The sequence below is a fragment of the Streptomyces gilvus genome, assembly GCF_022513565.1.
Taxonomy (GTDB): Bacteria; Actinomycetota; Actinomycetes; order Streptomycetales; family Streptomycetaceae; genus Streptomyces; species Streptomyces gilvus.
Window position 1 is genome coordinate 1 of sequence record NZ_JAKWBE010000015.1, and the last position, 56,095, is coordinate 56,095.

Annotated in this window: 51 protein-coding genes, 4 pseudogenes and 1 riboswitch; of the genes and pseudogenes, 23 read left to right on the forward strand and 32 right to left on the reverse strand. The window is 71.8% G+C overall.

Translation table 11 applies throughout. The features are described 5' to 3' along the window. Positions 1-6 precede the first annotated feature (6 nt). Positions 7-933 carry a DUF3027 domain-containing protein gene (locus MKW14_RS22945; protein WP_240864999.1) on the reverse strand — a complete coding sequence of 309 codons (927 nt, stop codon included), beginning with the start codon at positions 931-933 and terminating at the stop codon, positions 7-9. A gap of 279 nt (positions 934-1,212) precedes the next feature. Here MKW14_RS22945 and MKW14_RS22950 point away from each other — a divergent pair, with 279 nt between their 5' ends. The 4 genes from MKW14_RS22950 (at position 1,213) to MKW14_RS22965 (ending at position 4,729) form a co-directional block, all read left to right on the forward strand. Continuing rightward, complete coding sequence (locus MKW14_RS22950; RefSeq protein ID WP_240865000.1) at positions 1,213-2,637, forward strand: MFS transporter; 1,425 nt, start codon at positions 1,213-1,215, stop codon at positions 2,635-2,637. A gap of 61 nt (positions 2,638-2,698) precedes the next feature. After that, positions 2,699-3,211 (forward strand): DUF2771 domain-containing protein, encoded by a 513-nt coding sequence (locus MKW14_RS22955; RefSeq protein WP_240865001.1) that lies wholly within the window; start codon positions 2,699-2,701, stop codon positions 3,209-3,211. Then, the gene (locus MKW14_RS22960) at positions 3,181-3,882 is read left to right on the forward strand and encodes a futalosine hydrolase (protein WP_240865002.1); all 702 of its coding nucleotides are present in this window, start codon (positions 3,181-3,183) and stop codon (positions 3,880-3,882) included. The genes MKW14_RS22955 and MKW14_RS22960 overlap by 31 nt, the downstream gene beginning before the upstream one ends. Next, the gene (locus MKW14_RS22965) at positions 3,872-4,729 is read left to right on the forward strand and encodes a 1,4-dihydroxy-6-naphtoate synthase (RefSeq protein ID WP_240865003.1); all 858 of its coding nucleotides are present in this window, start codon (positions 3,872-3,874) and stop codon (positions 4,727-4,729) included. Before MKW14_RS22960 ends, MKW14_RS22965 begins: the two co-directional genes overlap by 11 nt. Here MKW14_RS22965 and MKW14_RS22970 read toward each other — a convergent pair. The 4 genes and pseudogenes from MKW14_RS22970 to MKW14_RS22980 form a co-directional block, all read right to left on the reverse strand. Continuing rightward, positions 4,617-5,228, reverse strand: a complete 612-nt coding sequence (locus MKW14_RS22970; RefSeq protein WP_240865004.1) for a hypothetical protein — start codon at positions 5,226-5,228, stop codon at positions 4,617-4,619. The two genes, MKW14_RS22965 and MKW14_RS22970, sit on opposite strands and share 113 nt — an antisense overlap. A 19-nt stretch (positions 5,229-5,247) precedes the next feature. Further along, a complete protein-coding gene (locus tag MKW14_RS40955; protein WP_272118856.1) occupies positions 5,248-5,631 on the reverse strand; it encodes a cold-shock protein in 384 nt (127 codons plus the stop codon). A gap of 237 nt (positions 5,632-5,868) precedes the next feature. Next, positions 5,869-5,994 (reverse strand): annotated as a pseudogene (locus MKW14_RS41800) (IS701 family transposase); the annotation flags it as partial. Between the two features lie 15 nt (positions 5,995-6,009). Further along, complete coding sequence (locus tag MKW14_RS22980; protein WP_240865005.1) at positions 6,010-7,629, reverse strand: recombinase family protein; 1,620 nt, start codon at positions 7,627-7,629, stop codon at positions 6,010-6,012. A 137-nt stretch (positions 7,630-7,766) separates the two neighbouring features. On the opposite strand from MKW14_RS22980, the gene MKW14_RS22985 reads away from it, so the two are divergent. Further along, positions 7,767-8,015 carry a hypothetical protein gene (locus MKW14_RS22985; protein ID WP_240865007.1) on the forward strand — a complete coding sequence of 83 codons (249 nt, stop codon included), beginning with the start codon at positions 7,767-7,769 and terminating at the stop codon, positions 8,013-8,015. Here the strand turns inward: MKW14_RS22985 and MKW14_RS22990 are convergent. After that, a complete protein-coding gene (locus MKW14_RS22990; protein ID WP_240865009.1) occupies positions 7,994-8,626 on the reverse strand; it encodes an HAD family hydrolase in 633 nt (210 codons plus the stop codon). The two genes, MKW14_RS22985 and MKW14_RS22990, sit on opposite strands and share 22 nt — an antisense overlap. A 70-nt stretch (positions 8,627-8,696) precedes the next feature. Further along, complete coding sequence (locus tag MKW14_RS22995) at positions 8,697-9,665, reverse strand: HAAS signaling domain-containing protein (RefSeq protein ID WP_240865010.1); 969 nt, start codon at positions 9,663-9,665, stop codon at positions 8,697-8,699. Positions 9,666-9,816: 151 nt separating this feature from the next. Here MKW14_RS22995 and MKW14_RS23000 point away from each other — a divergent pair, with 151 nt between their 5' ends. Continuing rightward, positions 9,817-12,351 (forward strand): helicase-associated domain-containing protein, encoded by a 2,535-nt coding sequence (locus tag MKW14_RS23000; RefSeq protein WP_240865013.1) that lies wholly within the window; start codon positions 9,817-9,819, stop codon positions 12,349-12,351. Positions 12,352-12,502: 151 nt separating this feature from the next. Further along, a complete protein-coding gene (locus tag MKW14_RS23005) occupies positions 12,503-13,393 on the forward strand; it encodes a UTP--glucose-1-phosphate uridylyltransferase (RefSeq protein ID WP_240865014.1) in 891 nt (296 codons plus the stop codon). Between the two features lie 67 nt (positions 13,394-13,460). Here the strand turns inward: MKW14_RS23005 and MKW14_RS23010 are convergent, their stop codons facing one another. The 5 genes from MKW14_RS23010 to fxsA all read right to left on the reverse strand — a co-directional run bounded on the left by MKW14_RS23010 (position 13,461) and on the right by fxsA (position 22,084). Beyond that, positions 13,461-14,528 carry an aKG-HExxH-type peptide beta-hydroxylase gene (locus MKW14_RS23010; protein ID WP_240865015.1) on the reverse strand — a complete coding sequence of 356 codons (1,068 nt, stop codon included), beginning with the start codon at positions 14,526-14,528 and terminating at the stop codon, positions 13,461-13,463. A gap of 637 nt (positions 14,529-15,165) precedes the next feature. Next, on the reverse strand, positions 15,166-16,371 hold the full coding sequence (locus tag MKW14_RS23015) for an FxsB family cyclophane-forming radical SAM/SPASM peptide maturase (RefSeq protein WP_240865016.1): 1,206 nt from the start codon (positions 16,369-16,371) through the stop codon (positions 15,166-15,168). Between the two features lie 143 nt (positions 16,372-16,514). Further along, positions 16,515-20,519, reverse strand: coding sequence for an FxSxx-COOH system tetratricopeptide repeat protein (gene fxsT, locus MKW14_RS23020; RefSeq protein WP_240865017.1), 4,005 nt, complete (start codon positions 20,517-20,519; stop codon positions 16,515-16,517). Further along, positions 20,509-21,774 (reverse strand): FxsC protein, encoded by a 1,266-nt coding sequence (fsxC, locus tag MKW14_RS23025; RefSeq protein ID WP_240865018.1) that lies wholly within the window; start codon positions 21,772-21,774, stop codon positions 20,509-20,511. The genes fxsT and fsxC overlap by 11 nt, the downstream gene beginning before the upstream one ends. Before the next feature lie 127 nt (positions 21,775-21,901). Continuing rightward, positions 21,902-22,084, reverse strand: coding sequence for an FxSxx-COOH cyclophane-containing RiPP peptide (fxsA, locus tag MKW14_RS23030; protein WP_240865019.1), 183 nt, complete (start codon positions 22,082-22,084; stop codon positions 21,902-21,904). A gap of 192 nt (positions 22,085-22,276) precedes the next feature. On the opposite strand from fxsA, the gene MKW14_RS23035 reads away from it, so the two are divergent. Then, positions 22,277-23,926 carry a DNA repair helicase XPB gene (locus MKW14_RS23035; RefSeq protein WP_240865020.1) on the forward strand — a complete coding sequence of 550 codons (1,650 nt, stop codon included), beginning with the start codon at positions 22,277-22,279 and terminating at the stop codon, positions 23,924-23,926. Positions 23,927-23,956: 30 nt separating this feature from the next. Here the strand turns inward: MKW14_RS23035 and MKW14_RS23040 are convergent, their stop codons facing one another. Then, a complete protein-coding gene (locus MKW14_RS23040) occupies positions 23,957-24,139 on the reverse strand; it encodes a hypothetical protein (RefSeq protein ID WP_207929857.1) in 183 nt (60 codons plus the stop codon). A gap of 300 nt (positions 24,140-24,439) precedes the next feature. Here MKW14_RS23040 and MKW14_RS23045 point away from each other — a divergent pair, with 300 nt between their 5' ends. After that, a complete protein-coding gene (locus tag MKW14_RS23045; protein WP_240865022.1) occupies positions 24,440-26,482 on the forward strand; it encodes a HelD family protein in 2,043 nt (680 codons plus the stop codon). A 16-nt stretch (positions 26,483-26,498) separates the two neighbouring features. Here the strand turns inward: MKW14_RS23045 and MKW14_RS23050 are convergent, their stop codons facing one another. The 3 genes and pseudogenes from MKW14_RS23050 to MKW14_RS23060 form a co-directional block, all read right to left on the reverse strand. Continuing rightward, complete coding sequence (locus MKW14_RS23050; protein ID WP_240865024.1) at positions 26,499-26,930, reverse strand: VOC family protein; 432 nt, start codon at positions 26,928-26,930, stop codon at positions 26,499-26,501. Between the two features lie 34 nt (positions 26,931-26,964). Beyond that, positions 26,965-27,681: a copper homeostasis protein CutC gene (locus MKW14_RS23055; protein ID WP_240865026.1), complete on the reverse strand. Its 717-nt coding sequence runs from the start codon at positions 27,679-27,681 to the stop codon at positions 26,965-26,967. Between the two features lie 99 nt (positions 27,682-27,780). Then, positions 27,781-28,478: pseudogene (locus MKW14_RS23060) on the reverse strand (maleylpyruvate isomerase family mycothiol-dependent enzyme). 47 nt (positions 28,479-28,525) lie between these two features. Between MKW14_RS23060 and MKW14_RS23065 the strand changes: the two are divergent. Continuing rightward, positions 28,526-29,188, forward strand: a complete 663-nt coding sequence (locus MKW14_RS23065; RefSeq protein ID WP_240865028.1) for an HD domain-containing protein — start codon at positions 28,526-28,528, stop codon at positions 29,186-29,188. A gap of 9 nt (positions 29,189-29,197) precedes the next feature. After that, positions 29,198-30,268, forward strand: coding sequence for a GNAT family N-acetyltransferase (locus tag MKW14_RS23070; RefSeq protein ID WP_240865030.1), 1,071 nt, complete (start codon positions 29,198-29,200; stop codon positions 30,266-30,268). On the opposite strand, the gene MKW14_RS23075 is transcribed toward MKW14_RS23070, so the two are convergent. Both MKW14_RS23075 and MKW14_RS23080 read right to left on the reverse strand, forming a co-directional pair. Then, the gene (locus MKW14_RS23075; protein ID WP_240865031.1) at positions 30,250-30,528 is read right to left on the reverse strand and encodes a DUF4031 domain-containing protein; all 279 of its coding nucleotides are present in this window, start codon (positions 30,526-30,528) and stop codon (positions 30,250-30,252) included. The two genes, MKW14_RS23070 and MKW14_RS23075, sit on opposite strands and share 19 nt — an antisense overlap. Further along, entirely contained in the window at positions 30,525-30,923 is a 399-nt protein-coding gene (locus MKW14_RS23080) for a DUF8819 family protein (RefSeq protein ID WP_240865032.1), read from the reverse strand. The genes MKW14_RS23075 and MKW14_RS23080 overlap by 4 nt, the downstream gene beginning before the upstream one ends. A 55-nt stretch (positions 30,924-30,978) precedes the next feature. Between MKW14_RS23080 and MKW14_RS23085 the strand changes: the two genes are divergently transcribed. From MKW14_RS23085 to MKW14_RS23100, 4 genes and pseudogenes are all read left to right on the forward strand, one after another. Continuing rightward, positions 30,979-31,902, forward strand: coding sequence for a MurR/RpiR family transcriptional regulator (locus tag MKW14_RS23085; RefSeq protein WP_240865033.1), 924 nt, complete (start codon positions 30,979-30,981; stop codon positions 31,900-31,902). A gap of 66 nt (positions 31,903-31,968) precedes the next feature. Next, positions 31,969-32,904 carry an N-acetylmuramic acid 6-phosphate etherase gene (murQ, locus tag MKW14_RS23090; protein WP_240865034.1) on the forward strand — a complete coding sequence of 312 codons (936 nt, stop codon included), beginning with the start codon at positions 31,969-31,971 and terminating at the stop codon, positions 32,902-32,904. Positions 32,905-32,958: 54 nt separating this feature from the next. Further along, a pseudogene (locus tag MKW14_RS23095) lies at positions 32,959-33,033 on the forward strand (DUF397 domain-containing protein); the annotation flags it as partial. Between the two features lie 631 nt (positions 33,034-33,664). Next, positions 33,665-34,234 carry a hypothetical protein gene (locus MKW14_RS23100; RefSeq protein WP_240865035.1) on the forward strand — a complete coding sequence of 190 codons (570 nt, stop codon included), beginning with the start codon at positions 33,665-33,667 and terminating at the stop codon, positions 34,232-34,234. Here MKW14_RS23100 and MKW14_RS23105 read toward each other — a convergent pair. The 6 genes from MKW14_RS23105 to thrC all read right to left on the reverse strand — a co-directional run bounded on the left by MKW14_RS23105 (position 34,231) and on the right by thrC (position 41,438). Beyond that, the gene (locus MKW14_RS23105) at positions 34,231-35,760 is read right to left on the reverse strand and encodes a carboxylesterase/lipase family protein (protein ID WP_240865036.1); all 1,530 of its coding nucleotides are present in this window, start codon (positions 35,758-35,760) and stop codon (positions 34,231-34,233) included. The genes MKW14_RS23100 and MKW14_RS23105 overlap by 4 nt on opposite strands. Positions 35,761-35,905: 145 nt before the next feature. Further along, positions 35,906-37,024 (reverse strand): NADH:flavin oxidoreductase, encoded by a 1,119-nt coding sequence (locus MKW14_RS23110; protein ID WP_240865038.1) that lies wholly within the window; start codon positions 37,022-37,024, stop codon positions 35,906-35,908. Positions 37,025-37,209: 185 nt separating this feature from the next. Next, positions 37,210-38,832: a chaperonin GroEL gene (groL, locus tag MKW14_RS23115; RefSeq protein ID WP_240865039.1), complete on the reverse strand. Its 1,623-nt coding sequence runs from the start codon at positions 38,830-38,832 to the stop codon at positions 37,210-37,212. A gap of 395 nt (positions 38,833-39,227) precedes the next feature. After that, positions 39,228-39,434, reverse strand: coding sequence for a cold-shock protein (locus MKW14_RS23120; RefSeq protein WP_019057200.1), 207 nt, complete (start codon positions 39,432-39,434; stop codon positions 39,228-39,230). Between the two features lie 442 nt (positions 39,435-39,876). Next, positions 39,877-40,152 (reverse strand): MoaD/ThiS family protein, encoded by a 276-nt coding sequence (locus MKW14_RS23125; protein WP_058924632.1) that lies wholly within the window; start codon positions 40,150-40,152, stop codon positions 39,877-39,879. Next, the gene (thrC, locus tag MKW14_RS23130) at positions 40,149-41,438 is read right to left on the reverse strand and encodes a threonine synthase (protein WP_240865041.1); all 1,290 of its coding nucleotides are present in this window, start codon (positions 41,436-41,438) and stop codon (positions 40,149-40,151) included. Before thrC ends, MKW14_RS23125 begins: the two co-directional genes overlap by 4 nt. Positions 41,439-41,456: 18 nt before the next feature. Beyond that, positions 41,457-41,611: riboswitch (SAM riboswitch) on the reverse strand. A 126-nt stretch (positions 41,612-41,737) separates the two neighbouring features. On the opposite strand from thrC, the gene MKW14_RS23135 reads away from it, so the two are divergent. Together MKW14_RS23135 and MKW14_RS23140 are read left to right on the forward strand one after the other, a co-directional pair. Then, positions 41,738-42,682 (forward strand): glucosyl-3-phosphoglycerate synthase, encoded by a 945-nt coding sequence (locus MKW14_RS23135; protein WP_240865042.1) that lies wholly within the window; start codon positions 41,738-41,740, stop codon positions 42,680-42,682. A gap of 84 nt (positions 42,683-42,766) precedes the next feature. Then, positions 42,767-44,164 carry an alpha,alpha-trehalose-phosphate synthase (UDP-forming) gene (locus MKW14_RS23140; RefSeq protein WP_240865044.1) on the forward strand — a complete coding sequence of 466 codons (1,398 nt, stop codon included), beginning with the start codon at positions 42,767-42,769 and terminating at the stop codon, positions 44,162-44,164. Here the strand turns inward: MKW14_RS23140 and otsB are convergent. Genes otsB through MKW14_RS23155 form a run of 3 tightly spaced genes read right to left on the reverse strand, consistent with a single transcriptional unit; the run spans position 44,152 to position 46,622 of the window. Continuing rightward, positions 44,152-45,009, reverse strand: a complete 858-nt coding sequence (gene otsB / locus MKW14_RS23145; protein ID WP_240865046.1) for a trehalose-phosphatase — start codon at positions 45,007-45,009, stop codon at positions 44,152-44,154. The two genes, MKW14_RS23140 and otsB, sit on opposite strands and share 13 nt — an antisense overlap. Before the next feature lie 60 nt (positions 45,010-45,069). Then, positions 45,070-45,306 (reverse strand): DUF3263 domain-containing protein, encoded by a 237-nt coding sequence (locus MKW14_RS23150; protein ID WP_240865048.1) that lies wholly within the window; start codon positions 45,304-45,306, stop codon positions 45,070-45,072. Between the two features lie 50 nt (positions 45,307-45,356). Continuing rightward, positions 45,357-46,622, reverse strand: coding sequence for an ABC transporter substrate-binding protein (locus MKW14_RS23155; protein WP_441349312.1), 1,266 nt, complete (start codon positions 46,620-46,622; stop codon positions 45,357-45,359). 111 nt (positions 46,623-46,733) lie between these two features. Here MKW14_RS23155 and MKW14_RS23160 point away from each other — a divergent pair, with 111 nt between their 5' ends. The 3 genes from MKW14_RS23160 to MKW14_RS23170 all read left to right on the forward strand — a co-directional run bounded on the left by MKW14_RS23160 (position 46,734) and on the right by MKW14_RS23170 (position 49,848). Further along, positions 46,734-47,690 (forward strand): ROK family protein, encoded by a 957-nt coding sequence (locus tag MKW14_RS23160; RefSeq protein WP_240865051.1) that lies wholly within the window; start codon positions 46,734-46,736, stop codon positions 47,688-47,690. Further along, the gene (gene nagA / locus MKW14_RS23165) at positions 47,690-48,832 is read left to right on the forward strand and encodes an N-acetylglucosamine-6-phosphate deacetylase (protein WP_240865053.1); all 1,143 of its coding nucleotides are present in this window, start codon (positions 47,690-47,692) and stop codon (positions 48,830-48,832) included. The genes MKW14_RS23160 and nagA overlap by 1 nt, the downstream gene beginning before the upstream one ends. An 86-nt stretch (positions 48,833-48,918) precedes the next feature. Further along, the gene (locus MKW14_RS23170; RefSeq protein ID WP_240865055.1) at positions 48,919-49,848 is read left to right on the forward strand and encodes a 1-phosphofructokinase family hexose kinase; all 930 of its coding nucleotides are present in this window, start codon (positions 48,919-48,921) and stop codon (positions 49,846-49,848) included. Between the two features lie 17 nt (positions 49,849-49,865). Here MKW14_RS23170 and MKW14_RS23175 read toward each other — a convergent pair whose 3' ends face one another. Then, positions 49,866-50,816, reverse strand: coding sequence for a carbohydrate-binding protein (locus MKW14_RS23175; RefSeq protein WP_240865057.1), 951 nt, complete (start codon positions 50,814-50,816; stop codon positions 49,866-49,868). A gap of 132 nt (positions 50,817-50,948) precedes the next feature. Further along, positions 50,949-52,604: a diguanylate cyclase CdgB gene (gene cdgB, locus MKW14_RS23180; RefSeq protein ID WP_240865058.1), complete on the reverse strand. Its 1,656-nt coding sequence runs from the start codon at positions 52,602-52,604 to the stop codon at positions 50,949-50,951. Between the two features lie 302 nt (positions 52,605-52,906). Between cdgB and MKW14_RS23185 the strand changes: the two genes are divergently transcribed. Continuing rightward, positions 52,907-53,491: a flavin reductase family protein gene (locus MKW14_RS23185; RefSeq protein ID WP_240865059.1), complete on the forward strand. Its 585-nt coding sequence runs from the start codon at positions 52,907-52,909 to the stop codon at positions 53,489-53,491. 56 nt (positions 53,492-53,547) lie between these two features. Next, positions 53,548-54,021 carry a GNAT family N-acetyltransferase gene (locus tag MKW14_RS23190; RefSeq protein WP_240865060.1) on the forward strand — a complete coding sequence of 158 codons (474 nt, stop codon included), beginning with the start codon at positions 53,548-53,550 and terminating at the stop codon, positions 54,019-54,021. A 137-nt stretch (positions 54,022-54,158) separates the two neighbouring features. Here MKW14_RS23190 and arfB read toward each other — a convergent pair whose 3' ends face one another. Continuing rightward, positions 54,159-54,599, reverse strand: coding sequence for an alternative ribosome rescue aminoacyl-tRNA hydrolase ArfB (gene arfB, locus MKW14_RS23195; protein WP_240865223.1), 441 nt, complete (start codon positions 54,597-54,599; stop codon positions 54,159-54,161). A gap of 175 nt (positions 54,600-54,774) precedes the next feature. Between arfB and MKW14_RS23200 the strand changes: the two genes are divergently transcribed. Continuing rightward, the gene (locus MKW14_RS23200; RefSeq protein ID WP_240865061.1) at positions 54,775-55,350 is read left to right on the forward strand and encodes a TerD family protein; all 576 of its coding nucleotides are present in this window, start codon (positions 54,775-54,777) and stop codon (positions 55,348-55,350) included. Between the two features lie 62 nt (positions 55,351-55,412). On the opposite strand, the gene MKW14_RS23205 is transcribed toward MKW14_RS23200, so the two are convergent. Further along, positions 55,413-55,619: a DUF397 domain-containing protein gene (locus MKW14_RS23205; protein WP_240865062.1), complete on the reverse strand. Its 207-nt coding sequence runs from the start codon at positions 55,617-55,619 to the stop codon at positions 55,413-55,415. After that, a pseudogene (locus MKW14_RS23210) lies at positions 55,616-55,973 on the reverse strand (hypothetical protein). Before MKW14_RS23210 ends, MKW14_RS23205 begins: the two are co-directional and overlap by 4 nt. Positions 55,974-56,095 lie beyond the last annotated feature (122 nt).

Here is a 56,095-nt window from a genome sequence, read left to right on the forward strand (position 1 = left end):
AGTGGGCTAGGAGTGGCCCAGCTCCGCCGTGTCCTCGTCCGAGACGATCGGGACCGAGCCCGAGTCGGCCGCCGGGCGCAGCGGGAAGGGGTCGACCCGCGTCTCGTCGATCACCGGAGGCGCCGGCTGGGGCGGCTTCGGCATGACCGCCGCCTCCGAGTGGCCCCCGCAGCCGTACGCCAGGGACACCACATGGCCGTCCGCCGGCGAGAACTCGTTGGCGCAGACGCCGAAGGCCTGCCCCAGGGAGCCGCCGATCGGCTGGAGGAAGCCGCAGCTGACGCAGGTCGCGGGGGCCGCCTGCGCCATGGGCGTCTTGGAGCCGTACGACTCCTCCCAGCGGTCGGCGGCGACGTGCAGGCCGTAGCGGGACAGGACCCGGGCCCGGCGCATGCCCAGTTCCTCCGCGACCGCGGCGATGGAACCCCGGGTCGGGGCGGCGGGCAGGTTCGCCGGAGTACCGGCCGTGACCTCCGCGTCCTCCGCCTCCACCAGCTCCGCCATCTCCTCCGACACGGCGGCGTTCGGCAGCGGCTCGTCCTCCCCGGCGTACCCCGGCTCCAGACGCAGGTCCTCCGCGTCGGTGGGGAGCAGGTCGCCAGGGCCCATGTCGCCGGGGCGCAGACGCTCGCTCCACGGCACCCACTCCGGAGCGAGGAGGGCGTCCGGGCCCGGCAGGAGCACCACCTCGTCCAGGGTCACGATCTTGGCGCGGGACGCACGGGCCACCGTCACCGCCCAGCGCCAGCCCCGGTACCCGAGCTCCTTGCACTCGAAGAAGTGCGTGACAACACGGTCACCCTCGCTCTGCACGCCCGCATGCTCACCGACCACACCGGGCGCGGCGGCCTCCTCGGCTGCGGCGCGGGCGAGGTCGACGGCCTCGGCACACAGGCGGTCGGGGGTGCGGCTTCGCGTTGTCGCTGCGCTCACAGGTATCGCTTCTCTCCTACGCCGTCACTCGGGTGCGCCGCCCCTGAAGGCGGCGGGTGCGGACGGAGCGGACCGGAGGACCGCGTCGACGTTCGCGCCCGCTCGCGCGGGGCGCACCTCTCCATCCATTCTGATGGATGGCTGAGATACGCACGCTACCTTCTCGCGTGCTCCCGGCCTACACCGACGGGTCGGAAAAGGTCCCCGGCTGCGAACCAGTCGGCCTCATACGCGCGGTAACCGCACTATGCGGGGCGTTCTAGGGGCACTATGAACGTCGTGGCATCCGCAAGGACGCCCCAGGGAGCCACCAAGGTCGGTGGCATCAGGGGCAGCAGGCGTGATGGCGGTTCGGGCCGGTTCGTCGGGTCCGTCCGCGCCGTCGGCCGTGCCCTGCACTTCCCGGTCACCGGAACCGCCCGCGGGATCAGAAGGGCCACGCACGCGCACGGCGCCGGCGAGTCCGGCCTCGGCAAGCTGATCGAACTGCACGCGGTCAACGGCGCCGGCGACCTGATGATCACCATCGCCCTCGCCTCCACCGTCTTCTTCTCCGTGCCGACCGACGAGGCCCGCGGCCGCGTCGCGCTCTACCTCGCCATCACCATGGCCCCCTTCACGGTGCTCGCCCCCGTCATCGGCCCGCTCCTGGACCGGCTCCCGCACGGCCGCCGCGCCGCGATGGCCGCTTCGATGCTCGCCCGCGCCCTGCTCGCGCTGATCATCGCCGGCGCCGTCACCACCGGCAGCCTGGAGCTGTATCCCGCCGCCCTCGGCGTGCTGGTCGCGTCGAAGGCGTACGGCGTGGTCCGAAGCGCCGTCGTACCCCGGCTGCTGCCACCCCGCTTCTCCCTGGTGAAGGCCAACTCACGGGTCACCCTCGGCGGGCTGCTCGCCACCGGCGTCGCCGCGCCGATCGGGGCCGGCCTGCACGCGATCGGGCCGCGCTGGCCGCTGTACGGCGCCTTCCTGATCTACATCTGGGGCATGTTCCTGTCCTTCACCCTGGCCCCGAAGGTCGACTCGGCCAAGGGCGAGGACGTGGCCCTGCTCGCCGCCGACGAGACCCACCTGCACGGCCCGCACCGCAAGACGGCCAAACGCCCGGGTCTGCGCACCGTGGGCACCGCGGTCACCCACGCCCTCGGCGCGAACGCCGCCCTGCGCTGGCTCTCCGGCTTCCTCACCTTCTTCCTCGCCTTCCTGCTGCGCGAGCACCCGCTGACCGGCGAGAGCGCCGCCGTCTCCCTCGGCCTGGTCGCCGTCTCGGCCGGCGCGGGCAACGCGCTCGGCACGGCGGTCGGGGCCTGGCTGCGCTCCCGGGCGCCGGAGATCATCATCGTGACGGTCCTGGCGATCGTGCTGGGCGCGGCGATCACCGCCGCGATCTTCTTCGGCGCGTTCCTGGTGGCCTGTCTCACGGCGACCACCGGCTTCTGTCTGGCGCTCGCCAAACTGTCCCTGGACGCGCTGATCCAGCGGGACGTGCCGGAGCTCGTGCGCACCTCGGCGTTCGCCCGCTCGGAGACCATGCTGCAGATGGCCTGGGTGCTGGGCGGCGCGATCGGCATCGTGATGCCGCTCAACGGCACGGCGGGACTGTGCCTGGCCGCCGCGGTGCTCGCCTTCGGCTGGGTGACGACGTCCCGGGCGCTGCTGAACTCGGCCCGGCACGGGGGCGCGGCCAAGCCCCGCGTGGCGTAACACACAGCCACACCGGCCCCCACGTAAAGAGGGTGTAGGACCCGCCCTATAGCCTTCTGGCATGACCTCGATGCCACGCGGCGGAGCCGCAGATGTCTACGCCGCTGTGCGACGGCGCCGCGCCGTCGCCGTCGTCGGCGCCGTTTCCGCCGGACTGCTCGTCCTGTCGGCCTGCGACAAGCCGACCCCGCGCTCCACGATCACCGTCGGCCGCTCCTCCGTCAGCGAGGAGGCCACCTGCGGTGGTGAGGGCAAGTCCCTGCAGACCGCGGACCTCACGAAGTGCCTGAAGGACACGGACATCCAGTCCATCAAGGTCGACCCCGACGACACGGTCCGCTTCGGCGTCGACCCGGCCATCGCCGACAAGCGCTGGACGATCCTGATGAACGGCCAGCCGCTCACCGAGGACAGCGACAAGACCTACCGCACCATCCCGGGCAGCGTCTTCTTCAACGCCCAGTACGGCGCCCAGGGCAACTCCACACTGGTCTCCATCAAGGCCGGCGACGGCAAGAAGAGCAGCAACACGGTGACCGGCCTGTGGTCCTTCAAGCTGAAGAAGGCGGACTGACCACGTCCTCGGTACGTGTCCTCGTGGCCACCGCGGTCCCGGCCGAACGGGACGCGGTGGCCCGGGCGTTCACCGGCGAGGCCCTGACGGTGACCGCCGTCGGCGTGGGCCCCGCGCTCGCGGCCGCCGCCACCGCCACCGCCCTCACCACCGCGGCCCTCGAAGGCGCCCCCTACGACCTGGTCGTCTCGGCCGGCATCGGCGGCGGCTTCCAGCCCGAGGCGCCGCTCGGCTCCCTCGTCGTCGCCGACGAGATCACCGTGGCCGATCTGGGCGCCGAGACCGCCGACGGGTTCGTCCCCGTCACCGGACTCGGCTTCGGGACCGTCACCCACCGTCCGCCGGAATCACTCGTACGAGACATCGCGGACGCGACCGGCGCGCGCACCGGAGCCGTACTCACCGTCTCCACGGTGACCGGCACCGCCGAACGCGCCGCCGAACTGCGGTCCCGCCATCCGCGTGCCCTCGCCGAGGGCATGGAGGGCTTCGGGGTGGCGGAGGCGGCCGCGCTCCACCGCCTCCCCGTCCTGGAGATCCGCGCGGTCTCCAACCCCGTCGGGCCGCGCGACCGCGCCGCCTGGCGCATCGGCGACGCCCTCACGGCCCTGGCCGAGGGCTTCGGGAAGCTCGCGCCCGTCCTGGAGAGTTGGAAACAGCATGACCAGTGAGCCGGTACAGCCCCTGCGGACCGCGTATTCGCCCTGCCCGAACGACACGTTCGTCTTCGACGCCCTCGCCCACGGCCGCGTCCCCGGCGCCCCCGCGCTGGACGTGACCTTCGCGGACATCGACATCACCAACGGCATGGCCGAGCGCGGCGAGTTCGACGTGCTGAAGGTGTCGTACGCCGTCCTGCCGTACGTCCTCGACGAGTACGCCCTGCTGCCCTGCGGAGGTGCGCTGGGCCGCGGCTGCGGACCCCTGGTGCTCACGCGCGAGCCCGGGGCCGACCTGACGGGCCGTACGGTCGCCGTCCCGTCCGAGAAGTCGACGGCGTATCTGCTGTTCCGGCTCTGGGCGGCCGACACGGTGCCCGCCGGCGTCGGCGAGATCGTCGTCATGCCGTTCCACGAGATCATGCCGGCCGTGCGGGACGGGAAGGTCGACGCGGGGCTCGTCATCCACGAGGCACGGTTCACGTACCAGAACTACGGACTGCACAAGCTCGCGGACATGGGCGAGCACTGGGAGACCACGACCGGGCTGCCGATCCCGCTGGGGGCGATCATCGCGAAGCGGACGCTGGGTTCCGCGACGCTGACGGGACTGGCCGAGGCGATCCGTACCTCCGTGCGGGCGGCCTGGGCCGAACCCGAGGTGTCCCGGCCCTATGTCATGGAGCACGCGCAGGAGATGGATCCCGCGGTCGCCGACCAGCACATCGGGCTCTACGTCAACGAGTTCACCGCGGACCTGGGCGAGGACGGATACGCGGCGATCCGGGGCCTGTTGACACGGGCGGCGGCGGAGGGGCTGGTGCCGGCCCCGGACCCGGAGGCACTGGCGTTTCCCTGAGCCTCGCGCCGCCCTGACCATCCCCGCCGTCCGGCTCCTGGTCACCGTCGCTCAACGGCATGCGGGGCGGCCACTGCGCCAGCGACAGCATGCCCAGCGCCTTCCGGATGAGGAAGCCGGACAGGGGCAGTTCCACGCACACCGCGAGCGCCGCCGAGAACCACACCCCCGGAGTGCCGAGGGCCAGGGACACGTCGAACCACGCGTCGCACGCCAGCAGCGCCGCCGTCGTGACCGCCGCCACGATGACGGCCCGGTGCCGCCGCCAGCCGAGCAGGGCGGTGGACGCCATCGCGAGCAGGAGCAGCACGTCGAACCCGACCCACGTGGTGCGCCACTGACGGACGGTGTAGCCGTGCGGCAGGGTGAACGCCAGCAGAACCGTCCACGGCACGAGACCGACGGCACAGACGGTCAGCAGCTCCAGGATGTGGCGCCGCTGCCGTCTGATCCGTTCGAGGAGTTCGACGGAGGGTGTCTCGGCCGGTATGTCGGTCACCGCTGGCGTTCTCCGGGCATCACACGTCGAGCTGGTCCGCGACCGCGCGCAGCAGCCCGGCGATTTTCTTGCCCGCGGTCTTCTCCGGGTAACGGCCCCTCTCGAGCATCGGCGTGATGTTCTCGAGCAGGGTCGTCAAGTCCTGGACGATCGAGGCCAGTTCGTCCGGCTTCTTACGGGTCGCGGCCGCCACCGAGGGCGTCGGGTCGAGAACGGTGACCGAAAGGGCCTGGTCACCGCGCTGTCCGGCGACCACCCCGAACTCCACCCGCTGTCCCGGCTTGAGGGTGTCTACTCCGGCGGGGAGGACCGAGGAATGGACGAAGACGTCACCGCCGTCGTCCCGGGAGAGAAAGCCGAAGCCCTTCTCACTGTTGAACCACTTGACCTTGCCAGTCGGCAAAGCACACACTCCCTCGATCCGTCACGGACTGGCCGGACGCCTGTTGAACTGCCGTCGATACAGCCTACCGGCCCCCTCCCCAGCAGCGCAGGAGCATAAACAGCGGTATCCAGGGGGTGCTTAATACGCCAGCTGCAGATCTTGATCACGACTGTTCGGCGGGGCTGACGCTTGTAGTGGCTGGTGCGCGCACGGGCTTGGCTGAGTCGATGCGCCAGGCTGTGGGAGTGTGGGACCGCGGCTGAGCAGGTGCTGCATGCCGGTCGGGCTGGTGCCGCCAGCATGCCCAGCCGCGCGTCCAGCAGTTGGCAGCTCCGCGAGCAGGCCCAGCACGAACGCCCGTGCCCTCCGGCGCGGCTCCACGGATCTCGGACCCTCTCAGCGGCTCAGAACGGCTTCCGCAACTTTGCGTCGGTACTCCTCCGGTACGTTGTGGCTGAACACCCTTTTCACTCGGGTCCTTCCGACACGATCAGGGAAGAGTTCTTCGGCCATGGCCTGAATGTCTCCTAGATCCATGACGAATCCCGCCTCTTTCTCGTTCATCCCCTTCCCCCAGACATAGACCTTGACCTGATATTCCCGAAGGAACTCCCTACGGTCTTCCTGGTCTTTGGCCTCCCAGACTTCCCCGTACTTCTTCCCTGCGGGTTTCAGACTCGGGCGCGCCCTCTCCTCTTCCTGCTTTGCCAGGAGAGCGACTTTCCCTGAAAGGCTCTTGTGCATGCGCTTGTACGACTCCTCCTGTCCCTCTCCGTCGTACTCCCCTGCCAGGAAGTCAGTTTCCAGCTGCTCCAGACGTGCCTTTGCCGACTGGAGTTCCCTTGCCTGAGAGGGTCCTACTCCTGCCCTCTCGTACATGTCCCACTGGCCGACGCTCCCCCGAATCTCCTGGTCAACCCATACATCAAGGATGTCCGCACGGATATAGGAACCGCTCTTGCAATTTCCACCCTTGAACTTGTTGGAGCAGCGATACCGCCTGTGTCCGGGAACCTTCGTGCCGTCTTTCCTCTTGTATCCAGAGTCCATGAGAGAAGTGAACGGCGCTCCGCATTCTCCGCAGTGAGCCACGCCGGACAGGAGACTCTTGGCGCTGTTCCGGCTCGATACGGTGGCCGTAGGGCTCCGAGACGGCTTAATTCGGTCTACCAGGTCCGTCCACTCATCCATCGTGGCCAGGGGCGTCTTAGGGAGGATCACGGGGTCTCCCTGGTCATCCAATACGGCCTCTCCCTTGTAGGTGTAGAGACCGGGAACCCATGAGGAGCGGATGAACTTGTTAAGGATAGTGGCTTGCCACTGAGTTCCCCTGGTTTCCTCCCCCTTCAGCTTCCGCAGATGGTCACCCCACGTCAGGATTCCTCGACCGTTGAAGTCTCGGGCAATTCGGTGCGTGGACTGCCCCTCTCGAATGCGTCGGAAGATCTCTTCTACGTAGGGGTAAAAGTCCTGGTCAATCTCCAGGATCTTCCGTTTCCCACCTTCAACGGCTTTGATCCGGTAGCCGGTGGGCGGAGCACCAACGAGCCATGAACGGTTCTCCAGACGTGTCTGTACGCCGTTGAGGATTCGAGCCTGGATCGTGTCCCACTCAGCCTCAGCGAAGACGGCAGTCATGCGCGCCATCATCTTCCCTTGAGGGGTGGACAGATCGAATCCCTCTTCTACGCAGACAATGAACTTGCCGTTTTGCTGCGCCCATTCCAACAGCTCATTGAAGTGCGTTGAGCGACGAGTAAGCCTGTCCATCTTGGCTGCAATGATCACGTCGAACTCATCAGCCTTGGACGTCAGCCACTTCCCCAGCTTCGGCCGCTTGAAGGGGCTCAGAGAGCCCGAGACGTCCGTGTCCTCAGCTTCGCCCACCACAATGCCGGACAGGTGAGGAGAGCTGACGTGGTGTCGGATCACGCCACGCTGCCACTCGATGGACGTGGAGCCGTCCGAGTCGGCAGAGAGACGGAGACAGGCGAGATAGCGGAGACCAGGTGCCATGGGGAGGACTGTAGCGGGCCTCCGTGTCTAGCGGACCGGAACTCTTTTTTCGGTAGGCACGCCCGTCCTGATCCTCGTATGGGCGGGTCGTCACGGACCCGCCGGTACCAAGGCGCGCTGGGAACTACCCTGGTCCGGTGCGTGACAAAACCCAAACGAATTCCGCCGGGCCCGGTGACCGACTGATCCGTGCCGGTGCCATCGTGTTCTTCCTCGGTGCCGTGGCCACACTCGTCACAGTGGCTCCGCTGTTCCTGCACGCGAAGCCATTTCCCACCTACATGTTCGGACTGAGCATGCTCATGGGAGTCGGCTTCGTGATCGCCGCCGCCGGAGTGCTGCGGTCGATCGCCGCCGGCCGCCGTCAGGCGCGCGCGGGACGGTAGCCGGCGAGCCAGCCCGGGAACTCGGTGAGGTCGCCGAGGACCACGTCCGCCCCGGCCGCCGTCAGCTCCTCGGCGCTGCACGGCCCGGTCGCCACGGCCACCGACAGGGCGTCGGCCTTGCGTGCGCCGCGCACGTCGCCGATGTGGTCGCCGACGTACACGCTCGCCCCGTGCTCGCGCAGGGCCTCCGCCTTCTGCTCGGCCCACAGGTCGCCGACGACCTCGTCCGGGTGGATGCCCAGGTGCTCCAGGTGCAGCTTGGCGTTGGGCTCGTACTTCGCGGTCACCACGATGGCCCGCCCGCCGGCCGCGCGTACGGCGTCGACGGCCTCCCGCGCCCCGGTCAGCGCGGGGGTCGCCGTGATCGCGATGGCGGGGTACATCGAGCGGTACAGGTCGCTCATGGCCGTGATCTCGTCCTCGGGGTACCAGTTGATCAGCTCCTCCGCGAGCGGCGGTCCGAGCCGTGTGACCGCGAGGTCGGCGTCGATGTAGGTCCCCGTCCGCTCGGACAGCGCCTGGTAGCAGGCGCGGATGCCGGGGCGGGAGTCGATGAGGGTCATGTCGAGGTCGAAGCCGACGGTCAGGGCGGGTGCGGAGGTGAGGGCCATATGGGCCATTGTGCCCAGCCCGGGTGACGCGGAGACGCCGGACCGGTGTGATGTACACCCACCCTCTTGCCTACGGTTTCCGCTGGGAGCGCCAGACCACGAACAGCGCCGACAGCACGGCCGCGCCGCGCACGACCCACGGCCAGGTCTGGGCGATCGCGTCGTTCATGTGGCCCTGGGCGATGGGATCGCCCCAGCGTCCCTGGTTGCGGCCCCACAGCCACACGATCCCGGCCGCGACCGCGACCGACGGCATCCCGATGACCGCCCACTTCGACTCGTTCTGGGTCAGGCGCCGGGAGGCGTAGGCGATGAGCCAGCCGAGCAGCAGGGCGAACCAGTTGCCGAGGATCGCGCCGACGACGAGGAGACCGGCGGCGATCAGGAGCAGGGGGTTGCTCCAGCGGGAGGCGGGGAGGGAGAGGCGGCGGCGCCGGGCGGGGGGAGCCTCGGGTACGGCCTCCTCCGCCGCCTCCGCCGCCTTCTCCGTGGCGGGCGCGGCGGCGGGGGCCGGCTCGGGTGTCCTGGGCCGGGGGGGCTTGACCAGGCTGGGGATCTCCACGCCGCCCACGAACCCGGGCACGCTCTCGCCGAGCGGCGTGCTGTCCACCCGCCACCAGTCCGGCTCGGCGGCAGGGGCGGGGTCGTCGGCGGGCATGGGCCGTGCGGGCCGCTCGGGCTGTGCGGGCTGCTCCGGTCGCGGGCCCGGTACGGCGCGGCGTCGCAGGCTCCTGGGCAGCCGGCCGGTGTCCTCGGGCTCGTCGTCGCGCTGCGCGGGCAGGTGGGTGGGGGTGGCCGGGGGCGCGTCCTGGGCGCCGCCGGCCGCGTCCACGACCTCGTCGGGGCTGCCGAGCCGGGAGATGATCCGGCGGACGGCCGCGGGACTGTCGGCGGAGCCCTTGGCGCGGCGGCGGTCGATCTCGTTCCGCAGTTCCGACACCAGGCGCATGCGCGCGGCCGACGGCAACTGCCGTTGGTGCGCCACGTCGCCGACGCGGCTCAGATACTCGTAGACGACCTTGTCGCTCTCGATCCCCACGAAGTCCCTCCGAGTGGGGTGCCGTTGTACCCCGTGCGACGAAGGTACCGCGCCCACCTGGGCCGGGGCTGCGCCCCCGCACCCCCGCTGCGGCCCGAACGGCCACGTGCTCGGACGCCGGACGGGCCGGGAGTGGCCTACCGTTGGTCGGATGAGTGACCCGGCCACCCCGCCCCGCTCCCTCGCGGAGGCCCTGCGTCAGCGGGACGACGTCTCGCTGGCCGCACTGCTGCGCGCTCGTCCCGATCTCATCACCCCCGTCCCCACCGACCTCACCCAGCTCGCCACCCGGGCCGGTACCCGGGCCAGTGTGGTGCGGGCGCTGGAGCGGCTGGACCGGTTCGCGTTGCAGACGGCGGAGGCGCTGGCGGTCGCGGCGGATCCGGCGTCGTACGGGGAGCTGCTGGGGCTGATGGCCGGCGACGAGGGCGATCCGGTGGTCGCCGCGGCGCTGCCGCGTGCCCTGGGCACCCTGCGGGAGCAGGCGCTGGTGTGGGGGGACGACGAGCGGTTGCGGCTGGTGCGCACGGCCCGTGAGCTGCTGGCGCCGTCCCCGCAGCATCCGTCCCCGACGGGGCTCGGGCCGACCGTGCAGGAGGCGACGGCGGGCATGTCGCCGGGCCGGGTGCAGGAGATCGTGACGGCGGCCGGGCTGCCGTCGACGCACGACTCGGTGTCGGCGGTGGGCTCGCTCACCGCGCTGTTCGGTGACCGTGAGCGGATGGCCGCGCTGCTCGCCGGGCTGCCGCGGGAGTCGCGGGAGGTGCTGGCCCGGCTGGTGTGGGGGCCGCCGTACGGGCAGGTCACCGCTGATCCGGCGGCGCATCTGCGGCTGCTGCTGGACCGCGGGCTGCTGCTGCCGACGGCGCCCGGCACGGTCGTACTGCCGCGGGAGGTGGCCCTGCATCTGCGCGGTGGGCGGGCGCACCGCGTGCTGGAGCCGGTGCCGCCCGCGCTGGAGCCCGCGGCCGCGCACCGTCCACAGGTTGTGGACACGACGGCGGCCGGGCAGGCGTACACCGCGCTGGCGACGGTCGAGGAGCTGCTGAAGGACTGGGACGAGGGCGGGCCCGCTGTGTTGCGGGCCGGCGGGCTGAGCGTGCGCGACCTGAAGCGGACCGCGGTCGCGCTGGACGTGGCCGAGCCGGTCGCCGCCTTCTGGGTCGAACTCGCCTACGCGGCGGGCCTGTTGGCGTCCGACGGGGAGGCGGACGAGCGGTTCGCGGCGACCCCGGCGTACGACGAGTGGCTGGAGCAGCCCGCGGGTGTGCGCTGGGCGCGGCTGGCGGAGACGTGGCTGACGGCGACCCGGACGGCGGGGCTGGTCGGGGGGCGGGACGCGAAGGACCGTGCGTTGTCGGCGCTGGGGCCCGGCCTCGACCGGTCGGCCGCGCCGGAGGTGCGGCACCGGGTGCTGACGCTGCTGGCCGCCTTGCCGGAGGGCACCGCGCCGTCCACCGAGTCCGTGCTGGACCGGCTGCGCTGGGAGCGGCCGCTGCGCGGGCCCCAGCAGGACGACGACCTGCGCGCCCGGCTGGCCCGCTGGACGCTGTCGGAGGCGGAGATGCTGGGCGTGACGGGGCGGGGCGCGCTGTCGGCGCACGGGAGGGCGCTGCTGGGGGCGCCCGCGTCTCCGAACCCGGCGAAGGCGGCCGGGGCGGAGTCCCGGGGCCCCGGTGACAAGCTCCCCGTCCATCACACGCCCGTCGCCGTGGAGCCGCTGTCCCCCGTGGAGCAGGCCACCGCCTCCGCCGCGGCCGCCCGGCTGCTCACGCCGCTGCTGCCCGAGCCGCTGGACCACGTGCTGCTGCAGGCCGACCTGACGGCGGTGGCGCCGGGGCCGTTGCGGCGGCCGCTCGCCGACATGCTGGGGGTGCTGGCGGACGTGGAGTCCAAGGGCGGGGCGACCGTGTACCGGTTCACGCCGGGGTCGGTGCGGCGGGCCCTGGACGCCGGGCGGGCCGCCTCCGACCTGCACGCCTTCCTCGCGGCGCACTCCCGGACGCCGGTTCCGCAGCCGCTCGCGTACCTGATCGACGACGTGGCGCGTCGGCACGGGCATCTGCGGGTGGGCGCGGCGTCGGCGTACGTGCGTTGCGACGACGACGCCCTGCTGAACGAGATCATGGCCGACAAGCGGGCCGCCGGACTGCGTCTGCGCCGTCTCGCGCCCACGGTGCTGGCCACCCAGGCCGATCCGGCGACCCTGCTGGAGGGTCTGCGGGCGATGGGTTTCGCGCCGGCCGCCGAGTCCGCCGAGGGCGACGTCCTGATCACTCGCGCCGACGCACACCGCACCCCGCCGCGCACCGCGCCCGAGCCGGTCCCGGACGGGCCGCCGACGCCGGACGCGACGCTGCTGTCGGCGGCGATCCGTGCGATCAGGGCCGGTGACGTGGCGTCCACGGCCCCGCGCAAACAGCCCCCCTCGGCCGCGGCGGGCGGCGGCGCCCTGCCGCGCACCAGCTCCGCCGAGACCCTGGCCACCATGCAGGCCGCCGTCCTGACCGGGGAGGCGCTGTGGATCGGGTACGTCAACGCGGAGGGCGCCGCCAGCCAGCGCGTGATCGCCCCGATCCGGGTCGAGGGCGGCTTCGTGACGGCGTACGACCACACGGCGGACGAGGTGCGCACGTACCCGTTGCACCGGGTGACGGGAGTGGCTGAACTGGCCGAGGAGGCGTGAGGCGGGGTTCTTCGCCACGGCTCCACCGGCATGTCCGGAACTGTTCACCCGGGGCTTCCGGCAGGGGCTCGCGGGCAGCGTCTCCTGAACGGGACAGGAACCGGGTCCGGCTTCTCGACGACGGGACCGGCTTTTCGACGAAAGGGGCCCCATGGCCACGACGATCCGCCGCGCAGTCATCCCCGCGGCCGGGCTGGGGTCCCGGCTGCTGCCGCTGACCAAGGCGATCCCGAAGGAGATGCTGCCGGTCGGGGACAAGCCCGTCGTCGAGCACACCGTGCGGGAGCTGGTGGCGTCCGGCATCACGGACATCACGATCGTCGTCTCGGGCGGAAAGGGCCTGATCCAGGACCACTTCCGGCCGAATCCGGCCCTCGTCGCCCAGCTGCGCGCCGACGGCAAGACCGCCTACGCGGACGCGGTGGAGGAGGTCGGCGAGCTGTCCCGGCTCGGCCACATCACCTATCTCGACCAGCACGGCCCGTACGGCAACGGCACGCCCGTGCTGAACGCGGCCCGCAACGCCGGCGACGAGCCGATCCTGGTGCTGTGGCCGGACGACGTCTTCGTGGCCGACGTCCCCCGCGCCCAGCAGCTGATCCGCGCGTACGAGGCGACCAGCTACCCGGTCCTCGCCCTGATGCCGATGGCGCCCTCCGACTCCCAGCGCTACGGCGTGCCCCGGGTCCGCGAGGATCTCGGGGAGGGGCTGCTGCGCATCACCGGCCTGGTCGAGAAGCCCAAGCCCGAGGACGCGCCCTCCGCGTACGCGGCGATCGGCGGCTACGTCATCACCCCGGGCATCGTCGAGGAGCTCCGCGAGCAGACCAGGGCCTGGTACGAGCACCGCACCGGCGAGATCTACCTCACCGACGCCATCAACGCCCACGCCGCGACGAAGGCGGTGTACGGCCAGGTCATCCAGGGCCGCTGGTACGACACCGGCAATCCGCTCGCCTACCTCACCGCCCAGTTCGCGGCAGCGCTGGCGGACCCGGAGTACGGACCGCACCTGCGCCGGCTGGCGGAGCTGACGGAGTAGCGGGGCTGACGGAGGAGCGGGGCTGACGGAGGAGCGGGGCTGACGGAGGAGCGGGGCTGAGGCCCGCTCAGGCGCCGGCGCGGTCCAGGGCGCGGCCCATCTCCTCGGTGAAGCGGCGGCCCGCGGGGAGGAGTTCGCCGCTGCCGAGGAGGGTGCCGACGGCGGCGCGGGTGTGTCCGTGCCAGGTGGTGTGCTCCCGGCCGGCCCGGGGGTCGGGCGGGGCGGTGGTGTGTTCGGTGTGCCAGAAGTCGCAGACGCCCAGGTGGGCGTAGGTGCCGGTGAAGAGCGCGTCCAGGGGGCGCGGGTCGGGGCGCCAGGGGGCCCGGTAGCGGGCGGGCGAGGGCGGGCCGTACAGCGGGACCAGGTCGAGCAGGGCGGCGAGCTGGACGTGCAGGAACTCGTGGACCAGGGTCAGCGCGAAGAGCACCGGGTCGCCGGGCGGGGAGAGGGCGACGGCGCCGTGGGCCCGGCGGGCCGCCGAGCTCACCGAGGTGCCGCCGGGGGCGGGGTGCAGCGGCACCAGGGTGGACAGGCCGGCGGCGACGGCCCGGGCGTGCCAGGGGTGACGGCGGACCAGCACCCGCCAGGCGCCTTCCAGTGACCGCTGCCAGTCCTCCACCTCACCGGCGCTCTGCACACCGGCCGGCGGATGGCCGTGCACGGCGCGGAACGGGCCCCGGTCGGCCAGCCGCAGGCGCAGCACGGCGCCGTCGCACTCGGTGGTCAGCAGACGGGGTCCGGACAGCGCGGCCGGCCCTCCGTCGACGAGTTCGGCGAACCAGGCGAGGTCGGGGCGGCCGCCGCGGGCGCACTCGGCGAGGGCGCGGGCCAGGCCTTCGTCGAGGTAGGGGTGCAGCATGGCCTCCCGCCACCGCCCCGGCTCCTCCCGCTGCCTGCGCGCCAGCCGCCGGTACGCCCCCTGGAGACCGGCGTCGTCGGGCAGCGCCCGGCGCACGGCCACGGCCAGCAGGGCCCGCTTGCTGAGCTGCCCACGCCGCAGCACCTCCACCCCCGCGCTGCCACCCCGGGCCCGGGCGAGGGCGTCGAACAGATCCGGGTCCAGGTCGAGCGGGACGAGGGACCCGACGGCGGACGGCACGCCCGGGGCAGGAACATCGGACGGAACGGACACCACGAACTCACTCCTCACGGACGGGATGGACGCGGGCGGGACGGACGCGGGTGGGGTGGACGCGGCGGGAACGTACACGGGCGGGACGGACGCGCAAGCCACGGGCACGGCAGGGGCGTACACGGGCGGGACGGACGCGCGAGGCACGGGCACGGCAGGGGCGTACACGGGCGGGACGGACGCGCGAGGCACGGGCACGGCAGGGGCGTACACGGGCGGGACGGACGCGCGAGGCACGGCCTCGGAGGGGACCGACACGGCTGGGGCGGACACGGCAGGGACGGACACGGAAGGCGCGCACTCGGCGGGGACGCCCGCGGGATGGATCCGGGAGGCACGGACTCGGACGGGACGGACATGTGGGGACGGACGCGGAAGACACGCGCTCGGCAGGGACGGACACGGCAGCGACATACAGGGCGGGATGGAACCCGAGGCACGGACTCGGGCGGGACCGACAGGGCAGGGACGTACACGGGCGGGACGGACGCGGGTGGGGTGGGGTCGGGTGTCGGGCGGGCCGGGCGTGCGGGTGGGTTCACTCGGGCCGGGGCGGCAGGTTCTGTGGCGTTGGACGTCGTCGCGGGGGCGTGGCCGGGGGATCCGGGTGGGTGGACGGCCGGTGCGCCGGGTGGTGTGGTCATCGCGAGAGCGGTCGGGCCGCCGCTCCCAGTGCGGTGAGGTCCCGGTGCAGGTGGGTGGTGATGTGGTCGATGAGGGCGGCCAGGTCGGGGCAGTACACGGACGGCGCCGCGAAGGGGGCTGTGGTGTCGGGGCGGTAGCGGTGGGCGTACAGGCCTCCGCCGCAGACCGCTGAACGCGGGCAGGCCGCGCAGACGGGGGCCAGCCCGGCCCGCCCCCGCTGCCGGGCCCGGAAGGCCTCGTGGCGGGCGGCGTCGGTGAAGCTGTGGGTGAAGACGTCCAGGCCGGTGGCCGGGGCGCCGTCGTAGGCGACCTTGAGAGAATCCGCCTGCTCGATCGTGCCGTCGGTCTCGACCACGACCAGGTCGACCGGGGCGAGCCCGACCGCCTCGCTGCGGGCGGTGCCGCCGAGCAGCAGGGCCGCGATCTCCTCGAAGAGCCGGATCCCGGTCTCCCGGCGGGGTGCGCCGTACCAACGGTCGAAGACGGCACCGAGCCAGCGCGCGTAGGGCACCGGCTCCTCCGGCTCGGCTCCGGGCGCCGTGGGTGGCGGGGTGGTGCGGCCGGCCAGTCCCGGCGGCGGGGTGTGCCAGGTGGCGTGCGGCAGCAGCAGGTCCAGACGCGGCGGGGCGAACTCGAGCAGGGCCTCGTAGGTCTCCACCGGGTCGGCGGCCAGGTCGATGGTGCACAGCAGCCCGGCGTACAGCGGGCGGTACGGGCCGTCGGCGAGGAGCCGCAGGGCCCGGGCGACGCCCGCGTGGCTGCCCCGCCCGTCGGGGCGCCGCCGGTGCCGGTCGTGGGTGGCGGCGGTGCCGTCGAGGCTGACCCCGATCCGCACCCCGTGCCGGGCCAGCACCGGCAGCAGCGCCGGGTCCTCGACGAGCCGCAGTCCGTTGGTCTGCAGGGTGAGCCGCAGGTCCGCCACCCCGTCGAGGGCGTCGGCGAGGACCCCGAGCAGCGCGTCCAGCCGCGCCGCGCCCACCAGCAGGGGCTCGCCGCCGTGCAGCACGACATGGACCTCGCCCAGCCCGTGGTCCCGGGCGTGCTCGGCGATGAGGGCCGCCGTACGCCGCACGGTGCGCGGGTCCATGACCCGGGGGCGGTCGCGCCAGCTCTGGTCCGCCGACTCGTACACGTAGCAGTAGTCGCACGCGAGGTTGCAGCGGCTGTGGATCTTCAGCAGGAACTGCCGGAAGGGGACCATGGGCAGCCTCGCTGGATCGCACCGGTGCCTGTGCCGCTCCCGCCTGCGGCCGGGGCGGCCCGGGAGTCAGGGCGTGGCGGGTGGCCGCATCCTACAGCCCGTCAGCCGGCGGGCACGCCGGGTGGCGGAGGCGACCGGCCCGCTCAGGTGGTCGGCGGTTCGATGTCGGAGTCCAGCCGGGTCCCGGCGGCGATCGCCAGCGTCGTCGGGTGCTGCGCCCCCAGGGTGCGTCTCGCGCGCTCCAGGGCGTCGCGGTGCAGCCGGTCCGCCTCCGTCGTACGACCGAGGGCGCGCACGGTGAGGGAGAGGTTGGAGGTGGCGCCGATGACGTCGTAGTGGTCGGCGCCGAGGGACGCGAGCAGGGCTTCGCGGGCCCGGGTCTCCTGCTCCGCGGCCTCCTCGGTCCGGCCGGCGGCGACGAGGTCGTTGGCGTGGTTGAGGGCGCAGCTGAAGGTGTACGGGTGGGTCTCCCCGAGGACCTCGGCCAGCTGTTGCCTGGTGCGTCCGGAGGACGCGAGCGCCTCGTCCGTGCGGCCCAGCATCCTCTGGTACACGGTGATGTTGCTGGCGCAGACCAGGGTGACCGGGTGTTTCTCCCCCAGCTGGGCCTTGTAGCGGCCGAGGGCCTTCTCGGCCAGCTCCAGAGCCCGGGCCGTGTCACCGAGCGCGGCCAGGTCACTGGCCAGGTTGCAGGCGGCCGCGAGGGTGTCGTAGTGGTCGCGGCCGTGGGTGTCGCGGTAGCGCTCGTAGATGTCCTGGTCGACGTCCCGCGCGTCGGAGTAGCGGCCGTCCCGGCGCAGGGCGACGGCCAGGTTCTTGCGGGCCCGCAGGGTGTCGCTGTGTCCGTCGCCGAGTACCTGGTGGTAGAGACGGGTGGTCGTCTCCAACAGCTCCAGCGCCGCCCGGAGTTGACCGGTCTCCCGCAGGTCCCGGGCGTAGTTGTTGGCCAGGTTGAGGGTGCGCGGCTTTGTGGCGCCCTGGTTCTCCCGCTGCCGCTCGTAGGCCGCTCGGTGCAGCTCCAGGGCGGCCCGGCGGTCGCCCGCGAGGTACTCGGACATGCCCAGGTTGTTGGCGTACATCAGGGTCCGCTGGTCGTCCTGGCCGAACTCGCGCAGTGCCATGCTGTGGGTGTTCCGGTCCAGCTCGCGGGCCTGCTGGTAGCGGCCGAGGGCACGTAGATCGGCGCCGACGTTGCTGGCCGCGGCGAGGGTGGCCGGGTAGTCCTCCCCCTTGGTCGCGGTGAACCGCCGCAGTACCTCCTCGTTCGTTTCGTACGCGTCGTCGAACCGCCCCTGTGAGCGCTGCACGTTGCCGAGCTGGGTGCGCAGCAGCAGGGTCTGCATGTCGTCGGGGCCGCCGTCCGGGAAGTCGGGCCGGGCCCAGCGTTCCAGCGTGCGCAGAGCCAGGTCGTGGGCCGTGCCGTAGAGGCTTCGCTTCCACAGGTAGCGCACCGAGTCGATGATCAGCCTGCGGACCTCGGGATCGGGGTCGGCGGCCGCGCGCGAGGGCTCCAGATGGGGCAGGAGTTCGTCGTACACGGCCCAGTCGGCGGTGGCCTCCGGATCGCGGGGCTTGGCGTCCACCAGCGCGGTGTGCACCACCCTGCGCAGCTCCTGCCAGCGCTGGGGGCCGACGCCGTCGCGGACGACCGCCTGGACCAGCCGGTGCACCGTCACCGTCTCGCTGCCCTGGTCGAAGCGGGCCAGCCCGAAGCGGTTGAGGGCCCGCAGCAACTTGGCTACGGAGACGTCGAGTTCGGCGGCGTCGATGGAGAGGGTCTGGGTGACGGCCCGGCTGTAGAGGAGCCGCATCGGGATCGGATCGGGGCCGAAGAAGGAGCAGATCTCCAGCATCTCGACGGCGGCCCGGTTGCTCTCGCGCAGTTCCTCCACCGCGATCTGCCAGGTGCGGGCCGCCGAGTACGGGTACTCCCGGGGCGGCAGCGGAGTGTTTTCGAGGATGTCCGTGGGGCGGTCGCGCAGCCGGGTGAGGTAGATGTCGACCGGCATGCTGCTCTGGCTCAGCCAGACCGCCGCCTGTCCCACCGCCAGCGGCAGGTCGCCGAGTTCGTGGGCGATCTGCTCGGCGTCCTCGACGGCCAGCTGCGGGTTGGACCTGCGCAGCGCCTCGACGCTCTCCGCGCGGGTGAAGACCTCGACCTCGGCCCGGCCCACGCTGTTGACCCAGGCCCGGTCCCGCGAGGTGATCAGCACATGCCCGCCGGGCGGCCCCTCGGGGATGAGCCCGTCGAGTTCGGTGGGGCTGCCGGCGTTGTCGTAGACCAGCAGCCAGCGACTGTACGGCCGTCCCTGGGCGAGGGCGCGCAGCACGCTCTCGGCGGTGCTGCCCACGTCCTCGCCGCGCTCCAGGCCGAGGTCGGGGGCGAGGTCGGCCAGCGCGGAGCGGATCAGGCCGGGCTGGGCGGCGTTCATCCACCAGACCACGTCGTAGGCGGCCCGGTAGCGGTGGGCGTACTCCAGGGCGGTCTGGGTCTTGCCCATGCCGCCGAGTCCGTACAGCGCCTGGCTGGTCACGGCGGCGGTGGGGCCGGCGGTGAAGTGGTCGCGCAGCCGCTCCAGGAGCGGACCGCGTCCGACGAAGCCGAGATGGCGGGAGGGCAGGCGGAGGACCGCCGGAATCGTGCCGGGGAAGATCGGCAGGGCCGTGCCCACGGGCGGCGTGGAGCCGTCGGGGGTACGGCGGCCCGGCGGGGGCCCGAGGGCGGTGAGGAGCTGGTCGACGGCCTCGGCGGAGCCGCTGCGGCTGAGGTCGGCGACGATGCTGTCGAAGTACGCCGCCTTGGCGGCCGGATCGAGTTCCTGGAGGCGGACGGCGACCAGAGCGGGGCCGGCGGTCGTCTCGTGTCCGGCCAGCTGGGAGCGGATCGCGGCGGCCCGCGTCTGGGCCGCGTACTCCGGCGACAGCAGCGCCAGCACCCGGCCCAGGCCGCCCTGGGTGCCGGCCACCTCGGGCAGCACGGCGCCGTCGGGGGCGACCGTGCTGTGCAGGGAGACCTGGTAGCCGGCCGACTCCAGGGCGTCCGCGGCCCACTCGGCCCACATCCGGCCCAGGGGCGCGTAGCTGACGTAGATCCGGGTGGGCAGGGTGCGCGGGGCGCGCAGGTAGGCGGTGCGCAGCTCGGCGCGCCGGTCGGCGGGCAGCGGGGTGAACCGGGGCACCCGGCCCTCCGAGATCCACTCGGTGAGCCGCTCGAACGCGGTGAGCAGCGAACGCTCCTGGCGGGGCCGGTCGGCGATGGTGGCGGGGATCTCCTCGTAGGCGTAGAACGCCTTGTAGGGCACCTCGATCTCGCCCCAGTAGCGGGTGCGGTCCTCCTCCGGCAGCCAGTCCAGGAAGGGGTCGAACTCGCTGCGGCAGTAGTCCCGTCCGGCCTCCAGCCGCTCGGTCTCGGCCTCCTCGACGCGCATGGGGACGGGGAGCACCTTGATGGGGCGGGGCGCGGAGCGTTTGACGAGGGCCGCCGCCTCGACTCCACCGCGGATGCTCTGGGCGCTCATGGTGAAGCAGTCGACGAGGACGTCGGGCAGCAGGACGGTGCAGATCCCGCTCGTGTCGCTCACGCCGGTCCTGCTGTCGATGAGCACGTAGTCGTAGGACGCGATCATCCGCTCCCGCAGGGCCTGCAGGAAGTGGCCGCCGAAGCGCTCGTCGTAGAACTTGTGCCAGTTGAAGCTGGTGACGGTGGGGGAGTACGCGGCCGACTGGCGTCCGGCGGGCAGGAAGTCCAGCCGCCCGCCGGAGGGCTGCTCCAGCATGAGTCCCACGATGTACGGCGCCGGGTCCGCGGCGTCGTACACCCAGCCCTCGGTCTCCGTCGGCGCGGGCCGTGGCCAGGGGCCGCCGGCGCCCGCGCGGACCGCGGGCTCCTCGCGGCTCATCACGACGCGCACATAGGACTGCACCATGTTGATCAGGCCGTTGGAGGAGTGCAGTTCGGGGTCGACCAGCAGGGGGTGGAGGTAGCGGTGCAGACCGGGCGCCTCCAGGTCCCAGTCCACGAGCAGCACCCGGTGGCCCGCGCTCGCGAGGATCCAGCCCACGTTGGCCAGCGCCATGGTGCGACCGGTGCCGCCCTTGTACGAGTAGAACGTGACGATCTTGCCCGGTCCATCCGGCCTACTGGTCATCGTCGTCGAGTCCTTGGTCGCTGGGCGTGAGGGGTGGCTCGGTCCAGGGCAGCGGCGGCGGGGGCGGGCCCCCGGGCCGCCGGGAGGGGGTGGTGCTCTCCATCTCCATCAGCCGGTTCTGCGCCACCGACAACATCACGGCGAGCTGACGGTCGAACTCGTCCTCGGCGACCCGTACCCGGAACAGCGGGTCGTTGGGGTCGTTGTGCCGGCGCCAGTTGCGCCACAGTACCCGGCTCAGGTCCTGCCAGATGGCCTCGTCGCCGGTCTCCTCGTCGGAGGCGTGGCAGGGCACCAGGACCCCGGTGGCGGGGCGGTTGTGGGCGTCGTAGTCGGCGAGGGCGTCCCGGTAGGTCCCGGTGCGCACGGCCCACGGGTCGACCAGCAGGATGCTGGTCTGGTTGTTCCGCAGGGTCTCGTCCAGGCGGCCGCTCAGCGCGTCGTCGACGACCTCGATGTTGCTGGTGTACCCCTCCTGCAGGATCACCTTCTGCGCCCGGTGGGCGACCGTCGGGTTCTTCGGCGGGTGGTACGGCGTCCACTCCCGGGGTGAACGCCCGTAGTACTCCGGCCGGTTGCGTCCCTCCGGCAGTGGATCGGCGACCCCGGCGGCCAGGAAGACCTGGACGTGCCCGGTGCCCGGCGCGGCGGAGCGCTGCCCGGCCACCGGGAACAGACCCCGCACGTCCTTGAGGTCGAGGTCGGGTGTCAACGGCAGCCGGAACCGGGTCGCGGCGAGCCGCACCCGCTTGGCGACCCTCTCGACGACCGTGCGGTAGGCCCGGCCGAGCGGGTCGGTTCTCAGGAGGTGCAGCAGACCGTGGGTGAGGTACTCCTCGCCCATGCCGGCCTCGTTGTACTGCAGGGCGGCCACCTCGTCGGGCAGCTCGCCCTCCACCGGCGTCCACACGACCGGGACCAGTGCCGGGACGTCGGGTATGTCGGTGTCCTGGCGGTAGCGCTCGAGCCGTTCCCAGAACGCCGTCCACTCCTTGCCGCAGTACTCGCTGCTCAGGTACGCCGGCGAGTACAGCGCGACGAAGGCGCGGCAGTGGCCGACCGCCTTGCCCAGCACCCGGGACCAGTTCACGCCCAGCCCCAGCCCCTCGACGTCCCGGAACGGCGGCTGCGTCGGCGGGTCCGCCACGGCGATCCGGCGGAGCTCCCTCGCGAGATCGTCGTAGAACCGCTTCACGAACTCGTCGCGGTCGTCCCTCCGCGCATAGCTGAGGAAGAAGTACGGCTCCTGAACCAAGTCGCCCCCCGATACCTCCCTGGCCGACCTGACCGTATGACACGAGCATGCCGGAGCACGTCCGGGTCATACCCACGCCGGTGGCGCCTCAAGCCGTCGGTACCGCCCGGACGGACCGGCGGCCCGGTCAGATCGAGGAGTCGAAGGCGGCGTACGGCACACCGACCGGGTTGACGGCCTCGTCGACCACGCGTCGCAGCATCGCGCCCAGCACCGTGTCGGGGAGCTCGTCGAGCAACCCGTCCAGCCTGTCCATGCCCAGGTCGGTGACATCGAGCAGGCAGGAGTCGATCCGGGTGCTGGCTTCCATCGGCTTCCTTCACACGCACACAAGCGTGCGACGGCGAAACCGTGGCACGCGATACGTGCCGAACCCTATGGGATTCGGTTTGCGGGCACCACAACCCACGCACCGTCCGCTTACGGCTCGGCGTCCTCGGGGGCCGATGGGGCACACTGGACGTTTGGCCGGTGAGGTCGGCCGCAGGGAAAGGGTGCCCGCGTGAATGGTCCGCTGATCGTCCAGTCCGACAAGACACTGCTGCTCGAGGTCGACCACGAGCAGGCCGACGAGTGCCGTCGGGCCATCGCCGCCTTCGCGGAACTGGAGCGGGCGCCGGAGCACATCCACACCTACCGGGTGACCCCGCTGGGCCTGTGGAACGCGCGCGCGGCGGGGCACGACGCGGAGCAGGTCGTCGACGCGCTGGTGCAGTACAGCCGGTATCCGGTGCCGCACGCCCTGCTCGTGGACGTCGCCGAGACGATGGACCGTTACGGCAGGCTCACGCTCAGCAAGCATCCCGCGCACGGGCTGGTGCTGACGACCACCGACCGGCCGGTGCTGGAGGAGGTGCTGCGGTCCAAGCGGATCGCGCCGCTGGTCGGCGCCCGCATCGACCCGGACACCGTCGCCGTGCACCCCTCCGAGCGCGGGCAGATCAAGCAGACGCTGCTGAAGCTGGGCTGGCCGGCCGAGGACCTCGCCGGGTACGTGGACGGCGAGGCGCACCCGATCGGGCTCGCCGAGGACGGCTGGGCCCTGCGGCCGTACCAGAAGCAGGCCGTGGAGAACTTCTGGCACGGCGGGAGCGGCGTCGTCGTGCTGCCGTGCGGGGCCGGCAAGACGCTGGTGGGCGCGGGCGCGATGGCGCAGGCGAAGTCGACGACGCTCATCCTCGTCACCAACACCGTCTCGGCCCGGCAGTGGAAGCACGAGCTGGTGAAGCGGACCTCGCTGACCGAGGACGAGATCGGTGAGTACAGCGGGACGCGCAAGGAGATCCGGCCGGTCACCATCGCCACGTACCAGGTGCTGACGACGAAGCGGAAGGGGATCTATCCCCATCTGGAGCTCTTCGACTCCCGGGACTGGGGTCTGATCGTCTACGACGAGGTGCATCTGCTGCCAGCGCCGGTGTTCAAGTTCACCGCGGATCTGCAGGCGCGGCGCCGGCTGGGGCTGACGGCGACCCTGGTGCGCGAGGACGGCCGGGAGTCGGACGTGTTCTCGCTGATCGGCCCGAAGCGGTTCGACGCCCCGTGGAAGGAGATCGAGGCGCAGGGGTACATCGCTCCGGCCGACTGCGTGGAGGTACGGGTCAGTCTCACCGACTCCGAGCGGCTGGCGTACGCCACGGCCGAGCAGGAGGAGAAGTACCGCTTCTGTGCGACGACCGCGACCAAGCGGAAGGTGACGGAGGCGCTGGTGCGCCGGTTCGCCGGTCAGCAGACCCTCGTCATCGGCCAGTACATCGACCAGCTCGACGAGCTGGGCGAGCACCTGAACGCGCCCGTGATCAAGGGCGAGACCTCCAACGCGCAGCGCGAGAAGCTCTTCGACGCGTTCCGGGAGGGGGAGATCAGCGTGCTGGTGGTGTCGAAGGTGGCGAACTTCTCGATCGACCTGCCCGAGGCGACGGTCGCCATCCAGGTGTCGGGGACCTTCGGGTCGCGGCAGGAGGAGGCGCAGCGGCTCGGCCGGGTCCTGCGTCCCAAGGCCGACGGGCATCAGGCGCACTTCTACTCGGTCGTCGCCCGCGACACCATCGACCAGGACTTCGCCGCCCACCGCCAGCGCTTCCTGGCGGAACAGGGGTACGCGTACCGGATCGTGGACGCCGACGAGATCCTGCAGCCCGAGGAGGGCTGAGGCCGGGGCAGGGCGGGCCGGGACCCGGGGTCACTTGCGGCGTACGCCCGCTTCCTCGCCGTACTCGCCGAGGATGACGACGTCGAAGGCGGCGCCCGCGAAGACGCGGATCGCGCGCAGGGCGCTGCCCAGGCGGTGGGTGGGGTGGGCTCCGGAGAGGGGGGTCGCACCGGACGGGCGACCGGGGGCTGGGTTGATGGTCGCTGCACTCATGTCTCCATGGTGGCTCTTCGGGCATAAAGGGGGCATCGGCCCAAGGTCCCCATTCGCTGTGCTACCTGGGTACACCTTGTGGGTGAGGCGTCCACCGGGGGACGGAGGGGTGATCCCCTAAGGGGCCTACGGGTGGCGCGGTTCGGGGCGCCGGAAATTCGTTGGCGGCGGCGCGCGCCGCTCGCCTACAATCTCCGCTCTTGCCCGCCTCCCTCGACGGAGCGCCGCCGCCCGGACGGAAACCGGTCGGCACCTCGCAGCAGCAGTCACCCGGCCCGCGGCACCTTCGGAGGCACCCCCTTGTCCACGTCCGTCGACGACCCCCTCTCCCGCGAACGCGCCCACCTCGCCGACTCGCGCGCCGCGCTGCGCGCCATGCGTGAGGACGTCCAGTCGCTGGACATCCGCGACGTCACCGCGAACTGGGTCAACGCCGAGGTGCTGGCCCGCCAGATCGACGAGCGGATCAAGGCGCTGGCCGACCTCAGCGACACCCCGCTGTTCTTCGGCCGCCTCGACTACCTGCACGCCCCCGGCGCCGAGCGGTCGGAGGGCGCGGAGGGGGAGCGCTTCTACATCGGGCGCCGGCACGTGCACGACCACGACGGCGACCCCATGGTCATCGACTGGCGGGCGCCGGTCTCGCAGCCGTTCTACCGGGCGTCCAAGAAGGACCCGATGGACGTCGCGCTGCGCCGCCGCTTCGGCTACACGCGCGGCGACATCACGGCGTACGAGGACGAGCACCTCTCCGACCCGGCGGAGGCGGCACGCACCAGCAAGCTGCTCCAGCAGGAGATCGAGCGTCCGCGCGTGGGCCCGATGCGGGACATCGTCGCCACCATCCAGCCCGAGCAGGACGAGATCGTCCGCGGCGGGCTCGGCGGGACGGTCTGCGTCCAGGGAGGCCCCGGGACCGGGAAGACGGCGGTCGGCCTGCACCGGGTCGCCTATCTCCTCTACGCCCACCGGGAACGGCTCGCCCGCACCGGCACGCTCGTCATCGGACCGAACCGCTCCTTCCTGCACTACATCGAGCAAGTGCTGCCCGCACTGGGCGAGTTGACCGTCCAGCAGGCGACCGTGGACGACCTGGTGGCGCACGTCGAGATCAAGGGCCGCGACGACGCGGCGGCCGCGGTCGTCAAGGGCGACGCGAGGATGGCTGAGGTGCTGCGGCGGGCCGTCTACGCGCACGTGACCCTGCCCACCGAGCCGGTCGTCGTCGTGCGCGGCTCACGCCGGTGGCGGGTCCCGGCGTACGAACTCGAGGACATCGTGCGGGAGTTGCTGCAGCGCGACATCCGTTACGGCGCCGCCCGCGAGGCCCTGCCGCAGCGCATCGCGCACGCCGTGCTGGTGCAGATGGAGCGCTCGGGCGAGGCGCCGGACGACCGGGTGCAGGACGCGGTGGCGCGCAACCCGGCGGTGAAGGCGGCCGTGAAGGAGATCTGGCCGCCGGTCGACCCGGCCAAGCTGGTCCTGCGCCTGCTCACGGACGCGGACTTCCTCGCCGAGCACGCGGCGGGGATCCTCACCGAGCAGGAGCAGAAGACGATCCTGTGGGAGAGGCCCGCGCGGTCGGTGAAGTCCGCCAAGTGGTCGGCGGCGGACGCCGTGCTGATCGACGAGGCGACAGACGTCGTCCAGCGCACGCACTCCCTCGGGCACGTGGTCCTGGACGAGGCGCAGGACCTCTCCCCCATGCAGTACCGCGCCGTCGGCCGCCGCTGTACCACCGGCTCGGCGACCGTCCTCGGCGACCTCGCGCAAGGCACGACCCCCTGGGCGACCCGGAGTTGGGACGAGGCGCTCGCCCACCTCGGCAAGTCCGAGGGCGTGATCGAGGAGCTGACGGCCGGTTTCCGCGTCCCGACGGACGTCATCACCTACGCCTCCCGTCTCCTGCCGCACATCGCCCCCGGCCTCACCCCGGTCGCCTCGGTGCGCGAGAACCCGGGCTTCTTCGCGTTGCGGGAGATCACCGGCACGGCCGAAGTGGTCGCCGCCTGCGAGGAGTTGCTGGCCAACGAGGGCTCCACGGGCCTGATCGCCGCGGACGCCCGGGTACCCGCGCTGGCGGAGGCGCTGACGGCCGCGGGCATCGGCTGTCTGGCCCCCGGTGAGGAGACCACCACCGAGACCCGTCTCACCCTGGTCCCGGCCTCCCTCGCGAAGGGCCTGGAGTACGACTACGTGGTCCTCGACGAGCCGCAGGCCGTGGTGGACGGGGAGCCGGACGAGCGCACGGGGCTGCGCCGCCTGTACGTGGCCCTGACCCGGGCCGTGTCCGGCCTGATCGTCACCCACGGGGCGCCCCTGCCGGCCCAGCTGGCCGGCTGAGGCCGCCGGGGCCGGGTCAGGCAGCGGCCGCGGCGACGCAGAACTCGTTGCCCTCCGGGTCGGCCATCACGACGTGGTGGCCGTCGACCTCCGTCAGCACGTCGCCGCCCGCCTCGACCAGACGCCAGGCCTCCGCCCTGATCCGCGCCCACCGCTCCTCGGCACCGCCGTGTCCCGGCACCCTGATGTCGATGTGGAGCCGGTTCTTCGCCGTCTTGGGCTCGGGGACCTGCAGGATGGACAGACGGGGGCCGACGCCGTCGGGACCGCACAGCCACGCGCCGTCGCCGTCGTCGTCCTCGGGCAGGTCGAACTGGGCGAGCCACTCCTCGCGGGTCGCGAAGGGCGGGGGCGGCGGCTCGTCGACATAGCCCAGGGCGGTCTTCCAGAACGCGGCGAGGAGCCGGGCGTCCGCGCAGTCAAGCGTCAGATCGATTCTGGCTGCCATGACAGGACCGTACTGCGCCGCTCTGACAGCGTGGCTACGGCCGGGCGAGCTCCGCGTCCCTGGGCAGGTCGACCGAGTTGCGCCACTCGCGCACCGCCCGCGCCGACACCGGCGCCTGCCAGCCGCCCGGTCGCGCCGCGCCGCCGATGTGGAAGGCGTCGACGCCGGCGGCCAGCAACCGCGGCAGGTGCTCCAGCCGCAGGCCTCCGCCGACCATGACCCGCTGCTCGTACCCGGGCTCGCCCTGCCGGGCCGCCTCGGCGACAAGGGTGGGCAGGCCGTCGTCCACTCCGGTAGGGGAGCCGGCCGTCAGATAGGTGTCCAGTCCCGGCAGCCCGTCCAGCTGCTTGCGCAGGGCGTCCCGGTCGGCGGCGCGGTCGATCGCCCGGTGGAAGGTCCACGGGCAGCCGTCCAGCTCGCCCACGACCCGCTCGACCGCGCTCAGGTCGGCACCCCCGTCCGCGTCCAGGAACCCGAGCACGAACTCCTCGGCGCCCGCGTCCCGCAGCTCGCGTGCGACCCGGGCCACCCGGCCGGCGTCCCCCGCCGCGAAGCTGTCCGTCAGCCGGAGCATCACCCGCAGCGGGATGTCGACGGCGGCGCGGATCGCGGCGACGGTGGCGGCCGGCGGGGTGAGGCCGTCGGCCGCCATGTCGGTGACCAGTTCGAGGCGGTCCGCGCCTCCGGCCTGGGCGGCGACCGCGTCCTCGACGTCGAGGGCGATCACCTCCAGGACTGCACGCTTGCTCATGGGACCCCATTCGTCGGGTGGGCGGGTGGTACGACCCTCACACAGGTCTAGTCCAATTCAAAGACTACGCCCCTGCCCCCGCCCGCACGACGACGCCCCTCAGCCGAAGATGTTCAGCTCGCTCGCCTCCGCCCCGGCCAGCTCGAAGTCGAGGCCCTTGACCGGACGCCCCGCGTACAGCCGTACGAGGGTGGCGGCATCCCCGATGAACCGCGCCGGCGTCCGCTCCCCGCTCAGCTCGCCGAGCCGCAGCGGCTCGTCCACGTCGTCGAGGTCGGCGTGCAGCGGGACGTGGGCCTTCTCCCGGGTGATGCGGGCGAGGAGGGCGAGGGCGTCGGGAAGCCCGGGGCCCGCGTACGCGCCGGGCTGGCCGAGCACGTCCCGTACGTCCCCCGCGTGCACCCTCCCCCACTGCCTTAAAGGCGTGGGGGGACCCCCACCCCGAGCGCCACCATGTCCAGCACCCCGCCGGCCTTGGCGATCACCGGGCCCGCCTCGGTCATCCCGCGCTCCAGCTCGTCGACGACCTGCTGGTTCGTCCACTCGGCGCGCTCGGCGATGTCCCGGTCGTTCGACTCGGGCGAGAAGACGCCCTTCTCGAAGCGGGTCTCCACCACCCGGATCAGCGCGGAGGAACAGTGCGCGAGCACGTCCCGCACGCTCCAGCCGGGACACGCGGGCGCCGGCCGGGCGAAGTCGGCGTCGGGACGGGAGCGGAGCAGCGGTATCAGGGCGTCCCGTTCGAGGATCAGCAGGCGTCCGGGCAGTTCGGGGTCGCGTACCTCAGCAGAAGTCATGACCACCACGCTAGGGGTGCGGGCGCCGGTCACGGGAGAATGGCCGCATGGCCGATCTCGACGCCCTGCGCAGCCGCTGGACCCGTGCCCTGGAGGGAGCCCGCGGTGCGTCCGCCGGTCCCGATCCGGTGCCGTACGCCGACAACCTGCTGGTCCGCTGGCAGGAGCCGCAGCGGCGGTACCACACGCTCGAGCACCTCACCGCCGTCCTGGACCACGTCGACGTCCTGGAGAAGTACGCCGACGACCCGGACGTGGTGCGGCTCGCGGCGTGGTTCCACGACGCCGTCTACCTTCCCGACCGCTCCGAGAACGAGGAACGCTCCGCCCGGCTGGCCGAGCGCGCGCTGCCGGAGGCCGGGGTGCCGGAGGAGAAGACGGCCGAGGTGGCCCGCCTGGTCCGGCTCACCGTCACCCACGACCCCGCCGACGACGACCGCGACGGACAGGTGCTGTGCGACGCCGATCTCGCGGTGCTCGCCTCGCCGCCGTCCGTGTACGCCGCCTACACGACCGCCGTCCGCGAGGAGTACCACTTCGTGCCGAACGACGCCTTCCGCGAGGGACGTTCGCGGATCCTGCGTCAACTCCTCGACCTGCCCAGGCTGTTCCGCACGCCGTACGGGCAGGCGGAGTGGGAGGCGACGGCCCGCTACAACCTCGCCGCCGAGCTGGAAATGCTGTCGCTCGGCGCGGGCGGCGAGTCGTAGCCTGCGGGCATGCGAAACGTGGGCGGGGAGTACGTGACCGAGGCCGTCGCCGGCTGTGTGGAGACGCTGCGGCCCGCCGTGGCCCGCGACTGGACGCGGGTGCGGGCCGCCGGCCTGGAGTGGAGCGTGCACGAGACGGCGTTCCACATCGCCGACGACCTCGTCTCCTACGCGGCCAACCTCGCAGGCCTCGCCCAGGACGACTACGTCCCTTTCGAGATCCGGCTCGACGACGGCACCGACAACTCCGGTCTGCTGCACGTCATCGAGGCGACCGGCGCCCTGCTCTCCGCCGCTGTGCGCACCGCGCCCCGGGAGGCCCGCGCCTTCCACCCGCACCCCTTCCGCAGCGCCAACCGCGAGGGGTTCGCGGCGATGGGCATCGCGGAGGTCCTGCTGCACACGCACGACGTGGCGGGCGCCCTGGGTCTCGCGTACGAACCCCCGCGGCACCTGCCGGAGTTCGTCCTCACCCGGATCTTCCCGCACGTCCAGCCCGGCCCCACCCCCTGGGACACCCTGCTGTGGGCCACCGGCCGCGGCGAACTCCCCGGGCGTGCGCGGCTCGCCGAGTGGCGCTGGAACAACAACCTCGTCCACACCACCGAGCGCCTCACCCTCCAGGGCATCACGCCCGCCGCCGCCCGGGACCTGGTCATGGGCGGCGACGGCGGGTTCCTGTGGCTTCAGGGCGGCCCCTTCGAGGGGACCCGGGAGGCCGCGAGCTTCCTGCTCAAGGCGTACGAAGGGGGCGTGCACCGCCCGGAGTTCGGCGTCTTCGCCCTCGTCCGCAAGGAGGACGGCCGGGCGATCGGCGGCATGGGCTTCCACGGCGTGCCCGACGAGGACGGATGCGTGGAGATCGGCTACGACCTGGTCGAGGGCGCCCGCGGCAACGGCTACGCGACCGAGGCGCTGGAGGCGCTGCGGGCCTGGGCGTTCGCCCGCGAGGACGTCACCTCCCTGTTCGCCACCGTCGACCGCGACAACCACCCGTCCCAGGCGGTCGTCACCCGCGCCGGCTTCCGCAGGGTCGGCGAGGGCGAGGACGGCCTGCTCGCCTACGAACTCCCGCGCTGAACCCGCCCCTTGCGCCGCCGCAGCCCGGCGCCGTACAGCAGGCGCACCACCTCGCGGCTGCTGACCTCCACCGCGCCGGCCGCCACCACCTCCGCGTAGCGGTGGGAGGGGATGTCGTAGTGGTCGCGTTCGAAGGCGCGGCGGGGGACGCCCAACGCGTCCGCGAACAGGCGGAGTTCGTCGAAGGAGACGTCGCTGATGAGGTGGGACCACATGCGGCCGTGGCCGGGCCAGTTCGGCGGGTCGATGTAGAGCGTCACGACGGGCGGGTCCCGCCGGGCGCCGAGCCCAGGGCGCCGACCGCCGCGACCTTCACGCCCGCCTTGTGGCAGACCCAGTGCGGATCGGGCCCCAGCTCCGGCTCGACCTCCAGCGCGTGCGGGTCGCCGGAGCCGCAGACCGGACACAGCGGCCAGCGGCCGTACGTCTCCAGCAGGGCGTCCTGGACGTCCTGCGCGACCAGCCCGGCGACGTAGGGCGCGCCCTCCGGCCACTGCTCCACCCACCAGCGCCGCTGGACGACGGACTCCTCGACCATGGAGACCACGTCCGGCGCGGCCACCTCGCCCGCGGCGAGGTCGCTGAGCACGAGGGCGCGTGCCGCGTGCAACGCCTGCTCCAGAGGGCTGACGGGGGTGCCGGAGGGATCATCCATGCCTCCATTGTGCGCACTCTTGACCGCAGCCCCCGGCCGAAAATATCTTTCACAGGTGACCCAGGAGCTGAAGGAAATTTTCTCGGCCCGGGGCGCGGGCACCACCGCCCCGCCCGCTCCCGCCGCGCTCGCCGCGAAGGTGCGCACCCTCGCCCCCTCCATGACCCGCTCCATGCAGCGCGTCGCCGAGGCGGTCGCGAGCGACCCGGCGGGCTGCGCGGCCCTCACGGTCACCGGACTCGCCGAACTCACCGGCACGAGCGAGGCGACGGTCGTGCGCACCGCCCGGCTGCTCGGCTATCCCGGGTACCGGGATCTGCGCCTCGCCCTCGCGGGGCTCGCCGCCCAGCAGCAGTCGGGACGGGCGCCCGCCATCACCACCGACATAGCGGTCGACGACCCGATCGCGGACGTGGTCGCCAAACTCGCCTACGACGAGCAGCAGACCCTCGCCGACACGGCGGCCGGGCTGGACACCGTGCAGTTGGGGGCGGCGGTGGCGGCCGCGACGGCGGCCCGGCGGATCGACGTGTACGGGGTGGGGGCCTCGGGGCTCGTCGCGCAGGACCTCGTGCAGAAGCTCCTGCGGATCGGGCTGATAGCCCACGCGCACAGCGATCCGCACCTCGCGGTGACGAACGCCGTGCAGCTGCGCGGAGGTGACGTCGCCATCGCGATCACGCACTCCGGCTCCACGGGGGACGTCATCGAGCCGCTGCGCGTGGCCTTCGAGCACGGGGCGACGACGGTGGCGATCACCGGGCGCCCCGACGGGCCGGTCACCCAGTACGCCGACCACGTGCTGACCACGTCCACCGCCCGGGAGAGCGAGCTGCGGCCGGCGGCGATGTCCTCCCGGACCAGTCAACTCCTGGTCGTGGACTGCCTGTTCGTGGGGGTGGCGCAGCGGACCTACGAGACGGCGGCGCCCGCGCTGGCCTCCTCCTACGAGGCGCTCGCCCACCGGCACCGGCGGTAGGGCCTGTTCCAGGTTTCCCGTCTGCCCCCAGCTCAGGAACACGCACTTCACGAAAGAGCCGCCCCCATGACCTCCACCTCCCACCCGCGTGATCTCCGCGCCGAGTTGGAATCGCTGACCACCGAGGCCTTCCGTCCGGATCTCGCCGACATCGACCGGCTGCCCACCCTCGACATCGCCCGGCTCATGAACGGGGAGGACGCGAGCGTCCCCGCGGCCGTGGCCGAGCGGTTGCCCGAGATCGCCGCCGCCATCGACGCGATCGCCGAGCGGATGGGCCGGGGCGGGCGGCTCGTCTACGCCGGGGCCGGGACCGCCGGGCGGCTCGGCGTGCTGGACGCCTCCGAGTGCCCGCCGACCTTCAACACCCGGCCCGAGCAGGTCGTGGGGCTCGTCGCCGGCGGACCGGCCGCGATGGTCACCTCCGTGGAGGGCGCCGAGGACTCCGCCGACCTCGCCCGCGCCGACCTGGACGCCCTCGCCCTCACCCCGGCCGACACCGTCGTCGGCGTCTCCGCCTCCGGGCGCACCCCGTACGCGATCGCCGCCGTGCAGCACGCCCGTGCGCTGGGCGCGCTCACCGTCGGCCTGGCCTGCAACGCCGACAGCGCGCTCGCGGCGGCCGCCGAGCACGGCATCGAGGTCGTCGTCGGAGCCGAGCTGCTCACCGGCTCCACCCGCCTCAAGGCCGGCACGGCGCAGAAGCTCGTCCTCAACATGCTCTCGACGATCACGATGATCCGGCTCGGCAAGACGTACGGGAACCTGATGGTCGACGTCCGCGCCTCCAACGACAAGCTGCGGGCCCGTTCCCGCCGTATCGTCGCCCTCGCCACGGGAGCCTCGGACGACGAGATCGAACGGGCCCTCGCGACCACCGACGGCGAGGTGAAGAACGCCATCCTCACCCTCCTGACCGGTGTGGACGGCCCCACGGCGGCGCGTCTGCTGGAGGACTCGCGCGGGCACCTGCGCGCGGCGCTGGCGGCTGCGGCGCACTGACGGAAAGTCACCGACGCCCACCCCGGCGTCGTCCCCGTACGCGATTCCAAGAACCCTGACGGCCCGACGCTCGCTTTCCGTACGGAGGCCTGGGTGGCGTTCGTGGAGGGTGTGGCGTCGGGGACGTGACCGGCGCAGGGGTCCCGGGGCCGCGCATCGCCGCCTTGTGAAGCCGTTCCATCTCCCAGCCACCGGCGCGGTCCGGCTCGTTCCCTTCGAACACGACGACCACGCTGCCGTCCCGCGCCTGCACGGTGCTTCTGGTCCCCGTGTCGATCCCGTCCCCGGTCCCTCGCTGCCATTTCTGGTGGTGGATGGTGAGCTCGGTCCAGCGATGGGCCCTCAGGACACCCCGGGTGGCCACCACGACACCGAGCTGGAAGCAGTACAGCCGGGGGGTGGGGCCACCCACGCGCCGTTCGAGGCGGGCGGCGAACGTGCCGCAGAGCGCGAGCACGGTCACAAGGACGCCGAGGGGGGCGAACCAGCCGTGCCCCATGCCGCCCTCCCCGCTGAAGATGTGCACGAGATCGAGCGTGGTGCCCCACCCCATGAACGCGGCCAAGGGCCCGAAGAAGATCCAGGCGTTCGAATAAGCGGGGCAGGCGAACCGCACATAGCGGCCGAACGCGGCGTCCGCCCCCATCGCCAGCGCTCTGTCACGCTCCCGCTTACGCTTACCCACAACGCCTCCCCCTGTTCCTGAGGGATGTTGCCCACCCTGACCCGCCGAGCAACGGAAGGACCGGGCCGACCGACCATGAACCACGCCCAACTGACCGCCCTGGGCCGCGCCCTCCGCCTCCTCGGCGAGCACGGCGAGGCCCTCACCGCCGACACGCCCGACGCCAAGCTGCACGAGGTCAAGGCGGATCTCCGGCGCGCTCTGGATCTGCTCGACGAGAGCGTGGCCGGTGCCGCGCCCGCCACCCGGTGCCCCGAGCACCCCACCGGGCCCGTCGACGAGAGCGCGCCCGACCTGTGTCTGCTCTGCGAGACCCGGCGCCGGGCGGCACGCCGCGCCGAGTTCAACGGCGGCCCCCTGCCCCAGGCGCCGACCGGGACCGTCCCCTCCCGCTACGGCGTCAGCGCCGACCGCCCCCAGCCCCAGCAGCGCTGGCTGCCGGAGGCGTGGAACGGGCAGGCGTGGCAGCTGTGCGGCACCCCGAGGCGGGACCGGCGCGAGGCCGAGCTGTATCTCGCCGCGCAGCGTCGCGGGCCGCGCCCCGCCATGGCGTACCGGCTCGTGCACGAGTTCACCGACTACGAGGTGCTGCGGATGTGGGGCACCCCGGTACGCGTCGACATCGAGCCGCTGGGGAACCTCTAGGAGCGGAGGAGGGGAAGCGCTCCGAACTCGTGCCCCTCCCAGAGCCGTCGTGACGTCTCCTCCGGATAGGTCCGCACCTCCGGCTTGACGTCGAGGACCTGGACCTGACGGCCCTCGTCCTCGTACGCCGGCCAGCCCGGGTCACCGGTCCGCGCGAACGCCGTCCACGCCCGCCGGAACCGCGCCGACAACTCCTCCGCCTCGGCCGGAACCCCGGTCCCCGCGAACAGCAGGGCCCCCAGGTCCGCCTCGAACGTGCCGAACAGCAACGGGATGTCCAGCCCGTGGCAGGCCCCGAGCACGCCCCCGGCACCCGGCGCCGGCCAGGTCAGCTCGTACAGGTGCGCCCGCCCCCCGCCCGCGACCTGCGCCTGGGCGAGCCGCAGGCTCGGCATCGCGAACAGCCAGTCCGTCTGCACCCGTTCGAACAGCTCGACGGGCGTCGCGTCCGGGAAGGCGGCACGGTACGACCGCTCGCCCTCAGCCCCTCCCGGCGCGAAGGTTCGCAGCGCCCAACTGGCCTGCTCCTCACCGATCTTGTCGAGCATCCCGCCCATAACGAGGAACAGCCGGTACTCGTCCCGGTTGTGGCCGACGAGCAGCTCCACGTCCCGGGCCGCGCCGTCCGCAAGCGCCTGCCACGGAGTCGTGGGCAGCACCTCTCCGTCCACCACCGGCGAGAAGGGGGTCAGCGTCGGCGCCGCCTGTCCCCAACGCCCCTCGTACGCCCGCATCCTGGCCCCCAACGCCTCGCCCGGGGCGGTGAGTTGCCGGGGCGGGAGGGTCGACAGATCGGCGACGGTCGGGCGCAGTCCCGCCTCCGCCGCGATCTCCGAGGCGATGTCCCGGGCCAGTTCGGCGGAGAAGTACGTCACCGGCACGCTCTGCGCGACCGCCCGCCGGAACAGCCCCCGCGCCCTCGGCATCGCCAGCAGCGCCGCCACGGACCCGGCCCCCGCCGACTCCCCGAAGACGGTGACCTGCCCGGGGTCGCCGCCGAACGCCGTGATGTTGTCCCGCACCCACTCCAGCGCGGCGACCTGGTCGAGCAGCCCGCGGTTGGCGGGCGCCCCCTCGATCTGTGCGAAACCCTCCACTCCGACGCGGTAGTTGAGGGTGACGACGACCAGGTCGCCGTCGTGCGCGATGCGTCGGGCGTCATAGCCGGGGCTGCCGGAGTGGCCGAGCTTGTAGGCGCCGCCGTAGATCCACACCATGACCGGGCGGCGCGCGGCGGGGTCCGCCTCCGGGGTCCAGACGTTCACGGTCAGCCAGTCGTCGCCCTCGGGCACGTCGAGCACGGCCGTACGGCCCTGGAAGCCGGACTCCTGCGGGGGCGGCGGACCGAAGGCGTACGCCTCGCGCGTCCCCTCCCACGCCCGCACGGGACGCGGCGCACCGAACCGGCCCTCCCCCACCGGCGGTTCGGCGAACGGGATCCCCCGGAATACCGTCAGCCCGCCCTCCTCCCGTCCACGCACGGCACCGGCCACGATCCTCACGACCGGACCCTCGGCTGTCGTCATCGTCGACTCCTCACACAGGGGACGGGCAACACGGCTCGGCCACCCACTCAAACCCGATGAGCTTGCGTAAGTCAACCAACGGGGGCGCGGTCCCAGGTTCCAGCTCCCAAGGTTCAGGTCGCGCCCCCACCGGATCACCCCGCCGTCAGCTCAGCGAACGCAGTGCCGTCGCCTCGTACGGGCGGAGTTCCTCGAAGCGGCCGGTCAGGACCTTCGCCGCCCACTCGGGGTCCTGGAGCAGCGCCCGGCCGACGGCGACCATGTCGTACTCCTCCCGCTCCAGGCTGTCCAGCAGGTCGTCGATGCCGCGGACCGGCGAACCCTCGCCCGCGAAGCCGCGGATGAAGTCCCCTTCGAGACCGACCGAGCCCACGGTGATCGTCGGCTTGCCGGTCAGCTTCTTCGTCCACCCGGCCAGATTGAGGTCGGCGCCCTCGAACTCGGGCAGCCAGTAACGGCGCGTGGAGGCGTGGAACGCGTCGACCCCGGCCGCGGCCAGCGGCGCGAGCACCGCCTCCAGCTCCTCCGGCGTCTCGGTGAGCCGCGCGTCGTAGTTGTCCGACTTCCACTGCGAGTACCGGAAGACGATCGGGAACTCCGGCGACACCGTCTCCCGTACGGCCGCCACGATCTCCGCCGCGAACTTCGTACGGGCGAGGCGGTCACCGCCGTACGCGTCGGCACGCCGGTTCGTGCCGGCCCACAGGAACTGGTCGATCAGGTAGCCGTGCGCGCCGTGCAGCTCCACGCCGTCGAACCCGATCCGCTCCGCCGCGGCCGCGCCCTCGGCGAACGCGCCGATGACGTCGTCGATGTCGCGCTGGGTCATCGCGGCACCCTTGCCCTCGGTGCCGTCGAGGCGGATGCCGGACGGACCGACGGCGGGCGCGTCGGCGTACGGCGCCTGCCCCTGCTCGCGCACCATGCCGATGTGCCACAGCTGCGGCACGATCGTGCCGCCCGCCGCGTGCACCGCCTCGGCGACCTTCCGCCAGCCCGCGAGCTGCTCCTCACCGTGGAAGCGCGGGACGCGGTCGCTGTTCCCGGCCGACTCGTGGCCGACGTAGGTGCCCTCGGTGACGATCAGACCGACCCCGGCGGCGGCCCGGCGGGAGTAGTACGACGCGACGTCCTCGCCGGGGACTCCGCCCGGGGAGAACTGGCGGGTCATCGGCGCCATCACGATGCGGTTGGGGACGGTCAGGCCGTTGATCGCGGTGGGCCGGGACAGGATCTCGGCGGCGCGGGAGCTGGTGGCGGTCACGCGGGGAAACTCCTCGGTATGTGCATACGCATAAAAGGCTGCTCCCGCGTCAACCGCCCCACGCGGCACGGCATTTCCGGCTGCCCTGTGACACCGGACACGCCGAAGGGCGGCACCCCTGCCGGAGCAGGAGGTGCCGCCCTCCGTAAGGACGTCGATCAACCGGGGCCGAGGCCCGAGGTCGATCAGAAGTCCATGTCACCGCCCGGCATGCCGCCACCGGCGGGCGCGGCGGCCTTCTCCGGCTTGTCGGCGATGACGGCCTCGGTGGTGAGGAAGAGCGCGGCGATGGAGGCGGCGTTCTGCAGGGCAGAGCGGGTCACCTTCGCCGGGTCGATGATGCCTTCCTTGACCAGGTCGACGTACTCACCGGTCGCGGCGTTGAGGCCGTGACCCGGGGTGAGGTTGCGGACCTTCTCCACCACGACGCCGCCCTCGAGGCCGGCGTTGACGGCGATCTGCTTCAGCGGGGCCTCGAGCGCGAGCTTCACGGCCTGGGCGCCGGTCGCCTCGTCACCCTCGAGCTCCAGCTTCTCGAAGACCTGGGAGGCCTGCAGCAGGGCCACGCCACCACCGGCGACGATGCCCTCCTCGACGGCGGCCTTCGCGTTGCGGACGGCGTCCTCGATGCGGTGCTTGCGCTCCTTGAGCTCCACCTCGGTGGCGGCGCCGGCCTTGATGACCGCGACACCGCCGGCGAGCTTCGCCAGGCGCTCCTGCAGCTTCTCGCGGTCGTAGTCCGAGTCGCTGTTCTCGATCTCGGCGCGGATCTGGTTCACACGGCCCGCGACCTGGTCGCTGTCGCCGGCACCGTCGACGATGGTGGTCTCGTCCTTGGTGATGACCACCTTGCGGGCCTTGCCCAGCAGGTCGAGGGTGGCGTTCTCCAGCTTGAGGCCGACCTCCTCGGAGATGACCTCGCCGCCCGTGAGGATGGCGATGTCGCCGAGCATGGCCTTGCGGCGGTCGCCGAAGCCCGGGGCCTTGACGGCGACGGACTTGAAGGTGCCGCGGATCTTGTTGACGACCAGGGTCGACAGGGCCTCGCCCTCGACGTCCTCGGCGATGATCAGCAGCGGCTTGCCCGACTGCATGACCTTCTCCAGGAGCGGGAGCAGGTCCTTGACGGAGCCGATCTTGGAGTTGGCGATCAGGATGTACGGGTCGTCGAGCGACGCCTCCATCCGCTCCATGTCGGTGGCGAAGTACGCCGAGATGTAGCCCTTGTCGAAGCGCATACCCTCGGTGAGCTCCAGCTCCAGACCGAAGGTCTGGGACTCCTCGACGGTGATGACGCCTTCCTTGCCGACCTTGTCCATCGCCTCGGCGATGAGCTCGCCGATCTGGGTGTCGGCGGCGGAGATGGAGGCCGTCGAAGCGATCTGCTCCTTGGTCTCGACATCCTTCGCCTGCTCGAGCAGAGCACCGGAGACGGCCTCGACGGCCTTCTCGATACCGCGCTTGAGGGCCATCGGGTTGGCGCCGGCGGCTACGTTGCGCAGGCCCTCCTTGACCAGGGCCTGGGCGAGCACGGTCGCAGTGGTCGTACCGTCACCGGCGACGTCGTCCGTCTTCTTGGCGACTTCCTTGACCAGCTCGGCGCCGATCTTCTCGTACGGGTCCTCGAGCTCGATCTCCTTGGCGATGGAGACACCATCGTTGGTGATCGTGGGGGCGCCCCACTTCTTCTCGAGGACGACGTTGCGGCCCTTGGGGCCGAGCGTCACCTTCACGGCGTCCGCGAGCTGGTTCATGCCGCGCTCGAGGCCGCGCCGCGCCTCCTCGTCGAACGCGATGATCTTGGCCATGTGAAGTGGTCCCTCCAGGACTGGGGGTGATTCCTTCGGACCGCGCCCGCGCCCGCGACGGACGGCTCGCCGACCCGTGGGTTCCTTGCCCCACCCGGCCTGCGGGCCTCACCGACCCGGTCCTTCTTTGTCACTCTCACCTTCAGAGTGCTAACGCCAATGATTAGCACTCGGCATGCCCGAGTGCAAGGCGCGCCCGCGAAGCGGGCTCGTTGAGGGGTGGTGGTCGGGTGACGGGCGGGCGCAAGCGCCTCTCGGGGGTTGGCCAGGTCTGCGAGGATCCGTGGGCTGTCTGACGCAGACATGCCGAAGGGCCCGTACCCATGACTCCCCATGAGGTACGAGCCCTTCGAAGAAAACAGAAGAACGACGCTGCGATCTACCCGGCGCGTGCTTCAGCTGGTCGCGAGCCGGACCATGTCCGCCTGCGGCCCCTTCTGGCCCTGCGAGATCTCGAAATCGACCCGCTGGCCCTCTTCCAGGGTGCGGTACCCGTCCATCTGGATGGCGCTGTAGTGGACGAAAACATCCGCACCACCGTCGACCGCGATGAAGCCGTACCCCTTCTCCGCGTTGAACCACTTGACGGTGCCCTGAGCCATGCCTAACTCCCCTATTACTGGCCCTTGCACAGACCCGCACTTCGCGGGTCCGGGTCAGACCTCACCCCCCACGGTTTGGGGGCGTGCGCCGGAACGCGTCGACCGCGGCTGAATGTATCTGTCCAACTGCCGTCTGCAACAGGTCAATCGGACGAGAATTCTGGACGTCAGGGGTCCGGAATGTAGTGAGAATTCGCCTGAATTCAGGGCAAGTCGGGCCCCATAAAGGGCGCATAAGACGCAAAAGACGTGCACACTTTGGCTACTTCTCATCGCATCCGGAGGCGGCACTCATATGCGTTCGGCATGCGGGAGGCAGCGGGTTCCCCAACTGTACCGTGCTCAACCATGCAGAATTGCCCCCTCCGCTTCTCTCACGGAGGGGGCAATTCGACGAACACTCGGTAATCACTGTTACCGACGGTAATGATCGGTCATTCGGTCAGCCGCCGGCGACCGCGGGAATGATCGAGACGCCCGCACCGTCCGGGGTGGCCGTCTCCAGCCCCTGCTCGAACCGCACGTCGTCGTCGTTGACGTACACGTTGACGAACCGCCGCAGCTTGCCCTGGTCGTCGAGGACCCGGGCGGCGATCCCGGTGTGGTTCTTCTCCAGATCGGCGATGACCTCGGCGAGGGTCGCGCCTTCGGCGCTCACCTCGGCCTGGCCGCCGGTGTAGGTGCGCAGGATGGTGGGGATGCGGACGTTGACGCTCATGATGCGAGGCCAGCCTCTCGGAAGGAGTCGAGGTTCGGGCGGATGGTCGCGGTGAGGCCGGTGCCGGCCACCGCGTCGAGGGTCTTGAGGCCGTCGCCGGTGTTCAGGACGACCGTGGTGAGGGTCGGGTCGAGCACGCCGTTCTCGATCAGCTTGCGGGTGACGCCGACGGTCACGCCACCCGCCGTCTCGGCGAAGATGCCCTCCGTGCGGGCCAGCAGCTTGATCGCTTCCACGATCTGCTCGTCGTTGACGTCCTCCACCGCGCCTCCCGTACGCCGCGCGATGTCCAGCACGTACGGCCCGTCCGCCGGGTTGCCGATGGCCAGCGACTTGGCGATGGTGTCCGGCTTCTGCGGCCGGACCACGTCGTGACCCGCCTTGTACGCCACCGACACCGGCGAGCAGCCCTCGGCCTGCGCGCCGAAGATCTTGTACGGCTTGTCCTCGACGAGTCCGAGCTTGATCAGCTCCTGCAGCCCCTTGTCGATCTTCGTCAGCTGCGAGCCCGAGGCGATCGGGACGACCAGCTGGTCGGGCAGCTGCCAGCCGAGCTGCTCGCAGATCTCGTACGCCAGGGTCTTGGACCCCTCCGCGTAGTACGGCCGCAGGTTGACGTTGACGAAGCCCCAGCCCTCGCCGGCCGGGTCGCCGATCAGCTCGGAGCAGAAGCGGTTCACGTCGTCGTAGTTGCCCTCGATGCCGACGAGCTCACCGCCGTAGACCGCGGCCATGACGACCTTGCCCTGCTCCAGGTCGTGCGGGATGAACACGCAGGAGCGGAAGCCGGCCCGCGCGGCGGCGGCGCCGACCGCGCCCGCGAGGTTGCCGGTGGAGGAGCAGGAGAGGGTGGTGAAGCCGAAGGCGCGCGCGGCCTCCAGGGCCTGGGCGACGACCCGGTCCTTGAAGGAGTGCGTCGGGTTGCCGGAGTCGTCCTTGACGTACAGACCGCCGGTCACGCCCAGTTCGCGCGCGAGGTTGTCGGCCTTGACGAGCTTGGTCCAGCCGGGGTTGATGTTCGGCTTGGTGGCCACGTCCGCCGGGACGGGCAGCAGCGGCGCGTAACGCCAGATGTTCGAAGGTCCCGCCTCGATCCGCTTGCGGAGTTCCTCGGTGTCGTAGGCCGAGAAGTCGTACGCGATCTCGAGCGGGCCGAAACACTCCTCGCAGGCGAAGACCGGGCCGAGCGGTACCCGGTGGCCGCATTCGCGGCAGCTCAGCGCCGCGGCGGGACCGAGGTCGACGGTCCGGGAGTCGGTGGTGCTTGCAACAGTCTGCGCAGCCATGTGAGGCGAGGCCCTTTCTCCTCATCTTCCTCACGACGCATCTCGCCGTGAGACGGATTTGGCACCTTCCCTAGCCGGGAGCCTCGCGTAATGATCAACATCGATCTACGAGACCGGCTGGAGGGTTGCCGGGGCTTCATCGGGCCGTGTCCCTCTGCCCCTCTGGATGAGCGGTATTCGGTTGTACGTTCAATGACCTCGGACATGCGATGGTCATCGACGTTGTTCAAGACTGTAACCGAAGGCCAGGACAGTTGAGAGAGTCGTCCGAACCGCGAGACACGTGAGGAGCCGCCTAAGTGCTGGAAGAAGTCGAGCGCTGGCTGAGCACCCGCTCCTGGTCCGTCACCGACCGCCCGCTCCACCAGATCCTTGCCGCCAAGCAGCGCACGGGCCGGACCGTGTCCGTCGTGCTGCCCGCGCTGAACGAGGAGGAGACGGTCGGCGACATCGTCGCGATCATCCGTCACGACCTGATGCAGCAGGTCCCGCTGGTCGACGAGATCGTGGTCGTCGACTCCGGCTCCACCGACCGTACGTCCGCGGTCGCAGCGTCGGCCGGCGCGCGGGTCGTCCACCGCGACGACATCCTGCCCCGCCTGCCGGCCGTCCCCGGCAAGGGCGAGGTGCTGTGGCGCTCGCTGCTGGTCACCACCGGGGACATCGTCTGCTTCATCGACGCCGACCTGAAGGAGTTCTCCTCCGACTTCGTCTCCGGCATCGTCGGCCCGCTGCTCACCGACCCCGGGATCGACCTGGTCAAGGGCATGTACGACCGCCCGCTCGGCGGCGCTCGGGGCCAGGGCGGCCGGGTCACCGAGCTCATGGCCCGCCCGCTGCTCAACATGCACTGGCCGCAGCTGGCCGGTTTCGTCCAGCCGCTCGGCGGCGAGTACGCGGCCCGCCGCAGCCTGCTGGAACAGCTGCCCTTCCCCGTCGGCTACGGCGTGGAGCTCGGCATGCTCGTCGACGCCCTGCACCTGGTCGGCCTGGACGCCCTCGCGCAGGTCGACGTCGGCGTCCGCAAGCACCGGCACCAGGACGGACAGGCCCTGGGCCGCATGGCCGCGGCCATCTACCGCACGGCCCAGCTCCGGCTCGCCCGCGGCCACCTCATCCGCCCCTCCCTCACCCAGTTCGAGCGGAGCGAGGACGGCTTCGAGCCGCGCACCTATTCGGTGGACACCGAGGAGCGGCCGCCCATGGTGGAGATCGCGGAGTACGCGGAGCGCAAGGTCGCGTAACAGGCCGGAGCGGTCCGTATACGGGGCGAGGCCGTGATCCGGCCATACGTTTGAGTGTTTCCGGCCCGGGCTAGGTTGAGGCGTATGGCTTCCACGCACGGCGCTCATCAGGTGCTGGTCGCGTCCAACCGCGGCCCGGTCTCGTACGAGGTGCAGGAGGACGGCTCGCTGGCCGCCAAACGGGGCGGCGGCGGGCTGGTCTCCGGGCTGTCGGCGATCGGGCCCGACGCGGGCGCCCTGTGGGTATGCTCCGCGCTGTCCGACGGCGACCGGGAGGCGGTACGGCGGGGCGTCGGCGAGGCGGGCGTGCGCATGCTCGCCGTCCCGGCCGACGTGCACGCCGACGCGTACAACGGCATCGCCAACTCGGTGCTCTGGTTCGTCCACCACCTGCTGTACCAGACCCCGCTGGAGCCGGTCTTCGACGCGGAGTTCCGGCGGCAGTGGGCGTCGTACGAGACGTACAACCGGGCGTTCGCCGAGGCGCTGGCGGAGGAGGCGGCCGAGGGGGCTGCGGTGCTGGTGCAGGACTACCACCTGACGCTGGTGCCGGGGATGCTGCGCGAGCTGCGCCCGGACCTCAGGATCGGGCACTTCTCGCACACGCCGTGGGCGCCGGTGGACTACTTCCGGATGCTGCCGGACGACATCGCCGAGCAGGTGCTGCGCGGCATGCTGGGTGCCGACCGGCTGGGTTTCCTGACCCGGCGCTGGGCGGACGCGTTCACGGCGTGCTGTACGGAGCTGGTGGGCGGGCTCGGGGACACCGAGGTCGGGGTGCACGGGCTCGGGGCGGACGCGGACTTCCTGCGCGAACGCTCGCACGAGGCCGACGTCGACGAGCGGATGGCGGCGCTGCGGGAGGAGATCGGGGCCGGGCGGAAGACGATCGTGCGGGTCGACCGGACCGAGCTGTCGAAGAACATCGTGCGCGGGCTGCTGGCGTACCGGCAGCTGCTCGACGACCACCCGGAGTGGCGTGAACGGGTCGTGCACGTGGCCTTCGCCTACCCCTCCCGGCAGGACCTCGCCGTGTACCGCGACTACACCGCCGAGGTGCAGCGGCTGGCGGAGGAGATCAACTCCCGCTACCGGACGCCCGGTTGGACCCCCGTCGTGCTGCACGTGAAGGACGACTTCGCGCGCTCGCTGGCCGCCTACCGGCTGGCCGACGTGGCCCTCGTCAACCCCATCCGCGACGGTATGAACCTGGTCGCCAAGGAGGTGCCGGTCGTCTCCGACGACGGCTGCGTCCTGGTGCTGTCCCGCGAGGCGGGCGCCCACGCCGAGCTGGGCGAGGACGCGATCACGGTGAACCCGTACGACGTGGTCGGCACCGCGGAGGCGCTGTACACGGCGCTGACGCTGCCGGCGGCGGACCGGGCCGAGCGGAGCAAGCGGCTGGCGGCGGCCGCCACCGCGCTGCCGCCGGCGCAGTGGTTCCTGGACCAGCTGAACGCGCTGGTGGATCAGCCGAGTTGAGCCGCGAGGGCGGACAGGAGCTGGACGACCCCGGCCGGGCCGTCGACCACCAGGTCCGCCCTCTGCCTCAGCTCCGTGACCTCGTCGCTCCCGCTGCACACCAGCAGTCCGGGCACCCCGTCGGAACGCAGCTTCTCCACCGCCCCGAAGGCCGGGAGGTCGCCCAGGTCGTCGCCGCCGTAGAGGACGGCCTCGGCGGAGATCTCGCGCACGTACTCGCCGAGGGCCACGCCCTTGTCCATGCCCGGGGGGCGGAGTTCCAGCACCAGCCGACCGGGCTCCACGATCAGCCCATGACGCGCGGCGAGGCCGGTCAGCGGCTCGCGCAGGGCCTCGAACGCGGCCTGCGGGTCGCTCGCACGGCGCGTGTGCACAGCCAGCGCGCGGCCCTTCTCCTCGATCCAGATGCCCTGCCCCTGCCCCGCGCCGGCCCGCTCGAGGACCCCGGGCAGCTCGGCGCGGACGGCGGCGACACCGGGGTGCGGCGCCGGGGCCGTGACCTCACCGCTCACCGCGTCCCAGCGCTCGGCGCCGTAGTGACCGAGGACGACCAGATGCTCCAGTCCGGGCACCCCCGCGAAGCCGCCGTGCCGCACGGCCACCTCCGCCGGCCGCCCGGTGACGACCGCGACCGAGGCCACCTTCGGCGCGAGCCGCGCCAGCGCGGGCACGGCGTCGGGGTGCGCACGGGCCTGTTCGGGATCCGCGACGATCGGGGCGAGCGTCCCGTCGAAGTCGAGGCCGATCACGGTCTTCGCGGGATTGGCGACAATCGCGGCGAGTCCGTCCCGACCGGCCCTCGTGGCGGGCGTCGGCAGGGGGTCCGTGTCCATGTGGGTGCCCATACGGGGACCCTAACCGCGATGAGCCGGCCCATGCGTGCCCACCGAGCCGCACCACGACCGTCAGCGCTCCGAGCGGCGCTGGTCGCGCACCCTTCTCAATCTGTTCACCGTCACCGGGTCGTGCGCCAGCGCCCGCTCGTCGTCCAGGAGGGCGTTGAGCAGCTGGTAGTAGCGGACCGGGGCGAGGCCCAGTTCCTCCCGTATCGCGCGCTCCTTCGCGCCGGGGCCCGTGAAGCCCCGGCGTTCCAGGGCGAGGACGGCCCGCTCGCGCTCCTCCAGCTGCTCTTCCCGGTCCATGTGACGAACCGTAGCGCCCGGCACTGACAGCGCCGCCGGGCCAGGGGTGGTCAGTCGGAGCTCTCCGCCCTGGTCGCCGTGGTCTGCAGCTGGGCGAGGACGGCCGCCGGGCTGCCGTTCGGGCCGACCGCCCGGCCTATGCGCTGTTTGACCGCCGCGCTGACCGCCGCCCAGGACGTCTTGCCGACCGGCGGCAGCTCGGACTCCGGAAGCTCGTCCAGGAACGGCTTGAGCGCGGCGTCCTGCTTGTCGTCGCTCATCGCCTCGGACGCGGAGTTGGTGACCGGCAGCAGGTCGTACTCGCGGGAGAAGGCGAGGACGTTCTTCTCGCTGTAGACGAAGTTGAGGAAGTCACCGACCTGGTCGGCGTGTCCGTTCTTCTTGAAGGCCATCATCCAGTCGGCCACACCCATCGCGGTCGTGCTCGGCCCGTCCGCGCCGGGCATCGGCACCATGCCGAACTTCACCCCCTTCTTCGCGGCGATCTTCATCAGCGAGGGGTGCCCGTTGAGCATGCCGACCTCCCCCTTCGCGAAGGCCGCGAACGCGTCGGCGCGGTTGACCTTTCCGGGCGCGACCGGACCGGTCAGCCCCTTGCCGACCAGGTCGTCCTTGAGCCAGTTGAGGGTGGCGACGTTCTCGGCCGAGTCGATGCCGTAGGTGCCGACGGTGTCGGTGTAGCCGCCCCCGCCGCTGAGCATCCACTGCATCGTCTCGGCCTGCGCCTCCTCCGGCCCGAGCGGCAGCGCGTACGGGTACTTCACGCCGCGCGCCTTGAGCACCTCGGCGTCGGCGGCGAGCTGCTTCCAGGTCTTGGGCGCGCTGAGCCCGGCGTTCTTGAAGAGGGTCTTGTTGTAGAAGAGCAGCCGTGTGGAGGCGGCGAACGGCATCCCGTACTGCACGCTGTTGACCTGCCCGGCGGTGGCCAGCTGGGAGGCGAAGTCGGCCTGGGTGCTGATGGAGAGCAGGTCGTCCGCCGAGTAGAGCAGCCCCTTGGCGGCGTAGTCGGCGTACGCGCCGATCTGCGCCAGGTCGGGCGCCTTGCCCTGGTCGACCATCTCCTTGACCTTGCGGTCGACGTCGTTCCAGGAGTAGACGGTGACGTCGATCTTCACGCCGGTGTGCTTCGCCTCGTACTCCCTGACCAGCCCGTCCCAGTACTTCTGCGAGCTGTTGGCGGCGGAGTCGCCGTAGTCCGCCGCGACCAGTCTCAGGGTCACGTCTCCCGAACCGCCGGTGACACCGCAGCCGCCGAGGGCCGCCGTCATCCCCAGCGCGGCGACCGCCGCGACCGTTCCCGTCCTGCGCCGCTGCACTGCTATGCCACGCCCCCAACTGTCTCGCTGTTCAATATGTGGACCGTTTTAAGGTCTACACCACGTAAGTGGACTAGACCTCTCGCGGGTCGGCGGGTCACACTACATCCCGTGAGACATGTCATCGCCCTCGATGTGGGCGGCACCGGGATGAAGGCCGCGCTCGTCGGCGCCGGCGGCGAGCTGCTGCACCAGGCCCGCCGGGCGACCGGACGCGAACGCGGCCCGGACGCCGTGGTCGAGGGCATCCTCGACTTCGCCGCCGACCTGTGCGCCCACGGCGCCGACCGCTTCGGCGAGCACGCCGCCGCGGCCGGTGTGGCCGTCCCGGGGATCGTCGACGAGCCGCAGGGCGTGGCCGCGTACTCGGCCAACCTCGGCTGGCGGGACGTCCCCCTGCGCGACCTGCTGTCCCGGCGGCTCGGCGTGCCCGTCGCCCTCGGTCACGACGTGCGCACCGGCGGGCTCGCGGAGGGCCGCGTCGGCGCGGGCCGGGGCACGGACCGCTTCCTCTTCGTCCCCCTGGGCACCGGCATCGCGGGCGCCATCGGCATCGCGGGCCGGGTGGAGGCGGGCGCGCACGGCTTCGCGGGCGAGATCGGTCACATCGTCGTACGACCGGGGGGCGCCCCCTGTCCGTGCGGTCAGGCCGGCTGCCTGGAGCGGTACGCCTCAGCGGCGGCCGTCAGCGAGGCCTGGGCCGCCGCCACCGGTGACCCCGGCGCGGACGCCGCCGACTGCGCCAAGGCCGTCGCGTCCGGCGCCCCGGACGCCGTCCGGGTCTGGCAGGAGGCGGTCGACGCGCTCGCCGACGGCCTGGTCACCGCCCTCACCCTGCTGGACCCGCGCACGCTGATCATCGGCGGCGGGCTCGCGGAGGCGGGGGAAACCCTGTTCGCACCGCTGCGGGAGGCGGTCGCGCGCCGGGTGACCTTCCAGAAGCTGCCGTCGATCGTCCCCGCGGCGCTGGGGGACACGGCGGGCTGTCTCGGCGCCGGGCTGCTGGCCTGGGATCTCCTCACCACAACCGACCGCACTGCAACAGACCGCACGGAGGTAACCACCTGATGGGTTCTACCAAGGTTCTCGCCGGTGCCCGGGTGGTGCTGCCCACGGGGGTCGTCCAGGACGGCCGTGTCGTCGTCGAGGACGCCCGGATCGCGGCCACGGCTCCGGAGAACGCCGAGGTCGTCGACGTCTCGGGGCACTGGCTGGTACCCGGGTTCGTCGACATCCACAACCACGGCGGGGGTGGAGCCTCCTTCTCCGGGCCGGTGGACGACGTACTGAAGGCCATCCGCACCCACCATCTCCACGGCACCACCACCCTCGTCGCCTCCACGGTCACCGACGACATGGACTTCCTCGTCAAGCAGGCCGGTCTGCTGTCGGAGCTGGCCGAGCAGGGCGACCTGGCGGGCATCCACTTCGAGGGTCCGTTCATCTCGCCGTGCCGCAAGGGCGCCCACTCCGAGGAACTGCTGCGCGACCCCGACCCCGCGGAGGTGCGCAAACTGCTCGACGCGGGGCGCGGCAAGGCGAAGATGATGACGCTGGCCACCGAACTGCCCGGCGGCGTCGACTCCGTGCGGCTGCTCGCCGAGCAGGGCGTGATCGCGGCGATCGGCCACACGGACGCGACGTACGAGCAGACGGTGGAGGCGATCGACGCGGGGGCGACGGTGGCGACGCACCTGTTCAACGCGATGCCGCAGATCGGTCACCGCGCCCCGGGCCCGATCACCGCTCTCCTCGAGGACGAGCGCATCACCGTCGAACTCATCGACGACGGCACGCATCTGCACCCGGCGGCCCTCCAGCTGGCGTTCCACCACGCGGGCGCCTCGCGGGTCGCGTTGATCACCGACGCGATGGACGCCGCGGGTGTCGGCGACGGCCGTTATCTGCTCGGCCCCCTGGAGGTCGAGGTCAGTGAGGGCGTGGCGCGGCTCGTTAAGGGCGGCTCCATCGCCGGGTCGACGCTCACGCTGGACCGCGCGTTCAAGCGGGCGGTCACCGTCGACGGGCTGTCCGTCGAGGACGTGGTGGCCGCGATCTCGGCGAACCCGGCCCGGCTGCTCGGCCTGGACGACCGGATCGGCTCGCTGGAGCCCGGCAAGGACGCCGACCTGGTGGTTCTTGACCATCAATTCGACCTCAAGGGCGTGATGCGCCGGGGTGAATGGGTGGTCGATCCGCAACTGGGGTGATGTGTCCGGCTGTTGAGGGCGCGGTCGTCCTGTGAAAATGGGACGACCACGTTCTGCATGTCTTTCTCCGGGGGAGGTCGGCCCAGGTGATCCTCACGGTCACACTGAACACCGCTCTCGACATCACGTACCGCGTCCGGGCGCTGCGCCCGCACACCTCGCACCGGGTGACCGAGGTGACGGAACGCCCCGGCGGCAAGGGCCTGAACGTGGCCCGGGTGCTGGCGGCCCTCGGCCACGAGGTGACGGTCACCGGCTTCACGGGCGGCGCGACCGGCCGTACGGTCCAGGAGCAGCTGACCGCCACACCCGGACTGGCGGACGCCCTCGTCCCGGTCGCCGGCCCGACCCGCCGCACGATCGCCGTCGTGGACACGGCCTCCGGCGACACGACCCAGCTCAACGAGCCGGGTCCCACGGTCACGCCCGCCGAGTGGTCGGCCTTCCAGGAGGCGTACGAGGACCTGCTGCCCTCCATGTCGGCGGTGGCCCTGTGCGGCAGCCTGCCACCGGGAGTGCCGGTGGGGGCGTACGCCGTCCTGGTCCGGCTGGCCCGGGCCGCCGGGGTTCCCGTGCTCCTCGACACGAGCGGCGAGCCCCTGCGCCGGGGGGTGGCCGCCCGCCCCGACCTGATCAAGCCGAACGCCGACGAACTGGCCGAACTCACCGGCTCCCACGAACCGCTGCGCGCCACCCAGGACGCCCGCCGACGGGGAGCGACGGCGGTCGTCACCTCCCTCGGCGCGGACGGCCTCCTCGCGGCCACCCCCGAGGGCCGCTGGCGAGCCACGCCGCCCGCTCACCTCCACGGCAACCCCACAGGCGCGGGCGACTCCGCGGTGGCGGGCCTGCTGTCGGGCCTGGTCGACCGACTCCCCTGGCCGACCCGCCTGTCCCACGCGGTCGCCCTGTCAGCGGCGACGGTACTGGCCCCGGTGGCAGGCGAGTTCGACCGCGCGGCCTACGAGGAGCTGGTGGGGCGGATCGCGGTGACGGGCGAGGCCACCGCGGCCTAGGGTCCTTGACGCGACCCCTACTTCTCGACCTGGCCCGCCTTCAGCCACAGCTGGTCGAGCAGGACGTTGCACTTGTCGCCGGCCTGGCAGGAGAGCGTGATCGTGTTCGTGCCCTGCTTGAGGGAGGGCCAGGAGTAGGTCGTGGTCCAGCCCTTCGCGAAGTCGCCGTCCTTGGCGTGCGCGAAGTTGCCCAGGTTCACCTTGCTGCCGAACGTCTTGCCGTTGACGCTGAGCGTCATCGACTGGTCCTCGCCGGCCGCGCTGAAGTGCGTGAAGACGGTGTAGACACCCCCCTTGGGGATGCCGTCGAACGTCCACGTGACGGACGCGCCCTCGTTGTTCAGGTTGGTGACGTAGCTGCCGCCGTCCGACTGGGCGCCCTCGACGTCCGACGCCACCGTCGCGCCGCCCCCCAGCTGGAGGTCCTTGGCGTCGGTCTTCGGAAGGTCCGCTGCCGCGCTGGCGCTCGACGACTGGCTCGGCTGGGTGCTCTGGGACGTGGACGTCGTCGGCGTGGAGCCGCCGCTCGCCTTGTTGTCCGAGGAGTCCCCGCCCATGATCGCCACGCCGATGCCGATGACCACCGCGGCCACCACCGCTATCGCGCCGATCAGCAGCCCCTTGGTGTTGGGACCGCCGCCGCGGCCGCCGCCCCCACCAGCGCGCGCCGGCTGCTGCGGGGCCGTCGGGGCGCCGCCGCCGGGGAAGGTCTCGGGGGCCGCGTAGTGGGCGTTGGGCTGGCCGTACGCACCCTGCTGCTGCGGCACCTGGCCGTACGCGGCGGTCTGCTGCGCCGGAGCCGGCTGCCCGTACTGCCGCTGGCCGACCGCGCGGGTGCGGTTGACCGAGCCCGGGTAGCCGTAACCACCGGACGGCGGCTGGGCGCCGTTGGCCTGCCCATCGGCGTAGAGGTAGCCGAACGGGTCGTCGTCCTCGGGCGTACTGGCGCCGTTGTTGCCGGACGTCATCCCTTGGTACTCCTAGCGGGTGCGGGTCGGTGCGATACGTGGGGTCAGAATGGCGAGCCTACCCGCTCTCCATGCCCCAAACGGGTGACTCGGATCGCATCGTCTCGCGGATGTACCCCCTGACCTGGGGGATCATCCCGCTCGTCTGTGCTGTTTGGGACGAGATCGTTTCTCTACGTACATCCGCTCGTCGGCGGACTTCAACACTTCGTCCGCGGTCATGCCGCAGTGCGCCCATCCGATGCCGAAGCTGGCGCCCACCCGCATGGCCCGCCCGTCGACCCGGATCGGCTGGATGATCTCGTTGCGCAGCCGTACGGCGAGGTCCTGGGCGTCGGCCCGGCCGAGCCCGTCGGCGAGGACCACGAACTCGTCGCCGCCGAGACGCGCCACGGTGTCGCCGTCGCGCACCCCCCGGGACAGCCGCCGGGCGACCTCGATGAGCACCGCGTCGCCCGCGTTGTGGCCGAACCGGTCGTTGATCGACTTGAAGCCGTCGAGGTCGCAGAAGAGCACCGCGAGCCCCTTGGTGCCGTCGTCGCGCTCGCCCTCGGGGGCGACGGTGTGCACATGGTGGTCGTAGCCGTCGAACATCTCGGCCCCGCCCGGCCGGAAGTCGAAGCCGTGGCCGTTGGCGTCGAAGGCCGGGTGGCCGTAGGCCGCGTCCAGGGATTCCAGGGCGGCCGGGTGTGCGGGCCGCTGACACAGGCGGGAGGACAGGCGGGAGCGGAGCTCGGCGGAGTTCGGCAGGCCGGTGAGGGAGTCGTGGGAGGCGCGGTGGGCGAGGTGCAGCTCGCGGCGCTTGCGCTCCTCTATGTCCTCGACGTGGGTGAGCAGGAAGCGGGGGCCGTCGGCGGCGTCCGCGACGACGGAGTTGCGCAGGGAGACCCAGACGTAGGTGCCGTCCCGGCGGCCGAGGCGCAGCTCCGCGCGCCCGCCCTCGGCTGAGGTCCGCAGCAGGGTGCCTATGTCCTCGGGGTGGACGAGGTCGGAGAAGGAGTAGCGGCGCATCTGGGAGGCGGGGCGGCCGAGCAGCCGGCACAGGGCGTCGTTGGTGCGGAGTATTCGCCCGTGCTGGTCGCCGCCCATCTCGGCGATGGCCATGCCCGAGGGGGCGTACTCGAAGGCCTGCCGGAAGCTCTCCTCGCTCGCCCTGAGGGCCTGCTGCTCCCTTTCGAGCCTGACCAGTGCGCGCTGCATGTTGGCGCGCAGCCGGGCGTTGCTGATCGCGATGGCGGCCTGGAACGCGTACATCTGGAGCGCTTCGCGTCCCCATGCGCCCGGCCGGCGGCCGTTGCGCGGCCGGTCCACGGACAGCACGCCGATCAGCTCGCCGCAGGAGCCGCCCGGCACGCCCGGTGTGTACATGGGCGCGAACAGCCGGTCGGCGGGGTGCCACTCGTCCTCGAAGCGCGGCGCGGGCCCGTCGGTGTACCACTGCGGGACGTCGTCGTCGTCGAGGATCCAGCCCTCGGTGTGCGGTATGAAGACCAGGTCGCCCCAGTGCTCGCCCATGGTCAGGCGGCGCTCCCAGGACTCGCGGGAGCCGACCCGGCCGGTGATCAGCGCCTCGGCCGCGGCGTTGCCGGCGAAGGCGGCGACGACGAGGTCGCCGTCGGGGCGGACCAGGTTGACGCACGCCAGCTCGTAACCGAGGCCGTTGACCACACCGTCGGCGACGGTCTGCAGTGTGTCCGCCAGGCTGCGGGCCGTGTTCATATCGGCCATGACCTGGTGCAGTTGTCGCAGAGTCGCAAGACGGACGTAGGGCTCCGACTCGGTCTCCATACTCGCCCTCCCCCCGAGACCTCGCAGCGAATCAAGGGTTCTCATCGGCGTATCGTTCTGGCAGCTTCCCCGTCACTGAATCACAGCGCGCTGCCCACTCGGTACACAGGGTCAACAATTCCCGCCCCTTGTGACTCAAGTCACAGCGAAAGATGAACAATTGAGTGGGGTTTCTGCGTTTTTCCAGTGTGTTTACTGGATGCGAACTTTGGTTATGTGGCGAACTCCGCCGGTGGTCCTAGGTCCGGCCTCGGCCCGACGCCCGATGCGGCCGGCGGGGACGGGAGATTAGCGTTCCGAGCGTGCCGAACACATCCCTTGCCACGTCCCCGATCACTGTCCCGTCGCCCGCCGGGCATGCTGAGGGGGTGAGCAACGACGAGTTCCGCGCCGCCATGTCCCGGCTGGCCGCAGGCGTGGTCCTGGTGACCGCGCAGGAGCCGCCGCTGGACCCCGACGACCCGTCGGCGCCGCCCGGCGAGGACGTCGGCATGACGGCGACGGCCTTCCTGTCGGTCTCCCTCGACCCGCCCCTGGTCCTGGTCAGCCTGCGCACCGGCGCCCGCATGGACGACCTGCTCGACGAACAGCCCCTGTGGGGGGTCTCGGTCCTCTCCGAGAGCCAGCGCCACATCGCCGGCCGCTTCGCCATGAAGGGCCGCATCAGCGACCGCCTGCTCTTCGAGGACATCCCGTACGTCCGCGGCAAGGCGACCGGGGCGCCCCTGGTGGGCGGCGCCCTGGCCACCCTGGAGTGCCGCACCGAGCAGCGCGTGATCGCCGGCGACCACACCCTGGTGATCGCCCGCGTCCTGACAGCGGACGTACCGAGCGCGAACGGCGGCCCGCTGACGTACTTCCGCGGCCGCTACCGCCAGCTGGGCTGAGCGGCCGCACCCAAATTGCGTGGCACGCGCGCGTGGCCCGCTCCTAGGGTGCGCGCATGACGACGCCTGGCCCCCGCCTCGAAGAGATCACCACGGCCAACCTTGAGGCCGCCCTCGCGGTCCGCGTCCGACCCGACCAGGAACACGCGGTCGAACCGGTCGCCCACTCCCTCGCCGAGGCCTACGTCCGGCCCCCGGACGTCGCCTGGCCCCGCCTGATCGTCGAAGGTGACCGGGCTGTCGGCTTCCTGATGGCCTTCTTCGACATCGACTGGAACCAGGACGGCACGCTCTTCCGCTCCGGCCTGTGGCGGCTGAACATCGCGGCCGGTGAACAAGGCCGCGGGTACGGGCGGTTCGCGGTCGCGTCGGTGGCCGCGGAGATCCGCCGCCGGGGCGGGAAGCAGTGCCATGTCACCTGGCACCCCGGCCCCGACGGCCCGGAGGGCTTCTACCTGGGCCTCGGCTTCCGCACGACGGGTGAGACCAGCGGCGGCCAGACGGTCGGCGTGCTGGACCTCGAGCCCTGATCGACGAGATCCACGTCCTGTTCCACCACGCGCGCGTGGTCCGTCACGATGTCGATCACGGCGATCCGGTCCCGGACGAGCGCGCACTTTTCCACCCGGGACCGGTGACCACCCTGGGACCCATGACCACCCCGGCTCTACGACCAGTCCCGGCCGGACCGCCCCCGCTTCGTCTCGGACCGCTGCTTCTTCTCCCGCAGCCGCCGCTCGTTGATGCCGCGCGGAATCCGGGTGGGCCGACGCGGCTTGGGCGGCGGCGCGCTCGCCTCCGCGAGCAGGGCCGCGAGGCGTACGGCGGCGGTCTCACGGTTGCGCCACTGCGAGCGATGCTCGGACGCGCGTACGACGACCACGCCGCCGTCGACGAGGCGGCCGGCCAGCCGCTCCAGCGCCCGCGCCTTCCACACCTCCGGCAGCGCCTCGGTGCTCGCCAGGTCGAAGCGCAGCTCCACCTGAGAGTCACTGGTGTTGACGTGCTGGCCTCCCGGCCCCGACGACCGCGAGAAACGCCACATGAGCTCGGCCTCGGGAAGCGAGACGGAGCCGCGGATGAGGTAGGGACCGGACATGTCCCCCATGGTCGCGCGTCTGACCGGCACACGTCACGCGATTAACGTTCACCCGAAGTTCGGTAAAGAAAGTAAAGAGAGCAGGAACCTTCCGTACCCCTCGTGGCGTTCATACGGGTAGCTGTAGCTTCAAGCCCGTACGCCGTGCGGCGCCGTACGCACACGAGGGAAAGGACTCCCAACCATGGCTGTAAGCCTGTCCAAGGGTGGCAACGTCTCGCTCACCAAGGAGGCTCCGGGCCTGACCGCCGTCACCGTGGGCCTCGGCTGGGACGTCCGCACCACCACCGGCACGGACTTCGACCTCGACGCCTCGGCGATCGCGGTCAACGCTCAGGGCAAGGTCTACTCCGACGCCCACTTCGTCTTCTTCAACAACAAGCAGACCCCGGACAACACCATCGTCCACACCGGCGACAACCGCACGGGTGAGGGCGAGGGCGACGACGAGGCGATCAACGTCAACCTGGCGGCCCTCCCGGCCGACATCGACAAGATCGTCTTCCCGGTCTCCATCTACGACGCGGAGACCCGCTCGCAGAACTTCGGCCAGGTCCGCAACGCCTACATCCGCATCCTCAACCAGGCCGGCGGCGCCGAGATCGCCCGCTACGACCTCTCCGAGGACGCGGCCACGGAGACGGCGATGGTCTTCGGCGAGCTGTACCGCAACGGCGCGGAGTGGAAGTTCCGCGCGGTCGGCCAGGGCTACGCCTCCGGCCTGGTCGGCATCGCCCAGGACTTCGGCGTCAACGTCTGATTCACGGGTGCGCTGAGCGGGAGCCCCTGGTTGCGGTTGGCCGCGACCGGGGGCTCCGGCGTTCAGCCTTTGAGATACGGCACGAAGTCCGCCCACGTGGCGGGAGTGACGGCGAGGCGGGGGCCGTCGAGGTTCTTGGAGTCGCGGATGTGGATGGTGCGGGGTGCTGTCGCGATCTCGACGCAGGAGTTGCCGTCATTGCCGCTGCTGTAGCTGCTTTTGAACCACGCCAGTTCAGGGGCGTCTTCGGCAGCGGGCTTGCGGATCATGTTTCTCCCAGCAGTTGCTCGATGCGGGCCAACGACTCCCCTGGTGAGAGAGCCTGCGCCCGGATGGTGCCATACCGCAGCTCAAGGATGCGCAGCTGTTTCGGGTCTGATGTCGGGCGGCCGTTGAACGCGCCGTCGGAGCGCCCCACGGCGGTACCGTCCGGAAACGACGAGATCCTCGCCGTACCCGACGGCGTCCCCGAAGTCGGCGGCCCGCATGCCAACAGCCTCTCGCCGTAGCTTGATCTGCCGCCCAACCGTGGCGATGACAGCCACGCCCCACTCGTCGTCCGGGTCCACCTCCCAACCCGGCTCGTCCGCCTCCGTCTTGAGCCGCCCCGCGTCCACCGACATCCCGCACCTCTCCGCCGTACCGCCGCGTCACGACGGCCCTACCCGTACGATCGACGCCGACAGCCCGGACACCGCCGGACAAGCTCCGTACAGTCACCGTACGCAACGGCGTCGTCACTGTT

Excerpts from the sequence above, each read along its gene's own strand:
- MKW14_RS22955 (WP_240865001.1), top strand. The coding sequence starts at position 2,699 with ATGACCTCGATGCCACGCGGCGGAGCCGCAGATGTCTACGCCGCTGTG.
- MKW14_RS22965 (WP_240865003.1), top strand. The coding sequence starts at position 3,872 with ATGACCAGTGAGCCGGTACAGCCCCTGCGGACCGCGTATTCGCCCTGC.
- MKW14_RS22980 (WP_240865005.1), bottom strand. The coding sequence starts at position 7,629 with ATGGCACCTGGTCTCCGCTATCTCGCCTGTCTCCGTCTCTCTGCCGAC.
- MKW14_RS22990 (WP_240865009.1), bottom strand. The coding sequence starts at position 8,626 with ATGGCCCTCACCTCCGCACCCGCCCTGACCGTCGGCTTCGACCTCGAC.
- MKW14_RS23000 (WP_240865013.1), top strand. The coding sequence starts at position 9,817 with ATGAGTGACCCGGCCACCCCGCCCCGCTCCCTCGCGGAGGCCCTGCGT.
- MKW14_RS23005 (WP_240865014.1), top strand. The coding sequence starts at position 12,503 with ATGGCCACGACGATCCGCCGCGCAGTCATCCCCGCGGCCGGGCTGGGG.
- MKW14_RS23015 (WP_240865016.1), bottom strand. The coding sequence starts at position 16,371 with ATGGTCCCCTTCCGGCAGTTCCTGCTGAAGATCCACAGCCGCTGCAAC.
- fxsT (WP_240865017.1), bottom strand. The coding sequence starts at position 20,519 with ATGACCAGTAGGCCGGATGGACCGGGCAAGATCGTCACGTTCTACTCG.
- fxsA (WP_240865019.1), bottom strand. The coding sequence starts at position 22,084 with ATGGAAGCCAGCACCCGGATCGACTCCTGCCTGCTCGATGTCACCGAC.
- MKW14_RS23040 (WP_207929857.1), bottom strand. The coding sequence starts at position 24,139 with ATGAGTGCAGCGACCATCAACCCAGCCCCCGGTCGCCCGTCCGGTGCG.
- MKW14_RS23050 (WP_240865024.1), bottom strand. The coding sequence starts at position 26,930 with ATGGCAGCCAGAATCGATCTGACGCTTGACTGCGCGGACGCCCGGCTC.
- MKW14_RS23055 (WP_240865026.1), bottom strand. The coding sequence starts at position 27,681 with ATGAGCAAGCGTGCAGTCCTGGAGGTGATCGCCCTCGACGTCGAGGAC.
- MKW14_RS23065 (WP_240865028.1), top strand. The coding sequence starts at position 28,526 with ATGGCCGATCTCGACGCCCTGCGCAGCCGCTGGACCCGTGCCCTGGAG.
- MKW14_RS23070 (WP_240865030.1), top strand. The coding sequence starts at position 29,198 with ATGCGAAACGTGGGCGGGGAGTACGTGACCGAGGCCGTCGCCGGCTGT.
- MKW14_RS23080 (WP_240865032.1), bottom strand. The coding sequence starts at position 30,923 with ATGGATGATCCCTCCGGCACCCCCGTCAGCCCTCTGGAGCAGGCGTTG.
- murQ (WP_240865034.1), top strand. The coding sequence starts at position 31,969 with ATGACCTCCACCTCCCACCCGCGTGATCTCCGCGCCGAGTTGGAATCG.
- MKW14_RS23100 (WP_240865035.1), top strand. The coding sequence starts at position 33,665 with ATGAACCACGCCCAACTGACCGCCCTGGGCCGCGCCCTCCGCCTCCTC.
- MKW14_RS23105 (WP_240865036.1), bottom strand. The coding sequence starts at position 35,760 with ATGACGACAGCCGAGGGTCCGGTCGTGAGGATCGTGGCCGGTGCCGTG.
- groL (WP_240865039.1), bottom strand. The coding sequence starts at position 38,832 with ATGGCCAAGATCATCGCGTTCGACGAGGAGGCGCGGCGCGGCCTCGAG.
- MKW14_RS23120 (WP_019057200.1), bottom strand. The coding sequence starts at position 39,434 with ATGGCTCAGGGCACCGTCAAGTGGTTCAACGCGGAGAAGGGGTACGGC.
- MKW14_RS23125 (WP_058924632.1), bottom strand. The coding sequence starts at position 40,152 with ATGAGCGTCAACGTCCGCATCCCCACCATCCTGCGCACCTACACCGGC.
- thrC (WP_240865041.1), bottom strand. The coding sequence starts at position 41,438 with ATGGCTGCGCAGACTGTTGCAAGCACCACCGACTCCCGGACCGTCGAC.
- MKW14_RS23140 (WP_240865044.1), top strand. The coding sequence starts at position 42,767 with ATGGCTTCCACGCACGGCGCTCATCAGGTGCTGGTCGCGTCCAACCGC.
- otsB (WP_240865046.1), bottom strand. The coding sequence starts at position 45,009 with ATGGGCACCCACATGGACACGGACCCCCTGCCGACGCCCGCCACGAGG.
- MKW14_RS23150 (WP_240865048.1), bottom strand. The coding sequence starts at position 45,306 with ATGGACCGGGAAGAGCAGCTGGAGGAGCGCGAGCGGGCCGTCCTCGCC.
- nagA (WP_240865053.1), top strand. The coding sequence starts at position 47,690 with ATGGGTTCTACCAAGGTTCTCGCCGGTGCCCGGGTGGTGCTGCCCACG.
- MKW14_RS23175 (WP_240865057.1), bottom strand. The coding sequence starts at position 50,816 with ATGACGTCCGGCAACAACGGCGCCAGTACGCCCGAGGACGACGACCCG.
- cdgB (WP_240865058.1), bottom strand. The coding sequence starts at position 52,604 with ATGGAGACCGAGTCGGAGCCCTACGTCCGTCTTGCGACTCTGCGACAA.
- MKW14_RS23190 (WP_240865060.1), top strand. The coding sequence starts at position 53,548 with ATGACGACGCCTGGCCCCCGCCTCGAAGAGATCACCACGGCCAACCTT.
- arfB (WP_240865223.1), bottom strand. The coding sequence starts at position 54,599 with ATGGGGGACATGTCCGGTCCCTACCTCATCCGCGGCTCCGTCTCGCTT.
- MKW14_RS23200 (WP_240865061.1), top strand. The coding sequence starts at position 54,775 with ATGGCTGTAAGCCTGTCCAAGGGTGGCAACGTCTCGCTCACCAAGGAG.
- MKW14_RS23205 (WP_240865062.1), bottom strand. The coding sequence starts at position 55,619 with ATGATCCGCAAGCCCGCTGCCGAAGACGCCCCTGAACTGGCGTGGTTC.